Source organism: Alteromonas sp. DYW1, from assembly GCF_059752595.1.
In genome coordinates this window covers 346029-403699 of sequence record NZ_CM186038.1, presented here as the reverse complement: position 1 = coordinate 403699, position 57671 = coordinate 346029, and the positions used below count along the sequence as shown (strand labels likewise).

Sequence of the window (57671 nt, the reverse complement as noted above, 5' to 3'; positions counted from 1 at the left end):
AACCTATTGCCAGCACAACACAAAAACAGCAAAAATCCGGGTGACTCAAAAGCCATGGTGAGCGCTCGGCAACAATTTCTTAATCAAGGACACTACGCACCGCTGGTTAATGCAATATTGACGCTGCTGGTAACACACTGTGCCGCACAAGACTCACTGAAACTCTTCGATGTTGGCTGTGGAGAGGGCTATTACTCACGAACCCTTTTGGCATTGTTGGCAGAACGACAACAAACAGTCGCAATTCATGGTATCGATATTGCCAAAGCTGCCATTCAAAAAGCGGCGAAACAAACAGCTCTGGGGCATTTTGCGGTTGCTAGCACTTATCATATCCCAGCACAGTCTGCTGCATTTGACGCCGCTATACAGATTTTTGCACCAGCATCGTCGGCAGAAGTGCATCGGATTTTGCGACTCGGCGGCATTTGGTTATGTGTCGACCCAGATGAATACCATTTGCAGGAACTCAAGCAACTGGTCTATGACAATCCCAGTTTACATCGTGTAGACGCAACCGTGCCAAGCGGATTCTCGCTTATTACCACAGAAAATTTGACCTTCCCAATTGCATTAAATACCCCCGAAGTGCGTGAGCAATTACTTATGATGACGCCATTTTACTGGACAACATCACCCGCTAAATTAGCCCGGCTCAAAGCAGAGTTAACGCAAGTCACAGCTAGTTTTCAGCTTAAACTTTTCGCTAAAACCCAAGCGCCAAGCTAAGCTGATAGCACCTCACCTGGAGTGGCTAAACCAATGCCATGTTGATGCATGATAGTGCGGATCTCATCAATACTCTCTGGATCATCAATAGTGGATGGCGTAACAAACGACTCATTATCTGCTATTTGGCGCAATAGCTTACGTAAGATTTTACCACTGCGCGTCTTAGGTAGACGAGAAACGATCAATGTTTGCTTCAAACAAGCAACAGCTCCAATATCCTCACGGATCTTGGCAACGAGTTCTTGTTGTAACTCGGCCTCTTGTATGCTGACACCATCTTTCAACAGGACAAAACCAATGGGTACTTGCCCTTTTAACGAATCATTTATCCCAATAACCGAACACTCTGCGACGGCAGGATGTCCAGCCAACACCTCTTCCATTTCACCTGTCGATAAGCGATGCCCAGCAACATTAATCACATCGTCTGTGCGCCCCATAACGAATAAGTAGCCATCCTCATCAACATAACCGCCGTCGCCTGAACAATAGTAGCCGGGAAATTGCTGCAAATAGCCCTGTATAAATCGTTGGTGATCACCCCAAATCGTATTGAGACAGGCAGGTGGCAGCGGCAACTTAATCGCAATAGCACCTTGTTGATTGCAGTCGAGCTGTTGACCAGACTCATCTAATATATGTACTTGGAAACCGGGTACAGGACGGGTTGCGGAGCCTGCTTTTATTGGCATATTTTCAAGACCTGTTGGATTGGCGGCAATTGCCCAGCCAGTCTCTGTTTGCCACCAATGATCGATGACAGGTTTGCCGGTATGTTCTACGACCCAGTCCAAAGTCGGCGGATCGAGCCGCTCACCGGCCATAAAGACTTGCTCTAAACAACTCAGATCGTACTGTTTGAGTAAGTTACCGGTTGGATCTTCCTTACGTATTGCACGAAACGCAGTGGGCGCTGCAAACACAGCCTTCACCCCGTATTCCGCAATGACGCGCCAGAATGCGCCCGCGTCGGGCGTTCTCACTGGCTTACCTTCATAAACGATTGTGGTGCACCCATACAGTAGCGGCGCATACACAATGTAACTATGACCAACGACCCACCCCACATCGGAGGCGGCCCAAAATACGTCACCAGGTTGCATGTTATAGACAGCTTGCATTGAATAATACAGCGCCACTGCATGACCACCGTTTTCCCTTACAACGCCTTTGGGCTTGCCAGTCGTTCCTGAGGTATACAGTATGTACAGTGGGTCGCAACCTTTAACGGCTACACATTCGACTGGTGATGCACCCCGCATGGCATCAGCCCAGTCGATATCACGCCCATTCTGCATGGGTGCTATAGTTTGTTCACGTTGCAATAAAATAACATTCGATGGTTTGCATTGGCACTGTTCAATCGCTTGGTCAACCAGAGGTTTGTACTCGATAACGCGATTGACTTCGATCCCGCAGGAGGCGGTTACCACTATTTTGGGTTGCGCATCATCGATACGTACTGCCAGTTCATTGGCGGAAAATCCCCCAAACACTACCGAATGTATAGCGCCCAATCGTGCGACGGCAAGCATTGCAATAACAGCCTCAGCAATCATTGGCATATAGATGATCACACGGTCGCCTTTTTGCACGTCATACTGACGCAATACATCAGCAAATCGCGCTACATGGTCCAACAGTTGAGCATAACTATAACGGGTCTTTTGCCCAGTAACCGGCGAGTCATAGCACAGTGCTAACTGGTCGCCACGGCCATTTTTTACATGCTGGTCAAGCGCCATATAGCACGTATTCATCTCGCCATCAGCAAACCAACTCTGCATACCCAAATGATTTTTGGCAAGGGCTCGTTGCGGTGCCTTAAACCAGGGCAATTCAGCGGCTTGCTTGGCCCAGAATGCTTCGGGTTGCTCTATGGATTGAGTGTATATCGCTTGGTAACTATCTCGCTCTTGACGCATGACGGTGCTCGACTCATTAACAGAGGTATAGCCTAGCGCAACGTATTCAGAAGGAATATAAGACTTCAGGCGTAGATCAATTCGCTAGCGCCAGCGAATCCAAAAGAATGGCAGAATGACCCAATGGATCATATACTCGTGCACAGTATTGGCACTTTATTATGTTTTCGGGAGGCCAAAATTCGTTATTTGCAGTTCGTTACTTGCGCTCTAGTTCTCCCTTTATTGATGACTTCTCCATCAATCGCCAATGCCTGCAAAATACAAAGTTCAGTATCACCTGAGTTTCTTGATGGATTACATACCAAATATCTGCATTACCTCGCCCAGCAAGCCAAATGCGACCTTGAAATCATTCCCATGCCCTTTGCAAGGCGCGTCGCGTCGTTACGCTCAGGCGAAATAAATCTGATGGTCGGCTTGAAGTCGTTACATAAAGAAGTCGGTTTTGAGTTTCTAACACCCAGTTACGAAACACTGCAATCAAAATACTTTATCCGCGCAGCAGATATCGACAAGTTCACCGACATGGAAGCCTTTCAGGACGCTGATGCTGCCTTTTCAATTGACGACAACAGCATGCTCAATGAGGCGCAGATCATTTTTGATGGTGTTGTCAAAGTTACCAGTTTGGAGCAAAAAATCCGACTGCTGCTTAAAGGCCGAGTGGATACTTTTGTCCACTTTGAATCAAGTGCCCGCTACATGATTAAAGTACTTGGATTCGATGAACAAATCGTTGAAGCACGTTATCAGTTTAGTCGGCCACTGGACTACTTTGTTGCAATCCACACTGACTCACCACTCTATGCGCATAAAGACCGCCTTCAATCAATTATCCGCAACGGGATAAAAAAAGGAGACTTCACCACTATCCGCAGGCGGCATGAGGAGCAACTTGAAGAGCGAATTGCTGACCAATTCAATGTTACCCCATAGTTGATGTTATAGCGCGGCGTTGATCCTTGGCCACCACATCATGATAAATGCAGCCGCTGTCCCTATCAGCGTGATTATAACAGCAATGCCAAGGGTTATATTAATTACCACGTTGAATACCTCTGATTTTTTACGCTCAGCAGCAAAATAGACTTCAGCAATAAACATGGGTAAGAGGTAACACGCATAGCTTAAAATAATATCTGCAGGGCCATCCATCGTCGCATTATTGCCATTCGCTCCCTGGTTAATCATAAACCACCCCATCAGTAGTAAACGCAGCGACCAAACACCATTAATTAGGATAAACGCATGTACAGCCCAACGACGGTGTCTAGCAAACTCTCGCGCACGTGCATAATACCAAGCAAAGCCAATCGCGACCGGGATCAATAAGCCATTTAAGGTAATGCCGAGCGCACCAAGATCACTGAAACGCGCATCCCTTCCCCACGTCAAATAAATACCAGTCAGAGCACCAGCCATACCTAACAATAGAAATACACGTCCGTTCCAACGGTGAAAGGTTGGAAATCGTTGCCGCAAAAAAGGTAACAACTGTAATACCCCAGAGGCGCTAAGCAGAAATACCGGTAATACGTGCAGTATAAGTATGCCATTACCGATGGTATCGCCAGCGACATGCCCTTTGATCATGTGGGCAAATTGAGCCGCAGATAGCGCTCCCGTTAATGAGGGTTGTAAAAACTGGAAAAAAATATACGTGGCAAACAACCATTGACCAAGCCATACAGTACCGACCCATAGGGTCATTGCTTGGTGCGTTAACGCAAATGAGGTTATTGCGAGTGAAGACTGATTTTTCATTAACTAGGTCCACAACAAATGTAAGTTGCACTCATTTTGCGGCCAGAATCGCTGAGGTGCTGCGCAAATTCAGAATTTGCGCATAGAAATATGGCTTGGGCAGTTACATCTTTTAACAATTACGCCATAACTAGACATGTTTTTTTGCATAGACTAAGGACATTGAACTCTGAGGGACAACACATGTACGTAGAATTCGCATTATTTGCAATGCTGATGTGTAGTCTTTCTTTTATGCTCGCACAACTAACGGTCAAGCATAAACAATTGGAGCATATTCTTTTTGCCGTATTCTGCGGTTCGCTCAGTATTGTTGCGGTTAAACAATTAAGTGCAGAAACCTTGGGGAACTATCAATACTTGCTTGGTATTGGCACCTGCGCTACGTGCAATGCTATGTGGCTGATTGCACGTGCATTGTTTCACGGCGAGCACACGGTTAAGCCTGTACATATCGGCATAGCCGCGGTAATTTCTGGTTTGGTGATTATTAGTCAACTCAATCAATTTGCCGGCGCAGAAACCCTTATCTCAACGACAGCCCAAAGCACCATTAGCACGCTCGTTAGTGAAACAACTCAGTTACTATCGTCAACCATATTAATGCTGACATTTTGGGAGGCTGTACGCAAAGGCAAAGCCGATTATTTCGCAGCTTGGCAGAGATACTTGTTTGCCGCAGTCTATTTAAGTTCGGTGTTACTGTGTAGTGTAATTTTCAATGCATTCGTGCCCGCTGCACAAAGTGCACAACTGTTTCCCTTATTTATGGTCGTTGCGGCAACGCAAATCATGCTTGCAACTCAGGTAATGTTACTGTGGAAGCGTGACTCCATGCGCCGTAAACACCAACCAACGCCGGTTCACCCAACAAACACGCTGAATGACGACCGACTGCTCGCTGCTGACATACTTAGACTCATGCAAAAGGACAAAGTATTCCTTCAGCATCAGCTTAAGATTATTGATATTGCACAGCAATTACAGGTATCTGAATATCGCATCAGTCGCGCTATTCGGGGGGCACTTGGGGTGAAAAACTTCAATCAATTGATTAATCAATACCGCATTGAGCATGCAAAGCAGCTATTAGCTTCGCCTGCAGCAGCGCAATGGTCAATCATAGTGATCAGTATGGAAAGCGGATTCGCTTCGGTTGCCTCTTTTAATCGAGCATTTAAAACAATCACTGGTGATTCGCCGTTAGCTTACAAACAAAGTATTACTCAAGACCCGCTCGATAACACTTCTTGAGCCATCCCATGTTGCCGCAAAAGTCGTGCACTTAAAACCGCTCTCACTCCCCAAAGATCCGTTTCCACCATGGCTGCTTTTGTTCTTCTTTCTTGGGTCTTGCCTCTGGCGCAGGAGCGCCTGAACAATCAACTTGTGGTGCTGGCAGTACATCTAAAATTGCCGGTACACTGATCGACTCCGGACAGCCCGGCAAACTCACTTCTCCTGTTTCCTGATTAAAATGGGCTATGCCGAGGCCAGCAGGAAAACGCCGCGATAGCGATTTAGGCGCTTGACGTTGCTGATAGTCGATAAATACGGATAACGCACCACTGGCACCCGTTAATCCCGTTTGCTTATTATCGTCGTTACCTAACCAAGTGGTAATCAGACTATTCCGATCGAATCCCGCAAACCAACTGTCACGGTAATCATCGGTCGTGCCGGTTTTACCTGCCATATTAACGGTAGCGAAGGTTTCACGGATGCGACGAGCCGTCCCTTCAATGGTTACTTTGTGCAGGGCATAATTAGTCAGGTATGTTGCTGCCTCATCTACGCGTTGCTCTGCATAATTCGCGTGTTGCCACATGAGGCGATTATCTGGCGACACTACGGCGACAACTGCATGCAATGGACGATATAGCCCTGTATTGGCAATAGTTTGATACATCTGACTAATATCGATGAGATTCAGATCTATCGCCCCAAGCGTCATTGCTGGCACTAAAGGAATGTCACGTTGAATACCTAATCGTCGCAGAGTATCAGCGACGTCGACTAAACCAACATCCAAACCTAAATTCACCGTAGGGACATTTAATGAGTTTACCAATGCGTCGACGAGAGCAACTGTGCCACGAAATTTTTTATCCGCATTTTGGGGTTGCCATTGCCGCCCGCCTTCATCATCCAAACTGATCGGTTCGTCGCGTAATGGTGTCGCCAGATTAAAGCGCGAGGGTTCCTCTAAGGCAGTGAGGTAGATAGCCGGTTTAATTAACGAACCCACTGGCCGTAAAGCATCTAAGGCACGATTAAATCCGCTGTAACTCGGATCAGTACTGCCAACAATCGCACGCAGTTCGCCGCTAGCAATGTCGGTAACTAACATCGCCCCCTGCAACGATTCAATCTTACGCGCTCCCATCAGTGCTGCTGCTTGCTTGCTCAATGCCGCCTCAGCGCGCCGCTGCGCATTGATATCTAGTCCAGTGAATACTTTTACACCCGACTCACGAATATCCGGGGCAGCAAGAATTTCCTGGAGCTCGCGACGAACTTTATCCATATACGCGGGATGTTTGCCACTAGCCAGGCTTGCGCCGCTTGCCACTTGTATCGGTTGATTAACCAGGGTTTCATATTCTTGTGCTGAGATTTCATTGTTTTCAAACAAAACTTTCAGCACCAAATCTCTGCGTTCTACCGCACGTTCAGGATATCGTCGTGGATTATAGTAAGAAGGCCCTTTTACCATGCCCACAAGCATTGCTATTTCTGCGGTATCCAGTTCAGTGACAGGTCGATCGAAATAAAAATGGCTGCCCAAACCAAAACCATGTACACCGAGATTGCCGTTTTGCCCAATAAATACTTCGTTAAGGTAGGCCTCGAGTATTTGATTTTTGCTATAACGGGCATCAATAACAATTGCCATCAACGCTTCTTTGATTTTCCGCACCAGTGATTTTTCGCGGGTAAGATACAGATTTTTCACTAATTGCTGCGTTAAAGTGCTCCCTCCCTGCACCGTGCGGCCCGCAGCCAAATTAGCAATCAACGCACGCGCTATAGAAAGCGGAGCCACTCCATGATGTTGATAAAAATCGCGGTCTTCAACTAACGTCAAGGCATTAATCAGCATCGGTGGAACGTCTTCGATATTCAACAACATGCGATCTTCGCGATGACTGCTTACTAAGCGACTGACTAGCCAGGGCTCAAGCCGAATTGACGCAAGTTGAGTCGCAGAATTAAACGTGGTTTGCCGAGGTAAGGCTTCGAGAATTTTACTGATCCGACTGCCCTGCCATTGCACTCGGATCAATCGCGCCTCTTCACGTCCATCAACAAAATCAAAGGCTCGCCGATGAAAGGTTAGCTGCCCTCGCGAATGCTGATACTCCCCGGTTCCCGTCACTTGCGCGACTTTACGATAGCCTAGTAGAGTTAACTCATCGATGATTTCTTGTGGCGTTATTTCCTGCTCAATATCAACCGTCAGGGCACGCGCATAAATCTGTGCCGGTACCTGCCATTTATTTCCTGAAAAATGATGTTTGATCGTCGCATCTAAGTAAAATAAATATGCGCTCATTGCTACCGCAGCAACAACGATAAGTTTGAACAATAACCACCACCAGCGACGTCCCTTTGCTGTTTTATGCTCTCGCGTGGGACCCACTTTTGCGGAAGTTTTGACGGTTTTCTTATTTTTTTTCTGAGATGGCAATGTTACTGCTCGATACTGACTTGAAGCCGCAGTATAAAATGCTTCGCGGGTCAATCCAATTAAATCTCAGCTTCGCAGTTGCCGTTTTGCAGTTTCACTGGCCAGTAACGAGTACGTGAATTGTCAGATCTGACGCTTTCTGCACTTGGTGCTATGGGTAAAAATCAAGTAGCATGGCAGCGAGACCTTTTTTGAATGAGTTTTTTCATGCGTTTTTTTTCCCTAATCTTGTTGGCAGCATTAAGTACAATAGCAAGTCATGCAGTCGCCCTTACAGCATCTGATTTTAGCCAATGCTTAACCCGCTTTGATCAATTAGCTGAGCAACGAGGTGTTAGTGCGCAAACACGTCAATCACTTGCTTCACTGCAATTGCAATCGCGGGTGCTCGAGTTGGATCGCAGCCAGCCTGAATTTGTCCAAACTTTTCCTACGTATTTTTCTAAGCGAGTCAATACATGGCGCATTGAAAAAGGTCGCGTGCTGTTAAGTAAACATCAAGATTTCCTTGCTGAATTAAATGCAAAATTCGGTATACCTGCCCAATACCTGCTGGCGTTTTGGGGACTCGAAACTAATTTTGGCGGTTACAAAGGGACGATGCCTACGCTTGACTCGTTGGCCACGCTGGCCTGTGATACCCGCCGGCAAGCATTTTTTACCGAAGAGTTATTACTTGCCTTGGAATTAGTCGACCGTGAAGATCTGCAACCCGATGCGATGCAGGGCTCTTGGGCAGGTGCAATGGGACACACTCAATTTATGCCATCAACGTATACTCGCTATGCCATCGACGGCGACGGCGACAACCACATTGATCTTTGGAACAGTGAACGAGACGCGTTAGCCTCAGCGGCAAACTTTTTAGCGCAGTTAGGCTGGCAACCAGGTAGCCGGTGGGGGCGAGAGGTAATGCTCCCGACAGAGTTTGACTACACCCTGGCGGGTTTTCAACAGCGCCGCAGTGTCAGTGAATGGAAGGCGTTAGGCCTGACCGATACACAACACTCCCCGCTACCCGATAGTGAGCTGATTGCAGTATTGCGCGTTCCCGCTGGTCATCGGGGCCCGAAATTCCTAACTTACACCAACTTTGGTGTGATTATGCGTTGGAATAATTCTGAATTCTACGCCATCGCAGTTGGTCATCTCGCGGACCGGATTATCAACGCTCCCCCGCTTGTGGCACCATTACCTGAATTACCTGCATTGGCGCGCTCTGAAATAAAGCTAATGCAGCAGCAACTTAGCGCACTAGGTTACGAGGTGGGTGGTGCCGACGGCATCATTGGGCCTGCGACACGTGCCGGGATCAGGCAGTTTCAAGCTGATAAAGATTTAATCGCGGACGGCTTTCCAAGCCCTGCTTTACGCGAATTGTTAAATCAGCAAGCCAGCGATCAAAGCTAGCGCAGCAGCGAGGTCCGTCGCCCCGCGTTTTTTATTGCTGCGGCTTTTGCATCCGCTTTTTGGTTAGTTTAGTGGCTGCAGTGTTTGCCGGATCATCTGGCCATACATGCTTGGGGTAGCGACCTCGCATTTCCTTCTTAATTTGTTGATAGCTATCACTCTGCCAAAATGCAGCCAGATCTTGAGTTTTTTGCAACAGGCGCCGAGCCGGCGACAGCAACTCAATTTGCAGCGCCAACCGCCCTTCAGCAACACTTGGAGATTGAGCAAAACCAAATAGCCACTGCATCGGAGCGGCAATACTAGGCAACGGCGATTGTGCGTCTAAACATTCAGGGCAAGGTGGGTATGTAATGGCTAAACGATCACCATTTGGAAGTTCAAAATGCGTCGGAATTGCACTGTTTAACCACTGCAATTGTGACCAATCCAGCTGACTTAGGAAAAGTTGCTGCCAATCTAGATTAACCAACGCTTTACGCGAGCGATACTCTGTAAGGTGCGGCAATAGCCAGCTATCTATATCTGCAAGCAAAGCGGCGTCACGCAGATCAGGAAAGGGCAATAATGCTTCACGCTGACACAACAAGCGCGCCCAGCGCAGCCGATTAACGAGTACCAGGCCAGAGTCTGATATCGGTAGCCAAGCCATTCCATAACGCTGTATCACCTCTTGCCACGTGCGCATAATCTGGGCTGAATAGTCACCATCGCGGCTGTCGACAGGTTGGGCTGCGATGCTGATGTTAGCTAAACGCTGAGTCTGCATGACCGTCATCTTTTGCGACTTATCATCCCACTCAACTGCAACATCATTTTTCATTTGTGTACCAAAGAGCTCGGAAATAGCGGCAAACGTTATTGGCTGAGCGCTGCTGATCAATAGCTTACCCGAGGAGTGCATCACCATCTGTGCGATCGCCAGCCATTCGGGCAAGCCTTGCTGCTCTCCGTATTTACAGTATGCGCGTTTACCATTTGCTAATTTGTATTCCGCACCAATGCGTTTCGCAACTCGGTCAGGAAAGGCCATAGCCACTACTTCGGCGACAAATTCTGCACTGATTGCACTTGACCAATTGGCGTGAAATTCAATACCCAGCGATTTACATAAACGCTCGGCTGCCTTTAGCTGCTGACGGTGACGGTTGCTCAATAACGTTTTCATGAAGTCAGCCAGCCACATATTTTGCGCTACTTCACTACTATCGAGACATTGCGCGACGACGGCCGCAACAGAAAGTAACATTGGCTGTGCCGATAGTTTGACCTTTAGTGTAGACATCATATGAGCTAAACGAACACTGAGTGGTATCTTGGCGATCGACTTGCCATGCTGAGTGATTTTTCCAGCACCATCGATTGCGCCAATAGCACGCAATACCTCTTGAGCATGTGCACATTGATTAATTGTCGGCAAAGTGGGTAATGCTAACTGCGATAACTCACACCCCCACGCTAACGCTTGTAGATAAATATCGCTAATATCGCGTTGTAAAATTTCGGCTGCCCGCGCTTTTGGCAGTCGCCCTTGCTGCTCTTCTGACCAAAGCCGATAACACACGCCTGGACCTGTTCGACCAGCCCGGCCAGCGCGCTGTGCAGCGGAATCCTGCGCTATCTGGCGTGTTGTGATTTTCTCAGTACCCAACGCCAGCGAGAAATTGAACTGACGCTCAAGACCGGTATCAATAACCACGCGTACGCCTTCGATTGTAAGACTCGTTTCAGCAATGTTGGTTGCCAAAATAACTTTGCGTAGTCCCTCTTCAGGCGCAGCTAATGCCTGCGCTTGTGCAGATTTTCCTAAGGCCCCATATAAAGGTAAACACCTAACCATTGGCATTGCACGTAACTTGCTTTGTAAGCTTTGCAAAGTGGTGTCGATTTCACGTTGCCCTGGCAGAAATACAAGAATGTCTCCCGCATGCTCGGTCAGAGCCTTCAGGACCAACGCACTCAATTGTTGTGTATTGAGTGGCTGAGTATTAATCGTATGATAGTGATAGGTTATCGGAAATTGACGACCTTCAACCTCAAATACGTGGGCAGGATGTAACAATGGCAGGAGTGTATCGGTAATCAAAGTGGCAGACATCACCAGTAACCGCAAATCTTCACGCAGGGCCTGCTGCACATCGAGTGCTAGAGCCAGACCGAAATCACTGTGAAGATTGCGCTCATGAAACTCATCAAACACCAAAACACTGACATTCTCGAGCTCCGGATCCTGTTGAATACGACGAGCTAAGATCCCTTCGGTAATAAACTCTAAGCGCGTCTGCGCTGATATCCGACGTTCTCCCCTAATCTGATAACCGACGCGTTGCCCCACTGACTCGCCTAATCGATTTGCCAAGTACTCTGACAGCGCGCGCACCACCACCCGCCTCGGTTGCAGTACTACAATCTTCCCTTGTCCTGGATAGTAGTTGAGCAAATGCAGCAGTAACTCGGTGGATTTGCCCGCTCCAGGAGCGGCAGTTAAAAGTAAATTACGCTCAGCAAGCATTTGAGTAAGCGTGGACAAATGCTGCTGTATGGGGAGCTCGGTGGGTGCCAACTGTACTAATGCCTTTTGATTGCGTGGTAACTGCAAGTTGCATTAGGATAAACGACAATGTCTTCTATCCCCAAGGCTAATGTGCATGCGTTGTTTTATTGGCATCGATCTAAGCTCTGCAAACAAGCTAGCTATTGCGCAATGGATAGCCGCACAATGGCCCGAATTATCCAATAGCAAGCCGGTTGTTACGGCCAACTACCACCTCACCCTACTATTTTTAGGACAGATAAACGTTGCACAACAACAGCACTTGATCGGGTGTCTGGATCAACTCGATAAACCGTCATTTAATCTCAATTTGAATCAAACGGGCTATTGGAGTAAACCTCCCATCGCATTTTTGACTGATAGCCATCCAGCACCGGCATTGTTGCAGCTACAAACCAGCATTGAAGCAACGATAAAAGAGCATGTACTGTCCGATTTACGTACCCATCCAAAATTCCGGCCGCACGTTACATTGGCGCGTAAATATAGGCATGACTCGCCCATGCCAGAGGACAGTTTCAGCTTCACTCAAGCCGTGGACCAAATGCACTTATTTGAGTCAGTTTCGGGTAAGCAAGGTGTCAGCTATCCCATCCGACATTCATGGTCATTAAGCTAAGAAAATGACCGGTGCATCGGGCATTTCAACCGTCAGCTGTTTCTGCACTTGGTAACGGTAAATATCATCACGACTAAGACCTGCATTTTTCAGGATATCCGCCGCAATTTGACGAGCAACCGCCGTTTGCGTCTTATCATTAAGCACTTGAATTGCCATTGTTAGGTAGTTTGACACACGCTGACTCCGAATAAAGGGAGATAAATCAACATACGCAAACTGGTGATATTTTGACCACTAACGCTCACCGCTTAGACGCGCTACAGAGTAAACATCATGATCTGAATAAGAAAATAATCAAATTTCATTCTACCCATTCGGCGTTAATAAAATGCATAGCTAAGAACAACAGATGCTAACTTAAGCCAGATTAGATGGTATGCTCTGAGGTAATCTAATTAACCTCAACAACACCTATGCAACAAACCTATCGACTTGTTATTGATTGCCCTGATCAGGTGGGTATTGTGGCTGCCGTCGCCAGCTTTTTGGCAGAACACAAGGCAAGTATCATCGAAGCCAGCCACCATACCGACCTAAGCACCGGGCGCTTTTTTATGCGCCATGAAATCCGAGCGGATAGCGTTGAAGTTGATCACTCGAGTTTTACTGACGCATTTTCTAAGCTCGCCGATCAATATAATATGCGCTGGCATCTGAACGATTCAGCCCAAAAACAACAGGTAGCAATCCTTGCTAGTCACGAATCTCATTGTTTAGTTGACCTGTTGCATCGCCATCATACGGGCGAGTTACAATGTGATATCCCCTGTATTATCGCTAACCATAAAAATATCGAATCCTTCGCCAACTGGTACAACATACCGTTTTATCATGTTGATTTTAAAGCACAGCCAAAAGCTGAGGCATTTGCGCAAATCGAATCGATTTTAACCGAACTTCAGATCGATTTAGTTGTGCTCGCTCGCTTTATGCAAATTTTACCCGATGCGATGTGCCAACGCTGGGCTGGCAGAGCGATTAACATCCATCATAGCTTTCTGCCCTCATTTGCAGGCGCTAAGCCATACCAGCAAGCCTATGATCGCGGAGTTAAACTCATTGGCGCGACTTGTCACTATGTCACGGCCGATCTAGATGAAGGACCAATCATCGAGCAAGATGTGATGCGCATTAGTCATTCAGATAGCGCACAAGACATGGTTCGCAAAGGGAAAGACTGTGAAAAAACCGCGCTGGCAAATGGTGTACGCTTTCACTTGGAAGATCGTGTGATTGTGCATGGCAATAAAACTATCGTGTTTGAGTAGCCGCTAGCCTCACCCACCGTGGTACTCAGGGATGGAATGGATTACACTAAAGTTTCGCTGTACGGCGCGTCTCATGGGATAAACAGTCCCTGACATTATTATAATTACGATAACATCAAAACAACGACAACTGTTTGGAAATAACATGAACAAACCCCTATTAACCGCAACAGCCATGGCCTGCCTTTTGGCATTAGGTGGCTGCTCTGAATCAAAACAAGCACAAACCAGTGCAGCCCAACCAGAAGCTGCAGCAACCGCCGCTGAAACCACGACTCAAAATCCATTATTGGCAGAGTACTCTGGCCCATATGGCGGAGTGCCACAGTTTGACGATATGCAACTGAGCGACTTAAAGCCCGCGCTGGAAAAAGCCATGGACATGAATATGGCGGAAATTGAAGCCATCGCGAATAATCCAGAGCCGCCGACGTTTGAAAATACGATTGTTGCTATGGAGCGAGCCGGTGGCGCACTCAACCGTGTATTCACCTACTGGGGTATTTGGAGCTCAAATATGTCGAGCCCTGAATTCCGTGAAATTCAGGCTGAAATGGCCCCTAAGCTTTCTGCCTTTTTCTCTAAAATCACGCAAAATGAGGCACTCTTTGCTCGTGTTAAAGCCGTTTATGAAAGTGAAGAGTTAAAATCCCTCAGCGACGAAGAGCAGCGTATCACTTGGTTAACCTACAATGGTTTTGCTAGCAACGGCGCAACCCTTGAGGCTGAAGCGAAGAAGCGCTATGCCGAGATCAATCAAGAGTTGTCCAAACTGCACACCAAGTTCTCGAATAATGTACTCGCTGACGAAGAGAACTACGTCCTGTATATCACGGCTGAGCAACTCGATGGATTACCGCAATCGTTTGTTGCCGCTGCTGCCGCAGCTGCTGAACAACGAGGCGAAGAAGGCAAGTATGCCATCACCAATACCCGCTCTTCGATGGACCCATTCTTAACCTACAGTACTGACCGCGCGCTGCGCGAGAAAGTGTGGAAGACTTACTACAACCGTGGCGACAATGCGGATGAGTTTGATAATAACGAGTTAATCAAACAGATCCTGACACTTCGGCACGAGCGCGTTCAATTACTTGGCTACGAGAATTATGCCCAGTGGCGTCTTGAAGATCGCATGGCGAAGAATCCTGAAAATGCGATGGAGCTAATGATGAAAGTCTGGCCAGCAGCTATCGCTCGGGTAGAGGAAGAAGTTGCTGATATGCAAGCAATTGCTGACGCTGAAGGCGCAGATATCACGATTGAACCTTGGGATTACCGTTTTTACGCGGAGAAAGTTCGTAAAGCTAAGTACGACTTAGATTCAGATGAAGTTAAACAGTACCTACAACTGGATAAACTCCGTGACGCCATGTTTTATGTGGCTGGGCGCTTGTTTAACTTTGAATTCACCCCAGTGCCAGAAGGTTCTGTACCAGTATTTCACCCTGATGTAAAAGTGTGGGAAGTCACTGACAAAACCAGTAAAGAACACATTGGCTTATGGTATCTCGACCCATTCGCGCGTCAAGGTAAACGCTCGGGTGCTTGGGCAACTATGTACCGCAGCCCGACAACTTTTGATGGTAAAGAAAGTGCATTAACCTCTAACAACAGTAACTTTGTTAAAGCGCCGGAAGGCCAGGCAACCCTTATTTCATGGGATGATGCTGAGACTTACTTCCACGAGTTCGGCCACGCGCTACACTTCTTGTCAGCAACCGTCAAATACCCAACGTCACACTCGGGTGTACGTGATTACACTGAGTTCCAATCACAATTATTGGAACGTTGGTTACTCACTGATGAAGTCATCAATCAGTATCTTGTGCATCATGAAACGGGCGAACCGATTCCTGCTTCGTTGGTCGACAAAATTAAAGCCGCGGCTACCTTCAACGAAGGCTTTAAAACCACTGAGTACATGGCTTCAGCGATCATTGATTTGCTGTATCACACCACTGATCCGGCAAGCATCGAGCCGGATGCATTCGAGCGTGAGCAGTTAGCTGCGTTAGGTATGCCGGAAGAAATCGTGATGCGCCACCGCTCGCCACATTTTGGTCACGTATTCTCAGGTGAGGGTTACGCCGCAGCCTATTACGGCTATATGTGGGCAGAAGTCTTAACCTCGGATGCCGCCGAGGCATTTGCTGAAGCTCCTGGAGGGTTCTATGACAAAGAGGTCGGTGATCGCTTAGTGAAGTATTTGTTCTCTATCCGCAACGCGATGGATCCTGCAGAAGCTTATCGTAAGTTCCGTGGTCGTGATGCCAAGGTAGAAGCACTTATGCGTGACCGTGGTTTTCCAGTCAATGAAACCGAATAAGCGAACGCGGTAATCAATAAAGGGCGCTTCAGCGCCCTTTTTATTGAGCTAATATTTAATCGCCGCGCAAAAGTCGCTATGCTTTGCTTATTCCGTCCGTTAAGAATAGTCAATGGTATGCAGCAGCCTGCGATTCGCGAAGCAACTCAATTAGACTCAGAGTTGGCGCCAAACAAACCCGTTAAGCCCGAACGCGATGATAAAAATACGGTAACCCCTTATGCTTTTGGTATCGCCGATCACTTGCTGGGCCAACCCATTGCGTCGCCGTCACGTCGACTGGTCGCCCTCATTATCGACCTTTTCTGTGTCGTTATTTTGAGCTCTTTGAACGCACTCTTTTTGGCTGGATTTACCGCGATAACATTTCTGCGCACGAATATTCGTCTGGCTCGCCAGCGGCGCTTTCGACGCACTCGAATTGCGTTAAGTATAGTGATAGCCATATTAATGTTCGCTGTTATTTACGGCATTATCGAAACAGTCAACGAACAAACTTCTGAGGTCACAGAGGGGCCATTAACCGGTGCACAAGCAATTGCAACTGGCGCACTTATGTTGGCGTGGAATGGTTGCCCAGACTTAGCTTGTAAACGTTCACTGGTTGATGATTACGCACAAGTGTATGCTGAATCAGACCTTAGCACTGCAGAAATGTTAGCGTTAACAGAAGAGTTTTTGGCCAATGACACGAGTTTAACGCCAGCAGAAAGTGCGGAGCTCTCCCTACTTGCAGAGCAAAAATTTACTGCAGCAAAAAATGTATTAGCGACCCAATCCCTTGCTGAAACCAGTGACCCAAGTGCGGCTGAGCCCAATCCGAAAGTAGGCCCAGAGCCGGCAACAGAAGGAAAATCTGAAGGGCCGATGTTTAGTGTGATTGATACGATCGAAGCCGTTGCTGCGGATTTAGGTATTGGCGTTGGTTGGGCTGCGCTATATTTTAGTGCATTTCCAACCATTTGGAACGGTGCTACGCCTGGCAAACGCTTAATGGGAATATATGTGATCAGGATTGATGGACGCACGCCCACGTTGTGGGAAAGCTTTGGCCGCTACGGCGGCTATGGCGCAGGTTTAGCGACAGGTTTAATGGGCTTTTTACAGGTTTATTGGGATCCTAATCGACAAGCAATACAAGATAAGATTTCCGAAACATTAGTTTTGCGGCGAAGTTAAGCCACTGGTTTGATCAGCCTCACGGTAGCCATCGCTCAAAACGCAATCGTATATTCAATGGCAAGAGCGTTGTTTGTAGCATTTCGCATCGACGTGTTCATGTTGTCCGCGCTATGCCACTGTTCATGTTCAAGCTTCATACGGAAATCATGCGCAGTATTGAACGTGGGTAAGTCAATTTCTACTGCCCATGCCTGGCGCAGGGGCAACTCAATGCTAGCGGCATGCGAAGAACGCAACGAATGTGACGACTGCTTTTTGACACCCACGCCGACAACAAACTCACCCAGCTGCCAGCGCGGCATCAGCTGAAATTCTTTGACCATTACGGTATGCGAGTAAACACCAAAACTGTTGCGGCCTTTGGCATAGCCGAGGGACATATCGACAGAAAAACGCTCGCCAAATTGTCGCGTAATGACTAAATCATAAGCTTTTTGTTTGCAGCCGCGGAACTGAATTTTGCGCTTTTCAAATGAAAACTCCAACTCCTGACCCACCACAGTATCCAACCAATTCGACAGATAACTTTGGACGGCCGAGGACTTGGCATTAGTCGTCAATGGCATTAACCATAGCAACAGCCCAAAGCATGCTAGCGTTCTCTTCATTCCATCGCCTCCGACCCGAATTTGATGAACAAAGAATAGCCGCAAACATGTCAGCTGTAGCGGTCTAGTTCGACACTGTAGTATTAATTGAAATACGCTATGACCAACTCGAAGGGTTAGTCATAGCAATCATTTGCAGAGGGTTTACGGGATCACCGCGCAGGCAATTTTAGGCCCAGATACCCCATCAACATCAGGGCCTTGGTGGATCATCAAACTCCGCCCTCGCAATTCCTCCAGCGTTAGATCTGCACCGAACACTGTGTCACTAGCGGTTCCGTCCGCAGCAATTGGTAGTGGCGGGAGGTCACCTTTAGGCTTCATCATTTGCATATGCATAGCATGTTCTTCCGCGCTCATTGAACTCATGTCCATAGCGCCCATGTCCATCATCATGTGACCGTGTCCATAATGCCCACCAGCGGCTAGTCCTGCTACGCGTTCGCCCTGCTGCATTCCTGCCTCACAACTGGGTTTTTCGTGAAAATGCATACCATTTAAACCGGCTGGCAGTCCGGTTACATCAGCCGTTACCCTGACACCACCCTCTTCTTGCGTAATAAGAATACTGCCCGCGCTTTCTCCCACACCAAAACCATTGATCAGATTCACGTCTAAGGAAAGTTTCTCTCTGGGATCTAAACGGACCAAATGTTCTCTTAACGCCTGGTCGGTATGATCAGGCAATACTCCTTTTAGAGCATCTTTGACATATTGCAGTCCTAGCCTCATATCACTCTTGGCAATATGCGCTTCAGCCATATGGGCTAAAACAGCTTCATCGCCCGGCATCAACTGTAGTGCTTTACTCAAATATTGCAGTCCTTCATCCGGCTCTCCAGCCCTGACCAGGGACCAGCCCATCGCATCCAATACTGCAGGATTTTGCGGTGACAGCGTCTCCGCTCTTCTGGCTAATGCAAGGCTTTCCTGAGAAGCAAGATTCAAATCCGCTCGAACAATTGCAGCCATGGCCAATGAGGGGATATGAAACGGTGACTTAGCAACCGCGAGATCAAAACTTTGCTTAGCCAATTGCAACTCACTTCCAGAATATGCCGTTAAGCCTTTTTCATAAAGTAATTTGATGGAATCAGGATTTGCTTTCAGGGCCTTATCAAAGAGTGGCATCAAATCCGCGTGTTCGGTTGCTGCCATACCACTGGCATGATTATGGACACGATGATCATGCAAAGCACCAAATAGAGCCATCCAGGCATCGATATTATTTGGGTTAGTCTCTACCGCTTGCTCAAAGGCTAAAGCAGCATTTTGATTATCGCCTTGGTCAAACAACAAGATCCCTTTGCGGTATAAAGCTGGTGAAGATTTGGGATTATCCGCTAGTACTCGATCAAGTGTTCTCTGAGCGCTACGAAGGTCCCCCGCTTTCATAAGCGAATCAACAAGAAGTAACCATAGGTCTTGATCTTGATACTTTGTGACAGAAACTCTTAATTTCTCCAACGCCACATTTCCGCGCCCGAGCATAATCATCGTTTCCATATAATTAGACCAGGTTGTAAATTTAACTGGGTTGTTAAGTTGCAAATAGGCCGACAAGGTCTTCTCTGCCGATTCAAAATCCTGCGCCACTGCTTGGATCTGTGCCTTTTCTAATAAGCGTTTTAGTTCAAATTCCTGATTATCGGTTTTACTTTCTTCAATGAAAGCGAGTGCACGATTATAATCTCCCTGCTGGGCAGATAGACGTGCCATCGACATCTTTACCGGCAATGGCTCTAGTGTTACGAGCTCTTGAACAGCGCTAAGGTAAATTTCAGCCTTTTGAGTAGCACCAATCAGAGTGACGGCCTCAAAGCGTCTTGCCAACGCTTCTTTCATTAATTCTGACACTGGTTCAGAGACTTCTAGTGGCTCAAGAATACTTGCAACTTTCTCATACTTCCCTTGACGCCGATATAATTCAGCCAAATCCAATAATACCAAAGGTACTTGCGTGTATGGCCTCGGGATTTTACTGACCGTCATTGCTAGTGCAACTTCAGCCTGTTCATTGTCGCCCTTTCTGATCCCCAACCATGCCATGTACTTAGCTGCCATTTCGTTGGGATTCTTATCCGTGAGAAGAACGCGTGCAAAGATTTGTGCAGCGACGTCATATTGTTGCTGCAATAAGCGTAATAGGCCCAATAAATTTGTTGCTGAATGAAAGTTCGGTTGAGCCTGAAGGATTGCCTGTAGCGTTAATTCCGCCTCTCGGTATTTTTCTTGCTTTAAAAGCTCGCTAGCCGCCAAATACATCGCCACAAAATCATTAGGGAAACGTTTTAGATAATTGGCTAAGGCAGTTGGACCACGGGCATCATTTTTCGAAAGTAACTGTCCAACTAAGCCTAATGCTTGTCTATCGCCAATATTCTTACTGACCTGTTCAGGCAGGGAGATACTGTCTAAATTAAAACCATTAAGCACCATATTCTGCCGTTGTAGGAACTGATAGAGCTCCGATTCATTCATATCGTAAATCGGCGCTGGAGTTTCAGTCACTATGCTCGCTCTCGCAATTAACGGTAATAACAGCATTGTGCTAATGATTAAAGCCACGTTAAACCTTATCTTCCTGCGATGCATATAATCTCCTTGATTAACTGTTTTAGGCGTAATTATTTTATGAACTCGCTAGCTTTTCCAAAATAGCTTTGGGCAATTGAGAACGGTATTTTTCACTAAAATTAATACTACTACTATTTACTGAATTTGCTACTTGTGCGTATGAAGCTGTATTACTTTTATACATTAAAGTTGGCTTAATCTTATCTTCACGTTTTGGCGCAGCCCAGCGCAGATCTAAAAAAGTAGATAGCTCTTTAGTCAACCCATTTGCATTGACGATATCCTCATAGCGGACTTCTATTATTGGACTCTCAACGCTCTCCTTCACCTTCTGCCAATGCGACTCAAGGCGAAGATAATGGGCAGTGACATGTTCAAGATCTTTTTGCCAAGGATGCGAATGTGCGAATTGACTAAAATAGCATGACAGGACATTGTCCAATGGGTTCCTTTGCACTTTTATGATGGGAGCGCGAGGAAACAACTGACTCAAAAGGGGCAAACGGACAAGGTTAGTAAGATTTTTATCAATGACATATGCCATTGATGAAGGCGATCCACCTTGTTCATTGATCACATAATACTCTTGTAACGTCTGCCTAATACTAGAAAGAGGTAACTGCGCATTATCTTTCAATTGCCACCAAGCCACACCACAGGTTTCGTAGATTAGCTGTTCTGCTTTCTCCATGGCAACTGACTCGTCCGCATTCGAGCATTGGTATTCTGTGAATATCAACTTCTCGAGTAGGGTGCTGCCACAGCGAGGGAAACCAACGATAAATACCGGAGAAATCATTGGGCCTTCGTCCGCATGCAGGATTGGCCAACGAATTGCGGCTATTTGGTTTAGTTCAGCATCGACGCTTGCTGATTGTAATTGAACCTCTTCACTCGTGAGCTTTATATGCATCCTATCGGCACTAGTAAGCGCCTCTTGCACTCGCCCTGTTGCACGCGCCACTAAAAGTCGCTCTGCCCAAAAATCCGCTGATAAATCATCTGAACCATGGGAAGCGAGTACAACTTCCAGAGATGCCCTAGCTTCGTCAAGACGGTTATTCCGGCGCTGCAAGCGTGAGTAAATAACTGCTACGTTCGGATCGGTGAAATCAGGTGATTTTATCTTGGCGAAGCAATCCTGTGCCTCGGTCAACTGATTATCCCTTTCTAAAAGACTCACACAGGTTAACTGTAATTCAACATCTTCTGAAAACTGTTGACTGGCTTTTTGGGCAAGTGAAGCCGCTTCATGTACTTGGCCTGCGGCAGATAAGGCGGTTATCGCCTGTAAATAATGCTGTTTTATACTAGGTTCTTGGGCAATCAATTGAGTGGCGAATTCCGCTGCTAGTTTATGTTCTTTAGCTTGCAACGCTAAATCAAATACGTGTCTCAGTGTGGGGACCGGCAGAGACGTAGCAGCTGATAGGTGTTTTAGCACTTTCTGAGCACATCGATATTGATGTAATTGCACTGCTAAAGCCGCCAGATTAATACTAAGCTCGGTGATGCGTAAACCCTGTTGATAAGCGCTACGAATAAGTTCAAAACCAATACTTTTTTGGCCACTCTTCCAACTCACTAGCCCTTTATAGTACAGAAAGTAATTATTATTCGAGCAGGTTTTTTCCAAGGCTTTAATGATTGCTCTAACCACTGACGTTTGGTTTTGTTGTAGAGCTCCTTTCAGGTGTAACGTTGCATCTAGCACTGAAATTTTCTTTGCTACTCCACTCCATGGCTTGCTTGATATTTTGAGCTCACAACATTGACTAGTGCGATTTTGGCTTCCACAGTGACGGCATTTCATAGATCAAATCTTACAACATACAAAAAAGGTAGCTTAACGCTACCTTTTTGAATGCTCAATTTTAAACTTACGCTTTACGTTTACGTCTAAACATTGCCAGACCTAGGAGGCCAGCTGCAGCGATTGCCAGAGTACCTGGCTCAGACACGCTAGGATCACGAGGGCGAGTGCTCAGATTAATGGTCACTGTACCTTGGTCAGTCAAAGAACCATCACTAGTACCAAATGTTGCTACATAAGTACCCGCTCCAAAACCACTTGAGTCCCAGTTAAACTGTAGTGTATTAGGATCGAACGTTGAACCGCCGACAGCACCACCTGTGCCAAGGAAAGAGATAAACGACGTTGTTAGTACATCACCCGCATTTGGATCTGTAACCACTAAGGTTTCAGAAATCGTGTCACCCACAAGTGCATTAATGACTACGTCAGTAATCGAAGGTGCTAGGTTTGCGTTTTGCGTATCAACAGTGTCAAACAACCAAACAAATTCTACAGAGCTACCGTCGGTCGCATTAATTTTGCCGCTAAACGCTTCATCCGCGCCGTCATTCGAGCCGTTGTCAGTGTACAACGCCGTATCGGTAGCAGAGATATTAATCTGCCCCGTTGCATCGATATCAAACCCACGCGCCTGAGAGCTCATACCACGCGATAAAAACGTGTCATCATATGTTAGGCCTACACCTACGGCATCTAAGTTGTCAGAATAAGCGCTGCCGCCAATCACTTGCTGCTGGATATTTTCAAGATCAAATTGAATTGGACTGTTGGCGGTGTTGCCGTCCCAAAAAATGGTCGAGGTCGTACCATAACCACCACCAGCATTCGGAACGCCACTTACCCAAGAAGACGATGACCAAGATAATGTATATAAACCAGCACCTGGCAATTGAAGCTCGAAATCTTCATTAATCTCGGCTCGGCGCGAGTCACTCAAATCTTGAGAAATCGCAATATCGCTGATAGATGTGTTGAATGAAGCCCCATCAGAGACAGTCACTATGCCGATACCGGAGTGCGGGAAATTACCAGCAGACGTTCCAGCTTGCAAACGCCAAAAAGACTTTGCGTCAATGGTTAACAGACCATTAGCATCTACACTTGGTACAACCGCAGCACCACGAAAGTGAGTCGCTTGTGCTGTTGAAGCTGCGAAAGCAGACGCCACTGCTGCGGCAACTAAAATCCCAGCTTGTTTATTTATTTTTAAAGTCATCAATCTATTCCTTAATCAATTTACGTGTATTGATGGTGAAAGCAAACACCATCTTTCGCTTGATTTTTATTTACATGCTTGATCCGTGCCAAAACTTAAATAACTGATTTTATTAGATTTTTATGTTGCAAGGTTAACGGAGTGTAAAATAAACTGACGATATTATGTACAAGTTTAATACTCTTGTACCACGTTCATTTCAAGCTAACATAAGCCGACTGTAATCTAATTATTTGCTCAAGGAGTATCTATTGGTCTAAGGTTAGCGGCGTAAATCCGCAGGATAAGGGGAGTCGCTTGGATAATTTGTCGGTCGTTCTGGTCATCGTTGGCTTGTTGTCAATTGGTTGCCAATACCTCGCTTACCGAGTAAAGCTCCCTGCGATCCTGTTTTTGTTACTGGCAGGGATCATTGTCGGTCCTGGCACCGATTTGATCAATGCAGATACGCTGTTTGGTGACTTACTTTTCCCGGTTGTCTCTCTCTCTGTTGCGATAATCCTATTTGAAGGTGCGCTAACGTTAAGATTTTCTGATATTAGTGGCCATGGCGCCATGGTGCGAAACCTTTGCAGTGTCGGCGTTTTTATCACTTGGATAGTCGCCACGCCTACAGCGCATTACGTATTAGGACTCAGTTGGGAATTAGCCGCACTATTTGGGGCGATAGTTACAGTTACCGGTCCAACCGTTATCGTTCCAATGCTGCGCACCGTTAGGCCGTCCGCTAAAATTTCCAATATCCTGCGCTGGGAAGGCATTGTTATCGATCCAATCGGTGCTCTTTTTGCAGTTTTAGTTTTTGAATTTATCTTAGCGCAGCAGGATGCCTTTACCCATACGCTAGTTGCCTTTGGTATCACAATTCTAGTAGGCGGTGTTCTCGGTAGCGCCAGTGGTTATTTGTTGGGCGTTGCGATCCGCAAACAATGGATACCTTATTACTTACAAAACACTGCCGTACTCACACTAATGTTAGCGGCGTTCGCATTTTCCAATGTGTTTGCGCATGAATCAGGACTATTAACCGTCACGATTGCGGGCATGATATTGGCCAACATGCGCAACGTAGATGTCGAGAGTATTCTTGAATTTAAAGAAACGTTGAGTGTGTTACTGATTTCGGCGCTGTTCATATTATTAGCGACGCGGATAGACTTCGCTGCAATTCAGGCCGTGGGCTTAGGTGCCGTCATCGTTATTGCAGCCATTATGTTCATCGCTCGCCCACTTTCAGTGGCAGTTTCTGCGATCGGTACAGGCCTAACCATCAAAGAGCAAGCATTACTGGCGTGGATTGCGCCACGCGGGATAGTCGCCGCTGCGGTCTCAGCGTTGTTTAGTATTAAATTAGAAGCCGCAGGCTACGCAGAAGCTAGTTTAATCGTACCCATGGTGTTTTTAGTGATTATCGCAACCGTGGTGCTGCAAAGTCTCACGGCGTCAACCGTAGCCAATTGGCTGGGCCTGCGTTCCCCTGAGCAAAATGGATTTCTATTATTTGGGGCTAATCACTTTTCTCGCGATTTGGCCCTTGAGCTGGCTAAAAATGAAATCGTCGTTACTGTAGCTGATACTAACTGGGATGCTATCCGACTCGCTCGGATGCAAAACATTAAGACGTATTACGGTAACCCGATGAGCGAACATGCAGAACGTTACTTAGATCTAACCCTTGTTGGCAGCGTCCTGATTTTATCGCCTTATCGTCAGCTCAATCCGTTAGTCACCGTGCACTTTGAGCATGAATTAGGGCGCGATGCGACGGTATTGGGACTGGGTACCAATGATTCTGATAAACCCCAAAGTCATCAAGTGTCAGAAAATTTTGCTCAGAAAATGTGCTTATTTGATGACGGGATCACTTATGCCTTTTTAGCCAGCGCGATGAAGAACGGTGCCGTGTTAAAAACCACTCGGTTGACCGACGAATTCGATTACACAGAATATCGCAATCAATATAAAAATGACGCCATCCCATTAATTTATATCCATGACAACAAAGTTGGTGTTTTCACTTCGCGGGAAACGGTGCATCCCAAAGCGGGCTGGAAGATCATTAGCTTGGTATTAAAAGTTGAAGAACAAATAAAGGTGAGCTGAATTAGGCTGGCGCGTTAATAAGACTCCACTTTAATTAGCAACACTTATTGGTTATTACATTTTGAATATATATGCCTAATAAACCCAATCGGGAAGCTTATCTTCCCCTTAAGTGAGTATCTGGAAACCAAGATCCATGAAAGAAACTTTTAAAGTCCCCCACACCCTTGTTTTATTGCTTTGTATGATGTTTGTGGCCTATCTCGCGACATGGTTGGTACCCCAAGGCTTCTTTGCGACACAAACTCTAGATAACGGACGTGAAGCCGTCATCGCCGGAACATACGCCGTTACCGATGAACAGGTGCGCTTAACACCCTTTGACTTTTTTGTGGCAATCCCGCGCGCCCTTGCCGCGGCACAAGACGTCATATTTTTCGTCTTCATCGTCGGTGGTGTTCTGGCTATCGCTCGTGCAACAGGGACTATTGACGCCCTTATTGGACGTCTGTTAGAGCGTTTTGGAGGTAAGCCGCAATGGCTAATTTTCATGGTGATATTCACCTTCGCTCTGGCGTCTGGCGCTATTGGTACCGCAGGAGAATATATTCCTTTTGTACTTATTCTGGTTGGACTCTGTAAGGCGATGCGACTCGATGCAATGACCGCCGTCGGAATGGTCGTGGTTGGCTACGGTATTGGCTATGGCGTATCTGCATTTAGCCCGTTTACCGTAATGATCGCGCAACAAGTCGCTGGTGTGCCCTTGTACTCGGGCATTGAATTGCGACTTGCCATATTTATTCCATTCGTTTTGATAGGGTTTCACCATGTTTGGCGTTACGCCAAGCGCGTACATGCCGATCCCAGTACATCACTGACGAAAGGACTTAGTTGCCCATTAGGCGATGCTGAAGCTGGTCATTACCCGAAGCTACTACTTGGTCACAAACTTATCCTCACAGGATTAGTGCTGACTATTTGTGTCGCCGTATGGGGGATATCCCAGCGTGGCTGGTACCTTTATGAACTGGGTGCGTTATTCGTCTGTTGGGGAATATTCACTGCGATTGTCGGGCGTTTACACGCAGACGAGGCCGCAAAACGTTTCATTGAGGGCGTACAAGATCTTGCCACAACTGCCATCCTTATTGGTGTTGCACGGGGTATCGCGTTGATCATGGAAGATGGACAGATTTTGCATAGTTTGGTATATGCGATGTCCTACCCTTTGTCTTATTTAGGCGCTGAAATCGCAGCAGTAGGCATGTTCGTTATGCAAACAGTGTTGAATCTATTTATTCCTTCAGGCAGCGGACAAGCGTATGTCACTATGCCACTCATGGCTCCCGTGGGTGATCTGATTGGAGTTAACCGGCAAATAGCGGTGCTTGCCTATCAGTTTGGTGATGGCTTCTCTAACATGATCATTCCGACTAATGCCGTGTTAATGGGAATTATCGGAATGGCAGGAGTGCCCTATCACCTTTGGTTTAAATTCTGCTTCCCATTACTGATGAAACTAATGCTAGCCGCATCTTTGGTGTTGGTGCTTGCAGTGGTGTTCGATTATGGTGCGGACGTACAACCTAATTTACAGAGCCACTCTTCACCCATTGTGTTGGACAATGCAGCCATCACCCAAAGCCTAATCGAAGACTGAAAATGAGTGTTCCATCATTAGCATAACCGCATTTTGGTGCTTCGATGATTATAAATATCACGTCTAAGCTAGGTCGGAAAATCTCAAGCTTGGTATTGAGGTAATCGAACAACTTTAAGCCTGCTTAAGGCTAGTTTAAGCTAGCAGCGGTAAGGTCTGTTTTATCTTGTAGTAGAAAGATAATAAGAAGCTTAATGAACATAAGTAGTACGCAGCCATTTTTATCCAGCACTGGCCCGTTTATTTATATTGCCCGCATGATCATGACTGGTCTTATCATTCTTAGCATTTCACGCCTAGGGTTAGTTGCCTTTTTTTATGACCGTGTTGCCGCTACCGATGAATTATTCAATATCTTTATTCAAGGAGTGCGCGCAGACATTATCTTAATGTCTATTCTGGCGGCCATACCAATTTTGCTATCGTTATTATTCGCAGGGCCTCTAACACACAAAATCTGGTTCAAATTCACCTACCTGTGGGCCCTAGTTGGACTCTGTGTAGTGGTATTTCTAGAACTCACAACCCCAATGTTCATTCAGCAATATGACATTCGCCCTAACCTTTTGTTTGTCGAATATCTCAAATATCCCAAAGAAGTATTTTCAATGTTATGGGTTGGCTTTAAGGGCGCCATTGTGGGTGTCACCATTGGGTGCGTTTTTGCCTTTATCGCGGCCAAACGCATTTTAACTGTCCCGCAATCGTCGCAACATTCCTGGGGCTTAAAAAAGCGCCTACTAATATGGCCTTTATGTGTGTTCTTAGCATTTGCCGGTATTCGCTCTACAACTGAACACCGGCCAGCAAATCCATCCTTGTTTGCTATAACCGCGGATTCAATGGTCAATTCACTGGTCATCAATTCAGGCTATTCATTGATTTATGCGTTATACAACTTGCGCCATGAGAGCGAAAGCAGTGATATTTATGGCGAACTCCCTATTGATGAAATGACACAACTAACGCGCGACTGGCCGTGGCTACAGCACTACCAATACGTCAGCGAACAGCCCACGTTGCATTTTCAGCCAGCGACTATTAAGAGAGAAACGCCGCCCAACATAGTGATCATTTTGCAGGAAAGTCTAGGCGCCACTTTCGTTGAGTCCATAGGTGGGGTGCCCGTTACGCCAGAACTGGAAAAGCTCAAATCAGAAGGCATGTGGTTTGATAATCTATATGCTACCGGTACCCGTTCGGTGCGCGGCATTGAAGCGGTCATTGCGGGATTTATGCCTACGCCTGCGCAAAGTACGGTTAAGCTATCAGGCAGTCAGCGAGACTTTTCTACATTAGCTTCAATATTAGCTCCCCACGGTTACCACACTCAATTTATCTACGGAGGAGAAGCCCATTTTGACAGCATGAGAAGCTTCTTTACTGGAAACGGGTTTGCCCAAGTGATCGACATAGCTGATATTAAATCCCCTGCTTTTGTTGGCAGTTGGGGAGCCAGCGATGAAGATTTGTTCCGCACTGCGCACGACAACTTTGTTGAACTCAACCAAGCAGGTCAGCCCTTCTTTTCATTGGTATTTACCTCGAGTAACCACGAACCGTTCGAATTCCCGGATGACAGAATTGAGTTATATGAACAACCTAAAGGTACTGCTAGCAATGCGGTTAAATACGCCGATTGGGCAATGGGACAATTTTTTGAACAAGCCAAGGCCAGTGAATACTGGCGAAACACGATATTTTTAGTGGTCGCGGATCATGATAATCGTGTGTATGGCAGCAACTTGATCCCAGTAGAAAAATTCCGCATTCCGGGTTTGATTATTGGGGGGCTAATTGAGCCTGAAGTTATTGAGCCAGTTGCAAGCCAAATTGATCTTGCCCCTACGCTCTTAAGCCTAGCCGGTATATCAACCTGTCACGTGATGGATGGAAGAGACTTCACTTTCGATAACCACAGTCCAGGTCGCGCTTTGCTGCAATTTGAAAACCTTTTCGCGTTAATGCAAGAACAAGAGCTCACGATTTTACGGCCAGACTCGACACCTTTACACGCTCACTATGAAAAAGGCACTAAAACCTTGAGCCTTACCGACAAAGGGATCACAGAGGATGAGCACAAACGTGCGCTCGCACATGTACAATTGCCGGCTTATCTTTATCGTCAGAAGCTTTATCATCCACCGGATAATTGTTAGCACTAGGTATTGATTAGCATAGGTTACGGAAATTAGATTAATGAAAAAGCGCTATATTGCACTCGGCTTGTTTATCGCATGTATTGCTAGCTATCAGATTACAGTGGCCTATGTTGATAACCAACTAGCGCTGCGACAATCAGCACTTTCACTGGACTATTGTGACAAGGCTTGGTCAACCCGCGGCTTGGTCACCGACTCAAATATTCGATTACAGCAAGCCAATTCGATTGAGGCCATCAATCTGGCTATCAATAACGGCGCTCGAGGCGTTGAAGTTGACGTTTATTTTGATGTGGAGATGGGGCAGTATGTTGTCAGTCACGATAGGCCCTATAACCTTAAAAATGGTGAGCTGTTATCACTGGAAAAGCTTTTCGCGCACCTACAGAAGCCTATTTATGTGTGGCTAGACTTTAAGAAACTCACACGCTTAAACACAGAAGAAGTAGCACAAGCGGTTGCTCGGCTAACGGCGATTACGGTAAATACTGCGATGGCAAATAAAGTGGTGATAGAAACAGAGCACCCGATTAAACTGGCCGCCTTCCGAGACGCAGGTTTTATGACCATGCTCGATACACAACCGCTACCGGAGTCGTATATCGGCACCGCGTTTGTGCACAACTTCTATAAATTAGTGTATTACTTCTTCGATTTTACCGTAATGGGCACTAACTACGGCAAGCTAGACGATCCGGTTTATAACTCTGTCAGTGAAGACGTGCTGCGTGATGTACCGATGTTTATCTACCATGTCCCCAATGACAAAGCGCTAATTACCCGACTTGCGCGCATGGGGAATGTGCAGGTTGTGCTGAATACCGATGAAACTGCAAACGCTTTTGTATTGCCCGGCTGCCAAGCAATCAATCGGCTGGCACAGGATTTATGATACACCAAACATCCGTCAGAATAGCCGGCTCACTGTGACGCTTGTCATTCTTAACGTCGCTACCGGTCAGATAAGTGTACTAATGGAAAACAAAAAAGGCCGCGTAAGCGGCCTTTTTTAAACTGTTTGAATAATTACTTATTCTGCAGCTTTAGTGACAACGTCAACCAACTTCCAAGTCTTAGACTTAGAGATAGGGCGACATTCAGTGATAGTCACTACGTCACCTTCATTACATTGGTTTGACTCATCGTGAGCGTGTAGCTTAGTAGAACGCTTGATAAACTTCCCGTAGATTGGGTGCTTAACGAAACGCTCAACCATAACAGTGATGGTTTTATCCATTTTGTTACTGACCACACGACCTTGTACTGTACGAATTTTTTGTTCAGTCATTAGCTTTTAGCCTTTTCAGTCAGAATGGTTTTTACACGCGCGATGTTACGACGCACTTTTTTCAACTGGTCAGTTTTTTCAAGCTGCCCGGTTGAATACTGCATGCGCAGATTGAATTGCTCTTTAAGAAGGCTTAGTAGCTCTTCATTCAATTCTTCTACGCTTTTCGCTTTGAGTTCAGTCGCATTCATTACATCACCGTCCGAGTTACAAAGGTTGTTTTGAATGGCAGTTTTGCCGCAGCCAATGCAAACGCTTCACGTGCTAGTTCTTCTGGAACACCTTCCATTTCATATAACACACGACCCGGTTGAATTTGGCATACCCAGTACTCAACGTTACCTTTACCTTTACCTTGACGAACCTCTAGAGGCTTCTCAGTAATTGGCTTATCAGGAAAAACGCGGATCCAGATTTTACCTTGACGCTTAACGTGACGCGTCATTGCTCGACGAGCGGCTTCGATTTGACGTGCAGTCATACGACCACGCGCAACGGCTTTAAGACCGTATGTACCGAAGCTTACTTTACCGCCGGCAATCGCTAGACCACGGTTACGCCCTTTATGCTGTTTACGAAATTTCGTACGCTTTGGTTGTAACATGATTAGCCCTCTCGCTTAGCGCTACGGCCTTTCTTCTTAGGTGCTGCTGGAGCTTGCTCAACTGCATTCGCTGCAGGTAAACCACCCAAAACTTCACCTTTGAAGATCCACACTTTAACGCCAATGATACCGTAAGTTGTCGACGCTTCTGAGGTTGCATAGTCGATATCAGCACGGAATGTGTGCAAAGGTACACGACCTTCACGATACCATTCGCTACGTGCGATTTCAGCGCCGCCTAGACGACCGCTAACTTCAACTTTGATACCTTTAGCACCTAAACGCATAGCATTTTGCACGGCACGCTTCATGGCGCGACGGAACATAACACGGCGTTCAAGCTGGCTTGAAATGCTGTCAGCGACTAGCTGTGCATCAAGCTCTGGCTTACGAACTTCAGCAATGTTGATCTGAGCTGGCACACCGGCTAGCTTAGATACGTGATTGCGAAGCTTCTCGACATCTTCACCTTTCTTACCGATAACAACGCCTGGACGAGCAGTGTGAATTGTCACACGGATGCTCTTAGCAGGGCGCTCGATTACGATTTTAGAAAGCGAAGCGTTTTTCAACTGCTTAGTCAGATACTGACGTACCTGATGATCATTAAACAGGTTATCCGCATATTCTGCAGTATTTGCGTACCAGGTAGATGTCCATGGCTTGCTGATACCCAGGCGTATACCCGTAGGATGTACCTTCTGTCCCATTCTCTACTCCTAGTTATCCGCTACAACCACAGTAATGTGACTGCTACGCTTAAAAATACGATCAGCACGGCCTTTCGCACGTGTCTTGATCCGCTTCATCGTTGGGCCTTCGTCAACAAAGATTTTGGCAACGGTCAATTCGTCAATATCAGCACCTTCGTTGTGCTCTGCATTTGCAATCGCAGACTCAAGTACTTTCTTGACCAATGCTGCACTTTTCTTAGGACTGTAAGTTAATAACTCAAGTGCCTTTTCAACGTGCATACCGCGAATCTGATCTGCTACCAAACGTGCTTTTTGAGCTGACGTACGGGCAAAACGGTGTTTAGCTAATGCTTCCATCTCTTTCCCCTTAACGTTTCGCTTTCTTATCCGCGACATGGCCGCGGTAAGTGCGCGTTGGCGCAAATTCGCCCAACTTATGGCCGACCATTTCGTCACTGATTAATACAGGAACGTGCTGGCGACCGTTATGGACTGCAATGGTTAAACCAATCATATCTGGAATAATCATGGAACGGCGTGACCAAGTTTTAATTGGACGACGCTCGTTCTTTTCCACTGCAGCCTCTACCTTCTTCAGCAAGTGAAGGTCAATAAAAGGACCTTTCTTGAGAGAACGTGGCATGGTGAATCCTCGCTATTACTTGTTACGACGACGTACGATAAGCTTATCTGTACGCTTGTTGCTGCGGGTTTTCTTACCCTTGGTAGGCACACCCCATGGAGTAACCGGATGACGGCCCCCAGAAGTACGACCTTCACCACCACCGTGCGGGTGATCTACCGGGTTCATGGCAACACCACGAACGGTCGGACGGACACCACGCCAGCGATTAGCACCGGCTTTACCAAGTGAACGCAGCATGTGTTCAGCGTTGCCGACTTCACCAATAGTGGCGCGACAATCCGCTAATACTTTACGCATTTCGCCAGAGCGTAGACGCAAGGTAACGTAGGCTCCATCACGCGCTAGGATCTGGGCATAAGCTCCAGCTGAACGTGCGATTTGAGCGCCTTTACCAGGCTTCATTTCAATGGCGTGAACGGTTGTACCCACTGGCATGTTGCGCATTGGCATCGCGTTACCCGCTTTGATTGGTGCGTCAGAACCTGACTGCACTGCATCACCAGCTTTTGCACCTTTAGGCGCAAGGATGTAACGACGCTCACCGTCTGCGTACAATACCAATGCGATGTTAGCTGAACGGTTTGGATCATATTCCAAACGTTCAATCTTCGCAGGGATACCGTCTTTATTACGTTTAAAATCGATTACACGGTAGTGTTGCTTGTGACCACCACCGATATGGCGCACCGTAATGCGACCATTGTTGTTACGACCACCAGATTTGCTGTTTTTCTCTAATAGAGGAGCATAAGGAGCACCTTTATGGAGATCAGGATTGACTACCTGAACAACATGACGACGTCCGGCAGAAGTTGGCTTAGCTTTCAATAATGGCATGTCTAATCCCCTTCTTACTCAGCGCCACCGACGAAGTCGATATCCTGGCCTTCTTTCAACACAACGTAAGCTTTTTTCCAATCGCTACGCTTGCCAAAATGCATGCCGTGACGCTTGGTTTTACCTTTTACGTTAACCGTGCGTACAGAATTCACTTCTACGTCGAACAATGACTCAACAGCAGCTTTGATTTCAGCTTTGTTGGCGTCTTTAACAACTTTAAATACAACAGTATTGTTTGCTTCAGCAGCCAGTGTTGATTTCTCAGACACGTGCGGCGCAACCAAAACTTTTAATAGACGTTCCTGGTTCATGCTAACGCCTCCTCAAGTTGCTTAACTGCGTCAGCAGTCATTAGCACTTTTTCAAACGCAATTAAGCTGACCGGGTCGATACCTGCAACGTCACGCACGTCTACTTTGTAGAGGTTGCGTGCAGACAAGAACAAGTTCTCATCAACTTCAGGTGTCACGATTAACACGTCTTTCAATTCAAGCGCGTTTAATTTAGTTAATAGTGCTTTTGTTTTTGGTGAATCTACACCAAAGCTTTCAACCACTACTAAACGGTCTTGACGTACCAATTCAGATAGGATGCTTTTGATCGCACCACGGTACATCTTTTTGTTGACCTTTTGCTCGTGATCACGCGGCTTGGCAGCAAATGCGCGGCCACCACCAACCCAAATTGGGCTGCGGATTGTACCAGCACGTGCACGACCAGTGCCTTTTTGACGCCATGGCTTCTTACCACCACCACGTACTTCTGAACGTGTCTTTTGAGCTTTAGTACCCTGACGAGCGCCAGCGCCGTAAGCAACGACTACCTGGTGAACCAGGGCTTCGTTGAATTCACGTCCAAAGGTCGCTTCGGATACTTCAAGAGCGCCTTTGGCGTCTTTCAATGCTAATTCCATCACTTAACTCCCCAGACGTTAGGCTTTGACCGCAGGCTTAACGATGACGTCACCGCCAGTCGCGCCAGGTACTGTGCCTTTAACCAACAATAGGTTGTTTTCTGCGTCTACGCGTACAACTTCCAAAGACTGCATAGTCACACGCTCGTTACCAAGCTGACCAGCCATTTTCTTGCCTTTGAAAACTTTACCTGGAGATTGGTTTTGACCAATTGAACCAGGAGCACGATGTGACAATGAGTTACCGTGTGTATTACGTTGGTGTCTGAAGTTCCAACGCTTAATTGCACCCGCAAACCCTTTACCTTTTGAAGTACCTACAACGTCAACCTTTTTAGTTTCGTTGAATAGCTCAACAGTAATCTCACTGCCAACTTCAATGTCTGTGCCTTCATTCGCGTCTAGACGGAATTCCCACAAACCACGACCAGCTTCAACGCCAGCTTTAGCAAAGTGACCAGCGGCCGCTTTGTTAACGCGATTTGCTTTCTTCTCACCTGCGGTTACTTGCAATGCACGGTAGCCGTCAGTTTCTTCAGTACGAAGTTGAGTAACACGGTTAGGGGTTGCTTCAATAACAGTCACAGGGATAGATACACCATCTTCAGTGAAGATGCGCGTCATACCCACTTTACGACCGATAAGACCAATCGCCATTGTTATAACCCTCTTCTATTAGCCCAGGCTGATTTGAACATCAACGCCGGCTGCTAAGTCCAATCTCATTAGAGCGTCAACAGTCTTATCTGTTGGCTCAATGATATCTACCAAACGCTTATGAGTACGGATTTCATACTGGTCACGTGCATCTTTATTCACGTGCGGAGAAATCAATACTGTGTAGCGTTCTTTGCGAGTAGGTAAAGGAATAGGACCGCTTACCTGAGCACCAGTACGTTTCGCTGTTTCTACGATTTCAGCCGTAGACTGATCGATCAACTTGTGATCAAACGCTTTTAAACGAATACGAATTCTTTGATTTGGCATCGATTAAGCTCCAATCGAAAGAACAAAAAAATTCACCTCCCTTGCAGCTTTATTCCTGCAAAAAAGATGTGCGTAAACCGATAGTTCCCAATCGGAACCCTGTTTCAACTCTTACCACGCCCGCCTTAATCAGTTCTTTTAAGGTTTCGGCTACAACCCTAAAAGCAGTGTTGCAGCGGATAATCGTCTATGCCCATAAGGACAAGTGGGCGCGAATTATATAGAGGTTGTATGAGATTGCAAGTCTATTTGACGATTAATTAATCATCTATTGCTTGTTGGGGTAATAAGTCTTCTAAGAAGAACGCCGAAAGTTCAGAACGGCCAGTGACGCCTGCCTTACTATAAATAGCCAAGGATTGCGCACGCGCCGTTTTCTCTGAGGTACCGCGCACGCTAGCAACCTCTTTCAGGCTCAATCCCTTTAACAGTAAAAAAGCCACTTCTTGCTCAGCTGGTGTGAGCTGCCACTGCTGTAGCTGTTGATTGATCATCGCCGCCAGCCCATCAATATAAGCTTTTGAACGCGCCCGCCATTCCTCCGCTTGCGCAGCCGACGCCGTCGCGTTGGCATGCGCTCGGGTTAAGTCGCGGCGCAATCCAAAGCTTTGGCGTAACAGGTAAAATACGCCAAGCAACGCCAATAGCCCAGCCAAGCCCTCCATCGCTAAGTGCCACCATACGACCCCCTCACTCGCATCAGTGTAGAGGTCAAAGCCAATAATAACGGCGATAATCGTAAGGGTTGCGAGCAAAATACGCCGTTCTGGTCCGTTAGTCATAGTCAGTCTTCGTCATCGTTATCATACTCATACCCTTCATGCTCTGGTTCAGCCAGCACAACTGACTGACCCAAAACCGTCAATGTGCGAGTTTCCACAGAGAAGTTTGCAATCAAGTATGCCGCAAAAACTACTGTAATAGTCAATAACAAACTTGCCGTCAGCTTATGTGAGGAAACATTCGACACCTCCGGCGCGTCAATGTGCTTAAAGCCATGCAGCATACTGTGATGCATATTGTCCTTATACTGCAGTTGATGGATCACAACCCCGGCAATATGTACAACAATAACCAATAGAAAAGTATTGGCCATCAGTTCATGCACTTCTTCAACGATTACACCACCCACACCATACACCATCAGCAGTCCGGTGGTTACCATAAGCGCCCCCAGCGCAATCATCAGCACTGCAGCCCAACTGGACGCGGGATTATGCCCTGCAACCGTCTGCTTCCGCCCAGTGTAAACCTCCGCTAAATAGTGCTTCAATTTAGCGGGAGCGAGGGTAAAGTCACTCCAACGGGCATGCCGTGAGCCTAGCAAGCCCCAAATCAATCGCCAGAAGATACAAAAGGCCATGACAAGCCCCGCCAGCATGTGGAATGAAAACAGCGTGGATTCGTCATCAATCAAGTTGCCTATGCTAAAAGCGATGACGAATGTGAAAGCAAATAATCCGTGAAACAACCGGGTGGGTAAATCGTAAATGCGTACTTTTTGCATGAGTGTTATCTCAAATAGAACCTATGCTAGTTACCTTAGGCCCAGCGGAGAGTTTTGCCATCGACCATTTGACCTATAGACTGTCTAGCCGCATAGCCATATAGGTTTGAGAACAAATGTTTGAAGCCTTAAATCATCCGACGTAAGCAGCGGGGAGGGCATTGAATCTTGCCCTGCAGAGTAGGCTGAAACCTACAGTGCGAATTAACACACCAGAGTCACGTTCCCTTTTCGCTAAATATTAAGTTAAGCTTTCAATCAGCAGCCTCAGCACAACGGATTACTATGCTCGATCAGATACGTGAGTTACTCGATAAGCAACTGTTCACCGCAAATGAACAAACCTTTACTTTGGGCCAGGTCCTGCTTGTTCCCCTTTTAGTCATTGGGGGGCTTTATGTTCTCAGTTGGTCCTCTAAGTTTCTCAAAAAGCGACTTTTGGCTAACCATGTTCGCCCAGATGTTGCTCACTTGGCCATGCGCCTCTTTTTCGTTATCACGCTGATTATTCTAGTCATTACTACGCTTGATTTTTTTAATGTGCCCATCACAGCATTTGCCTTTGTTTCTGGCGCAGTCGCTATCGGCGTTGGCTTTGGCGCGCAAAACATTATTAATAATTTTATTAGCGGCTGGATTTTAATGTGGGAGCGTCCAATTCGGATTGGCGACTTTTTAGAAATCGAAAACACCTCTCGCGGTACCGTTGAATCCATTAACACGCGCTCTACGCGTATTCGCCGGGTCGATGGAGTGCATATGCTGATCCCAAACAGTAAACTACTAGAGAATACCGTAATCAATTGGACATTAATCGATCGCAATGTCAGAACTTCTGTGAAGGTCGGGGTGGCGTACGGCTCACCGACGCGCAAAGTGTCCGAACTCATCAGCCAGGTAATGCAAGAAAATACTGATGCCCTGCACACGCCTGAACCTTCAGTTATTTTCGACGACTTTGGTGATAGCGCCCTAGTGTTTGAAGTGTATTTCTGGGTGAGTGCTTCTGCGGAGCGTGATATACGGATCATTCGCAGCAACATACGTCACGCCATTGATGATATCTTTCGCGCGAATGACATCGTCATCGCCTTTCCTCAGCGGGATGTACATATAGACGGTAAGATCCAATTAGAGCAGCCGGCGGTTTGACAGAAGATTATTCTCTTAAGTGATGTATACTTTTGTACCATCGTTAAGTAAAAATGTACCACGACATCGCTTGAGTTGCACATTACGCTGTGGCTTCTTTAACTCAGAAAGGTCATCTTTGCTATGAAACTTATTCTATCGTTTATCTTTTTGTGCACAGTAATTATGGGGCATGCGAGCGCTACAGATAATCAATATCACCAAGATATTGATGCGCTTTTTGCCAACTACATGCTCAAGTACAACGACTTTATTACTACGGGTACCTTGCGTGAAGACTTACCCTTGTACCACGAGAATGTCACCTTTGTTGCTACGAATACTGCGCCATCTACAGTGTCAGCGGCGACGATGGATGAGCGTGTAGAGCGCTTTCTGTTAAACCTTAAAAAAGAGGGCGTGGCACGAGTCGCCTGGGACTCAGTTAAAATTCATCCACTGGCAGAAAATCTTGCGTTGGTGCGCAATGTGGCCGTTCGCTTTAAACCTGACGGCAGTGTTTTTAACCGTGTTGGCGCTACTTACATGATCCAACAAAGCGAACAAGGTTGGCGGATCGCGGCATTTTCGGTACACCCAGCGACGTATCCTGAGGTGGAATAACCATGGCGAGCATTAATGCAAAAATGGGATGATTACCGCCTTTTAATTGCGGTTCAGCGCGGACGCTCGGTCCGTGGTGCTGCAATGCAATTGTCACAAAACCATGTGACCACACTGCGCCATATCAATCGTGTTAACAATCAATACGCTTCAGCTCTGATTGAGCGTGATGCCAAGGGGTTAGTTTTAACCCCGCTTGGCCAAACTATGCTGGAAACGGCACTTAGTATCGAGGCAACTATCCTCAATGGTGAACGCGCTGTCAGTGCCATCGGTCCGCAATACGAACGTATAGTGCTATCGCTGCCACCACCGATTTATGAATTCTTGTTGATGCAACCGTTGCTTGAATACTGCGCTCAAAACCCCCTGGTTAAACTTGAGATTAATACCGGTTACCAATTCGCGAATCTTAATGAAAACGAGGCTGACATTGTTGTCCGAGGCGCTAATTCGCCAGGGGATGATTATGTGGGCCACCGTATATGCCCCATTGAACTCGGCTTTTATGCGCATGCCGAATACTTCAAACAAACACCCCATAATCAAATTGGCTGGATAGCCAGTACTGACATGAACGCGGCCAATCATTATATTCGCCAGTCGGACTTCCCCGATGCAGCGATTCTTTTTACTATCGATGACTTGGTGAGTCGGCATAGGCTAGCGGCCCGAGGGCACGGAATGATCATTGGCGCCCCCTATATCGCATGTCACTTCGATGGCTTAAAACGCTTCGGCGCACAGTCTTTTGGCTTTGCTGACCTCTGGGTACTTGCCCACCAAACACGCATTAGTCTCCCCAGAGTTAAGCAGTTAATGAAGTTGCTGCGTCAATCCCTCAAAGCAAGCGAAGCAGTAATTAACCCAAAGGGTTTGAATTACCCCAATTAGTCCATCCCGGAATGCAGAAGGGTTTGCCAATGAGTGGTTGCACTCTGGCAAATGGTGCGCAACAAGCCACTTGTTTACTGAATTGCGTATGTAGATTTGCAAGAAAAGGGTAAATCAATGAATAAAAACGGCTCTGTACAGTGACAATTCAGCAAAAACTTTATAATGTATCGCTCAATAGAGTAGTCATGGCTTTACTATGTTAACAAGCGACAGTACCGAAACCGATTTTTCAGCAATTGATGAACTTTTAGCGCGCCAAGCGCCGCTAATGGATGCTTATCAGGAGCTTGAGACTCAAGTATTGTCTTTGCTAGGTGCTGAGCGCATGAGTATTTTCCAGCGTCGCTTACAGCACCAGGATTTGGTCGCCAGGTTCAAAACGGGTAAAGAAACCAAACAAATTCAGGTACCAATCAGCCCTTTATCGATTGCCGGCTATGTTGCGCTCTCGCAATTACCACTGATCATAAACGATCCGTATGACAGTTTTGAATTAAGCCAGATCCACCCGCGTCTGCGGTTTGCCGATAAATTCGATAAAAACAGTACCTTTAAAACGCAAAATATTTTGTGCGTACCGATCTTAAACGCCGGTGTCATGATGGGCGTATTGCAGATTATCAACAAAAAGTCGGGTTCCTTTGACGATGCTGATCTGAAGATCGCACAACAGTTAGCTGACAAAATTGGCGCTAAATTCCGCTATGAACTCGGCGGCACCAAGGCACCATTTGATTACTTGGTACATTCCGACTTAGTCAATGAAAAAGCGCTTAAGGAAGTCACTGAAACCAGTAACGACCATCGCCAGTTAATTCAACGCTTACAAAGTGAATTACGAGTGGCTGATACGCATATTGGCACGGCGCTATCGGTGCACTATCAAGTGCCATTTATTGGTTTTTTACCCGATAAATACCATCTATTTCAAAGCGACAGCAAACTCAACAAAAGTTACCTAAAACGCAATTGTGTCGCGGTTATCGCTGACGTTAACGACAACATAATCGTGTTGATGGCAGAACCCAATAACGCCGCATTGTTGATGGAAATAGAGCGTGCATTAGGCATAGATAGCTACGAAATTGCCGTTGGTCTACCTAATCAGATTTTGCAGTATCTTGGTGACAGCGGTGGTGGCGGCGCACCGGGTGAAATGAATGAAATCCTGGACGAAATAGGCACCAATCAAGAAGACAGCGAAGATCACTCGGATGAATTAACTGATGACGCCCCTGCAGTCGTACGTTTAGTTAGTCGAATTTTGCATGATGCGAAGCGCTTGAACGCCTCTGATATTCATATTGATCCAGAAAAGAATGGTCCGACGCGTGTGCGGATGCGGGTCGATGGTGTTTGTCGAGATATCAACCAAGTACCAGCCTCGCATCACAGTGCTGTGATTGCGCGGATAAAGATCATGTCGAACCTTAACATCGCCGAAAAGCGCGTACCACAAGACGGTAAACTTGCATTTCGTATGAGCGGACAACTTGTGGAGGTGCGGGTAGCGACTATCCCTACCGTAGCAGGTGAAGGTGTGGTTATGCGGATCTTGGCCTCGGGTGGCGCCATGCCGATAGATAAAATGAATGTTGCCCCCAGTAATCGGGCTCGCTTAGAAGAGATGATTAAGAAGCCGCATGGCATCATTCTTGTTGTAGGGCCAACGGGCTCAGGTAAAACCACCACCTTGCATGCAATTTTGGGCTACCTCAATACCCCAGAAAAGAAAATCTGGACAGCGGAAGATCCTGTGGAAATCACGCAAGCTGGATTACAACAAGTACAAGTTAGCCCTAAAATAGGCTTCACCTTTGCGAATGCGCTACGCGCGTTTCTGCGGGCCGACCCAGACATTATTCTGATTGGTGAAATGCGTGACAAAGAAACCGCACATGCCGGTATTGAAGCCTCGCTAACCGGTCACTTAGTACTGTCTACGCTGCACACGAACTCTGCGCCAGAAACGATAACGCGTTTACTCGATTTAGGCTTGGACCCAGTCAACTTCTCAGATGCCTGTGTTGGGATCTTAGCTCAGCGTTTGATCAGAACGCTGTGTGGTGAATGTAAGGAGTCTTACACCGCCGATGAAGAAGAATTTAACTTTATTAAACGTCAATATGGCGAAGCCTATTTTGACGAACTTGAATTAGACGGCCCACCCACGTTATACCGCTCTACAGGGTGTGAAGCCTGTGGTGACACTGGTTACAAAGGGCGCACAGGGGTGCATGAGTTATTGGGTATGACGCCTGAACTACGGTCATTAGTCTACAAAGAAGCTTCGGTTTCAGAAATGAAGAAACAAGCCATGGCTGACGGTATGCGCACACTTGTCCAAGACGCGATATATAAAGTGCTTAAAGGAGACACCGACATTGCTCAGGTACAAATCCTTGGTGGCGATTAAGGTGCAAGCATGCTACGGCCCCTGGTTTGTGTAGTCGTTTTAGTTTGCTCTTTGTACTCGGGCCTTGCATGGTCGCAAGCAGACGTTGGCTTTTGTCGTAGCCAAACCGGCAGTATTGTCTCTAATGTACAAACCGATACAGTAAAATTGATTGAAGGCAGCAATGTCTTACAACTGCAGTGCCGATTAACTCAACCCAGTATAATTAGTTTGCCGTTAGTCGGCTTGAGTTCGGTTATCATTCAGGGTCCCTCACAAGTCTCATTGGAACGCCAGAGTAGCCATTTTTATAGTGTTTTACTGCCCGCCGGCGATGATTTACGGCTCACCATAAATATCAATAGCCAACGCAATCGCGCGTACATTCTTTATTTGGAATCGATCAGCGAGTTTAATCAACGGATCACCACTCACACCATTACTCTATTTCTATTCATTGGTTTCGCTGTTGGTCTTGCTATGTATGTTGGTCTGTTAGGTCGTGGTATCAAGCAGTCAGGATTTTACGCATACAGTGCCTATTTATTTTTTGTCGCCGCCTTTTTCAGCTTGCAAGAAGGGTTATTTAATTACTTCGCTCCCCTTAGCAGCTGGCAAAACAATGTCGCAAACCAGTCGCTACTAGCGGGTTGCGTGGTTTTCTTTGCCACCTTGTTTTTAGCTCGGTTATTAGATTTAAAACTCCTTATTAATCGACACTTTTACCACGCCATTATCGGTTCTGCTGCAGCCGTTTTGTGTATCGGTATACTCATTTTCCTTTTCCCTTCACTGGGTACGATAGGATTGGGAGTCGTTATGGCGTGGACGACACTAGCGGTAATTTTTAGTCTGTTCATAATTGCCGGTTACGCTGCTGTCCAGCGTATCCATACCGCTAGTATTGTCTTTTTTGCGCTGGGTATTGTTTTTGTCGCTATGCTATTTCGTGTTTGGCTTAACGATTTGAGTGTTTTCTTAACTCGCTATGGACTCATCGTTTCAACCGCAATTGAGTCATTCTTATTCGCTTATGCCGCCAGTGAAAAAGTGAAGCACCTTGAAGTGGAAAAAGCCCATGCATTCCTTACAGCATCGGAAGATCCTCTTTGTCGGTTACTCAATCGGCGCGGTTGGGAAATGGCAGTGCAACGTAAGATAGATCGGTTTCGCGATCGCGATGGGGTGTTTTTATTGCTATTCATAGACCTCAACGAGTTTAAATCGATCAATGACGATCGAGGCCACACGTTTGGTGACAAAGTGCTGCAAACGTTTGCTAAAATTTTACGTCACCAAACCCGCGAAGGCGATATCGTAGGTCGCTTTGGCGGTGATGAATTTGTCGTCTTTGCCCACGCCATCAACCCTGCACAAGCACGACGTATCCAACACCGCTACGCGCAAAAATTACATCAACGTGATGTCTGGATTGATGGCCAGGCCTTAGCGTTATCGGCGGCCGTGGGATATCATATTGCCGAGGTTGAGCGCGCTAGTTTAGCCACTATGCTGCAAAGTGCTGATCTCAATATGTACCAACACAAGCAAAGTCTAAAGACTACCCTTTCTTAGCTTTAGCGAACGCATCTGCAAAAGCATTCCCCATCGCCGCGTTAGTCGTTTTCGGTGCTGGCTTTGAGCGCTGTTCGCGGCTGCTTTTGTCCCGCTTATTAGCCTGCTCTCTCGCTGCCGGTTGGTCATCTAAACGCATAGTAAAAGCGATCCGTTTACGCTGCACATCAACCTCTAAAACTTTGACTTTAACGATATCCCCCGCTTTAACAACTTCTCGTGGATCTTTGATAAATTTGTTCGTTAGAGCAGATATATGCACGAGGCCATCTTGATGCACCCCCACGTCTACAAAGGCGCCAAAATTGGCAACATTAGTAACCACCCCTTCTAAGATCATGCCTTCGGCTAAATCATTGATGGTATTAATCCCAGCTTTGAAACGCGCCGTTTTAAATTCTGGACGCGGATCACGACCGGGCTTCTTCAATTCGGCGATAATGTCTTTTACCGTAGGCAAGCCAAAACGCTCATCAACCAGTGAGTTGATATCTATCTGGCGCAGAATATCATCGTTTGCAATGACCTCATTAACCGCGCGGCGTGTCATGTCGATAATTTTATCGACCACGGGATAAGATTCCGGATGGACAGCAGATGCATCGAGCGGGTTACTCCCATTGACGATGCGCAGAAACCCTGCTGCTTGCTCAAAGGCCTTCGGCCCCAAGCGTTCAACATTCAACAATTGACCACGCTCAGTAAAGCCACCCAATTGGTCACGATGCGCCACAATATTGGTCGCAAGCGTCTTATTTAATCCAGACACATAACTAAGTAACGCGGGTGAAGCCGTATTCAAATCTACCCCTACTGCATTTACACAATCCTCAATGGTATTGTCCAATGCCTTGGCCAGATGACTTTGGCTTACGTCATGTTGATATTGCCCGACGCCAATTGCCTTGGGTTCTATTTTCACTAATTCAGCGAGAGGGTCCTGCAGACGACGCGCAATCGAAACGGCACCCCGCAACGAAACATCAAGTTCTGGTAGTTCGTTCGAGGCTAATGCAGAAGCCGAATACACCGATGCTCCCGCCTCACTTACCATAATCTTTTGCACATTCAGTTGTGCTTTACTCAGCATTTCGCTAACTAATTGATCAGTCTCACGCGAGCCCGTTCCATTACCGATACTGATCAATTCAACCTTAAACTGCTTACATAAGGTTTCCAATGTGCGACTTGATTTGTCCCATTGATTCTGCGGGGCGTGAGGGAAAATGGTCGTGGTATGTACGACTTTACCGGTGGCATCGACAATCGCCAATTTTACTCCTGTTCGCAAGCCAGGATCTAAGCCCATTGTCACTTTTTGGCCTGCCGGCGCTGCCATTAATAGGTCTTTCAAATTCTTCGCAAACACGTCAATAGCGTCAGTTTCTGCCCGCTCACGCAGTGCTGCAAATAATTCCGTCTCTAAATGCAGCTGCAGTTTAATACGCCACGTCCATTGAATAACCTGCGCCATCCAATCATCGGCTGCCAATCCGCGTGGTTGAAAGCCTAGATGGTTGGCAATCAATTCTTCACAATACGAATTGCGGCTTTCCTCATGTTGGGGATCCGCATTTAATTTAAGTTGCAAAACTCCTTCGTTGCGCCCGCGAAACATTGCCAGAGCACGGTGTGATGGGGTGTTTGCAATTTTTTCTGAATGCGCAAAATAGTCCTTAAACTTAACCCCATCGTTTTCTTTGCCTTTAATGACTTCACTTGTAATGTGCGCCTCTCGGTATAAATATTGACGCAATTTAGCGAGTAGCTCTGCATCTTCGGCAAACCGCTCCATCAAAATAAACTTTGCTCCATCGAGAGCAGCCTTACTATCTGCAACTCCAGCCTCTGCATTTGTAAACGCTTGCGCTTCAACAACAGGATCGAGGGCTAAGTTTTCCAACAATCGCTCGGCCAATGGCAGTAATCCTGCTTCAATAGCAATTTGGCCTTTAGTGCGGCGCTTGGGCTTAAAAGGAAGGTACAGGTCTTCCAGCTCAGTTTTACTCTCTGCGCCTAGCAATTTTTGCTTTAACTCTGGAGATAGTTTGTCCTGCTCCTCAATTGAACGCAGAATTACACTACGCCGATCTTCCAACTCTCGTAAATAACCCAAGCGCTGCTCAAGGAAGCGTAACTGGGTATCATCCAGCCCTTTGGTGGCTTCCTTCCGATAACGCGCAATGAATGGCACGGTTGCACCACCGTCTAAAAGCGTTACCGCAGATTGAACTTGCTCAGCGTTGACACCGAGTTCGGTTGCAATTTTATTGATTAGCATAGTTGTCTCGAAAAACGTGTAAGGAAATGGATGGTTAGAAAAGTTGAAAAATGCAGAGATAAAACCAAGCTGAATTATAGCACTTTCAACTGAGTTGCCTAGCCTTGATTTTAGCAAAATTCACTGGCACGTCGTCATTCACATGCTAGGCTTTGTGGGGTTAATTTTACAAATGAATAGGTACACTAAATGCGATCCAGATTAGTTTGCAGTGTTGGCTTAGTTTGCTGCATTCTACCCGCTGCTTTAAGTTGGGCTAGCGTACCGAACCATGCCCAGTCACCTCTGATTATCAAAACTTTAGGTGGGGTACGCGAGGTATTACATGGTGAAGATTACTATCTTCAAATCATGCGTTTGGCTCTGGATGAGACGCGCACTGACTTTGGCGCCTATTTTATAGCCTTAGAGACGCGCTATATTAATCAAAGCGTCGAGTTTGACATGCTTAGAAAGGGAGATCTTGATGTCGTCTGGTCAATGACATCACGTAGGCGAGAAAAGAACTTCATTCCCATACGCTTTCCTCTCGCGTTTGGTCTTCTCGGGTATCGCGTATTGCTGACCTCGGAGCCACAAGACATCGCGGCTAGTCTTGTCCGTGAAAAACTCCTGAACAACCAATACAGAATAGTTCAAGGCGTCGGTTGGCCCGATGTAACAATCCTGCGAGCCAATGGTTTGAGAGTGCATACCGTTGATGACATTGATACTGCCTATAGGCAGCTAATCCAAGGCCATTTTCAGATCTTTCCGCGGAGTTTATTTGAAGTTAACTTCGAGTTGGTCAGACTAGCCCGGATTACACGTCAACCGTTAAACCAGGCATCGGTTATGCTATATTATCCGAGTGCAATGTACTTCTTTGTGAATCCAAAACGCCAAGATATAGCCGTTCGTCTTAATATTGGAATGGCGCGTTTAGCTAATCAACCTAGTTGGCGAGAGAGACTAAACGACGAAATTGGTCGTGACGAAATCAAGGCTGCTTTACATAGTGCTGAGATTATAACTTTGCGTAATCCGGAGATATCCGAACACTCACGCATTGTTTTGCAGCGCTTTAATGTTAACAGTCTATGACTCGTACCATATGTCGAGTATGGTCCACTCAGCCGTTTGGGCCTCGGTTTTAACTACCACGTCATCATCCACTGACTTACCTAACAACGCCCGAGCCATCGGACTATCAATGGAAATACACTGGGTCTGGCCAAAGATTTCATCATAACCAACAATATGTACCGTTAGCTCTTTGCCATCCTCTCGCTCAAGTTTGCACCACGCACCAAAAAATACCTTACCCTGTTGTACTGGATCATAATCGACAACTTTTAGATTCTCTAGCGCCTTGCGTAAATAACGTACGCGCCGGTCAATCTCGCGTAACTTCTTTTTGTTGTATTGATAATCAGCATTTTCACTACGATCACCAAGGCTTGCAGCCCAAGTAACTTTACGGGTAATTTCTGGCCGTTCAATGCGCCATAATTGATCCAATTCTTCGCGTAAGCGATTGTAGCCTCGTCGGGTAACTAGCGGTGTTCTCATTGAATTTAAGGTCAGCATTAAATTGCCGATAATATCTTTCAGACACATTAGGTAAGTCAAGTTTTGTCTAATAGCGTAAAAAAACGATTGTTTTTTGAACCAATTCAGGCTTAATGACACTATAAGGTAAGGACTTATTAACAAGGTACCCCACGTGAAATCAGCACAACAGAATTCAAATCAATCATTGTTGATTTCAAGGAAGAAACCTCAGAGCACTTGGACAGTGATTGTTTCGTTGCTCGGATTTTTACTCTATCTCACCGGAGGGTTAGTTGTCGTTGCCGCTATTATTGATGCATTCATCAATAGCTTTACGTTGCATAACTTGTGGTTTCTCTTAGGCGGTTTGCTGTTTGGAAAACTGGGTCGCATCATAATGCGTCGAAGTAGTGAGTGAAACTAACTGTATTTGCTACAAATTCCCCTACGGTATCTAACGTGCTTTTTTTATAGCAAAGCATTCCAATGCAAAAGCGCCTAGAGGCTATAATTAAAGTACGTAGCAAGTTTGTTACGATACTTGAAAACCTGAATGCGTATTCAGCGTGAAGTCCTAGAGTGTATGAGCGCTGCTAGTGACGAGAGGGAATTAAGGTAGGCAAGGAGCAGCTATAAAATAAGCCGGAAAGTTATTGTAACTCTCCGGCTTTGTTTTTTGATGACAACTTATTCAGCGTCAGCTTTCTTTACTTCCAATAATTCAACATCAAAAATCAATGTTGAGTTAGGCGTGATAGCACCAGTGGCGCGCTCACCGTAAGCAAGTTCTGAAGGGATGTAAAAGCGGAATTTGCCGCCTTCCTTCATTAACTGAACCCCTTCGGTCCAACCCGCGATGACGCGAGACAAGGGAAATGAAGCTGGCTCGTTACGCTTGTATGACGAATCAAACTCGGTCCCATCCAGCAAAGTACCGCGATAATGCACAGTCACTGTGTCTTCAGCAGTGGGTGATGCCCCTTCGCCAGCAGACAATACTTCGTATTGCAGCCCTGACTCAGTGGTCATCACGCCTTCTTTTTGCGCATTTTCCGCTAAGAAAGCTTTACCTGCTTCAATATTTTGCTGCGCCACATCTTGCGCAGCAGCCTGCTGCTTCTCTTGTAAGCTAGTGTCAGCCGCACGCGCCAGCGATTGCATCTCTTCAACAGTAAACTTGGAATTGCCAGCAAGTGCATCTTTAAAGCCTTGCATTACTGCGTCACGATCAAACGTGATCCCATACTTTTCAGTTTCTGTCGCTCGATTAACCACATAGGTTCCCATGCTTGCTCCAATGGCATACGCCTGGTTCTGCTCTGGGCTCATGTCTGTTGTGCTAGCAGCTTCTTCTGTTGCACTGTCTGTTGCCTGTTCGCTCGACTGCGGTTGGCATGCTGATAATCCTAATGCCATCAACGATGTAGCAGCAACAAGTGATAATCTCATGTAGTGACTCTCCTATTTTTTTTAATCTAGCGCATTGCATCATAAAATTTTGAAATCTAAAACGCAGGGTATGGTAATCTTTACGCACACAAAGCGAAACCCCAAAGCATGAGAAACCCAAAATACCATTCGCGTTCAATCCGCCTGGGCCTAGCCTTACTAATACTGTATTGGCTGCAAGGCTGTGGTGGTATGGGAACAGAAGCGCAGCAGGAAACGTTGCATGCGGAAGCAGGTGCGATGGCTGCGGACATTTCACCCGATGGCTCTCTTGCAGTCGTTTCCAGTGTTGATAACGGTATTACCGTATGGGATCTCAAGGCGCAATCAGCATTATATGAATGGCATCACCAAGGTGACGGCGTCAATATTGTGACCAATTTGCATATTGCGGCAGACAATTCCCATATCGTCACATCTGATCGGACGGCGTTTGCATTATGGAGTGTCGAGTCGGGCGAGCCGATTGGATTCTGGCGGATTGATGAAAGTGCCATTCGCGATGTGGCGGTGAGCAATCAGGGGAATGGCATACTTGTTGCGCGGAGTAACGGTAAAATCATGTACTTTGAACCTAGCAGTGGTCGCAGGCTTGAGTTCATGGGTCATCAAGAAAAAGTGAACAGCATTGATTTATCACCCAATGGTAAATTCGCAATTTCTGGTAGTAATGATTACGTGGCTTACTTATGGAGTACGGAAACAGGCCAAATAATCCATACGTTTACTCACCCGCAGCGCGTCACTAAGGTCGCTCTCGATGATCGGGGCCGCTACGTATTTACCGCTGATAGTACCAACAACGCACATGTATGGGATGCTCAATCGGGTGCCTTAATCAGTTCGTTGGATATTTTTGTGCGGCAACAGATTTTCACTGATGCGGTATTTTCTGATGATGGTAAGTGGTTACTTACAGGCAGCCCAACACGCCGAGTGAATTTATGGAACGTGGTGGATGGCAAAGAAATACAGGAATGGAAGGTTGCACCGAATGAAAAAGCCGCATTGCGCACGGCAGTCGTTCACGCCGTTGGTTTCATCAGCACACATCAAATAATTACTGAAAGTAGCAGCGGACTCGCTGAAACATGGAGCATCGACGATGCAGGATAACTCTGCTTTGCAAACACAAATTGATGAACTACAAAGCAAACTGGCGTTTCAGGAATACACCATTGACAGTTTAAATGACGCCCTAGCGCAACAGCAGATCCAATTAAGTGAGCTGCAGGAAAAATTTAGCTTCGTGGTAGACAAGCTAAAAGCTTTGCAACAATCGAATATAGCCAATGCAGACGAAGAAACCCCACCTCCGCATTACTAAACTAGGCTAATAATGAAATTCAGGAGGAAGGAAATGAAACTACTTCGATTGCTAGGATTACTAATCGGAATTATGTTCATTATTGTCTTTGGCTATCAACTCGTCACTGAACATTTTCAAGCCTTAGGCAAACTCCTGGGCGTTATTGTTGGCATCGCGTTTATCAATTACGCCATGAGTGGGCGAGACTTTGCCGCAGACTGGATATACCGGATAACCGGTTACCGCTTTAACACTGCAAAATTGCCCAATGAGTCTACTCCAGACAACTAATTACCTATTAATATATGAACACCAACTAACAGAGCTTGAATTCGTGGGTTGACGGTAAGTTTGCGCCGAATATTCAGCACGTCTTTTACCCATTAACACAAAGACAAATACAACAAGGCCAATGAGCTATGAGCAACAATTACGTATTAAACACTTACTCAAAGTTTCTAAAGTTTCCTTTTGGTCGGCAACTGTTTAGTTGGTTTACCGCTCGCAAAGCGCCATATTTCTCAACTATCTCGCCCCAGATCACCGAACTTCGCCCGAATCATTGCGAAGTGAGATTTAAAAAGCGCCGAATTGTACAAAATCATATTGGCACAACCCATGTTATTGCCATTTGTAATGGCTTAGAAATGGCCATGGGATTTATGTGTGAAGCGTCGATCCCCAAGCACTTGCGCTGGATACCTAAAGGCATGGCGGTAGAATACCCGGCGAAGGCACCCACAGATATTCGCTGCGTCGCCAGTGTTCCAGATGATGCGTGGCAACCGGGTGACTTGGCTATTGCCGTAAATGCCTATGACACCTCCGACAACATTGTGGTCACCGGCACCATTACAGTATGGGTTAGTGAGAAGAAAACAAAAACCTAGCCCGCTTTTGGCGTATGGCCGTTGAGTATTTGCGCCATAACAGGGCTATCGATATTGCCACCGCATAATATGACGGCAACCTTTTTACCTCGCAATGCAGCCTTCTCTTGCATAGCTGCAGCTAGGGGCGCAGCTCCAGCGCCTTCCGCCACGTTATGTGTGCAACGGAAGTATGTGCGGATTGCGTCGGCTATTTCGTTATCGCTCACCGCAACTATATGACTAACCCCGCGTGCATAAATCTCGAATGCCTCAGCCACAGGTTTACGCACCGCAACTCCATCGGCAAAGGTTAATGCTGAATCGGTAGCGATAATTTTGCCAGCCTCAACGGATAACTTCGCTGCCATGGCGTTTGCTGAAACCACCCCAACAATTTGGGTGTTTAACTTAAGTGCATCCCGCACCGCGATGACCGCACAGATCCCGGAACCACAACCTATGGGAACATATACACGGTCTATATCACTGACCTGAGTGAATAATTCCAACGCATAGCTCGCAACACCGGCCACTATTTCCCGATGAAATGCTGGCACCATTATTAACCCACGCTGTTCAGCCAACTCAAGTGCATACTCTCTTGCACTATCAAAATCAGCTCCATAAGTAATGACCTCTGCGCCAAACGCATGCATGGCGCTATTTTTCTCGACTGAATTACCTTCGGGTACCACTATTGTTGCGGATAAGCCGTGTACCGAGGCAGCTCTAGCTTGGCTTTGACCGTGATTACCCCGCGTTGCAGTAATAATTCCCCGACACTCAGGATAATGCTGTTTCAGCCAGTTAACATACGTTATCCCTCCACGAACTTTAAAGGCTCCTGTAGACGTATGATTTTCATGTTTAACCCAAAGTTCTGTACCTAACATTGCATTGAGCAGCGGCCAAGAATACTGCGGGGTTGCTGGTTGCGACTGGTACACCTGTTGGGCCGCGGCTTGTAATTGAGATAGTGAGAAATCCATCGCTAATCCTTGTGCTTCATCTGTGCTTCTATTGCCGTGCAAGCCCATTTGAATAGTGTAATTTACGTTGACTATCCATGATTATCGCTTCAGTACCCTCTAACTGATTGACTAGATTGAGGCCGGCATTCACTCCTAATACAAACACCGCGGTAGAAAGAGCATCATTGGCAGTCGCAGAATCGCTAATAATCGATACGCTCTGAACTTCAGTCGGGGATTGCCCGGTTTTAGGTGACAGAATGTGATGGTAGCGAACGCCGTCCTCCTCAAAATAGCGTTCATAATCGCCAGACGTCGACATTGCGGTATTGCTCAGCGGCAGCAGCACTGCCTGCTTGTTCGGCTGCCGTGGATCGCGAATACCAACCAACCAATCTCGGCCTAAGCGATCGCCCAGCAAACGGGTGTCACCGCCCGCGGTTACCATGGCATGTTCAATATTCATGGTCTGCAATAGTTCAATCGCATTATCAACCGCATGGCCTTTGGCGATCCCCCCTAAATCGATGCGTACATCTGGATGAGCAAACCTCACCGTACGGTCGCTAGCGTCCAACATGACCAAGGTGTAATCAATCACCGAGGTGAGTGTTTCGACGGTTTCCTGAGTGGGCTTAACCCGTTCACGGTAATCAAACAAAAAACCAATGCTGGCAAACGTTATGTCGAACGCACCGTTGCTAAGTTGAGAGTAAGCTGCAGCCGTTTCGAGCAAGTCAAACATTTCGTCAGAAACCTTTACCGCCTGTTGCGCTGCTTTCTGATTCAACCTAGCAAGCTCACTGGTTGCAATATAAGGACTCATTAATTGATTAATGCGTTCCATTTCGGCAAATACTTGGTTAATTGCCGCTGCACCCTGTTCGGGTGTAGAGGCCCAAAGTTGAACCTCGATGTTGGTTCCCATAATCGCTGCAGTGTCACGATACCAATCTCCCTTAGTCAGGTCTTCAGCAGCACAAACTGCACTACTGCACACCCATCCAAACACAACGATTATCCAGTACAGGGTAGTTTTAACCACGTGAGGCTTTCTCTTTGATTTTTCTCTTATAAGACAGACCGCAGCATGCGAGGGATAGTTGCATAAAGCAAATTTTTTACGTACATGATATTATCCGCAGGTTTTAATTGTTGGATGGATTACAAAATGTCCTGGCTTCGCAATAGCCTCTCTTCCTGTTTTTATTGGCCCGTTAAGCTCTTAGTACGCTCAAAAAGCATCCCTGCAGACGTTGAAAGCGAATTAGGGATAGACAAGCGCAAGCCCATCGTTTATCTGTTACAAACGGACTCTCTAACTGATCAGTTAGCTTTACGTTTTGTCTCTAAGAAGCTGGGTCTGCCTGATCCCAATGGGTATTTTGAAACCGACAACGTGCGTCTTCCACGCAGTCTGTTTTTACGCCGCCCTCAACCAGTTATTAAGCGTTCTGTAAAACAAACTGAAACCGTAGAAATTTTTACGAATATTTTTCACCTGCATCGCGTTCACCCTGAACTCGACTTTCAGGTATTGCCGGTTTTTATTACCTGGGGGCGCGCTCCTGGCAAAGGCAATCCTGGCTGGACCGATTTAATCGCTGACCGCGCCTCCCCTAGTTGGCTACGCAAGCTATTTATTGTTTTGTTCCTTGGCAGAGACAACTTCGTTAGTTTCTCCCGCGCGGTGTCAACGCGTACTATGGTCAAACAACACGGTTCTGATCACGATATTGCGCAAAAATTGGTACGTGTAGCGAATACCCATTTTCATCGCAAACGTCAATCATTCACAGGTCCAACGCTTCTGGAACGCAGTGAACTGAATAACGCAGTGTTGGGCGCGGCTCCGGTCAAGTTTGCGATTCAGGAAGAAGCGCAAAGCAAAAAAATTGATATTACCCAAGCGCGCCAAGTCGCACAGGGTTACATTGATGAAATCGCTGGCGATTATCGCGAGGGCTTGATCCGAATAGGCGATCGGGTGCTCACGCGGATTTGGAATAAAATATATAATGGCATCAGTGTAGGGCATGCCAAGCGGATCCGCGAATTAGCCCAGAATGGTCATGAAATAATCTATGTTCCGTGTCACCGCAGTCACATGGACTATTTATTACTGACCTACGTGATTTATCACGAAGGGATGGTAACCCCGCATATTGCGGCTGGCATAAACCTTAATTTCTGGCCGGTGGGTAAGATTTTTCGCCGTGCAGGGGCTTTCTTCCTGCGTCGCAGTTTTGCGGGTAATAAATTATACACCGCGGTGTTTCGCGAATATCTAGAGTTGTTGTTTAACAAAGGGTATTCGGTGAAATATTATCCCGAAGGTGGGCGCAGTCGCACCGGACGTCTTATTCCCCCAAAAACCGGCATGCTGGCGATGACATTACAGGCCATGTTGAAGGGTGTTAAACGCCCGGTAAGCATCGTTCCAGTGTATATCGGCTACGAGCACGTGATGGAAGTGAAAAGCTATCAAAAGGAACTCACCGGCTCAAATAAGAAAAAAGAATCGCCGCTACAGATCTTGTCAGCAATTCGCAAGCTCAAAAATTATGGCCATGGCTATGTAAATTTTGGTGAGCCGCTCCTGTTAAATCAGTTTCTTGATGAATGTGCGCCCGAATGGCGCGCCAGCCAAACTGACCTGAACGATAAAAAGCCAAGCTGGCTAACGCCAACGGTAAATGAACTCGCCAATCGCATCATGCTGCGCATAAATAAAGCTGCCGCAATCAATGGCATGGCACTAGTAAGTATGTGCTTACTGTCATCCAAGACTAACGCAATGACAAAGTCTGAACTGACAAGAGCGATGGATGACTATTTACTTTTATTGCGCGAAGTCCCCTTCAGCGAAGATGCCACTTTGGTTAAATTAAGCGGTTCGGAGTTGTTGGAAGAAACGCTAAAATTAAAGCGCTTAGCAGTGCAAGATGATGCCCATGAAAGCATCATCGCAGCGCAACACAATAATGCCGTCACTCTCACTTACTATCGCAATAATATTCTGCACTTATTCGCGCTTCCTGGCATGCTCAGCACCATCGTGTTTGCCAACAATGGGATCGACAAAGCGAAATTGTTACAGCTCATGCACGACATCTATCCATTGCTGCAAAAAGAATTATTTTTGTATATGGAGCATGAATCGGCACAAGACTACTGCGAACGTTTATTAATGCAATTACTTGAACAAGGCCTATTGCAGCAACGCGGGCGCAAAATCTTGCCACCTCCACGCGAATCCGAACACTTTCATTCTGCCTGGTTACTGAGCCGCGCCATGCAAGAAACCGTGCAACGTTATGCAGTAGTGCTAAGAGTATTGGAAATCAATCAAACGATTAGTCGTGGCGACCTGGAACGTCAATCTCGTGAAATTGCTGAGCGATTATCTGCACTGTATGGCATGAATTCGCCCGAGTTTTACGATAAGAATGTGTTCAGTTGTTTAGTCTCCGCATTGCGCGAGCAAGATATGTTGCGATCAGCCGACGATGGCTCCCTACAACATTCGGATAACAGTAAGATCTTACAATCTGAGATCAATCAACTCGTGTGGCCTGAGATCAGCCAACACCTGTTGCAACTCAGCAAATAACAAGTCAGCAACCAACAGCCTCTTACCGCATAAGAGGCTGTTCTCATTCCTGCACCCGATTACATTAAAATCGCACGACAGCGAACAAGGTCTCTGTTGAAGATTGATTTACACCAATGGGAGTAGTCAGCAACAGCTGCCCTGCTGGCTGACAAACATTGCCTTAATTAATCTTACCCAATGTGAATGCTAATCCTAATGCGCCAAGAAAAATTTGTACGCCGGATTATCACTTTGCTCCTCAAAGGCATAGCCTAGCGCAGCAAGATGTTGATCAAATTCAGCTCGACTTTGCTCTGGAATATCAAACCCACACAACACTAAACCATCGGCTGCACCATGATTACGGTAATGAAATAAGGTGATATTCCATTTCTCGCCAAGTGTATGCAAGAAGGTTAACAGCGCGCCCGGATACTCTGGAAATGCAAATGAAAACACGTGCTCATTGAGCGGTTGCGACAATCGCCCACCAACCATGTGGCGCACGTGCAGTTTAGCTAACTCATTATCTGACAGATCAAAGCATTGATAGCCTTTCTCCGCCAAGATATTCAGCAGCACCTCAAACTCTTGCCGACCTTGCTTCAATTTAATGCCCACGAACACATGAGCCTCTGCATCAGTTGAGAAACGATAGTTAAATTCGGTGATCGCACGATTACCCAAGGTTTCGCAAAACTGCTTGAACGCGCCAGCATGCTCCGGCAATTTAACGGCAAATACCGCCTCTTTTTGCTCACCCAGTTCGCAACGTTCAGACACATAGCGCAATGTATGGAAATTGGTATTCGCACCGCATAAGATTGCTCCCAGCCGTTCGCCTTTAACGTTATGCTTCGCCACATATTTGCGGATAGCTGCAATCGAGAGTGCACCTGCAGGCTCAGCAATGACACGGGTATCATCAAAAATATCCTTGATCGCCGCACAAACCTCATCATTAGTGACCGTAACAATGTCATCGAGCAGTTGATCACATAGACGAAAAGTCTCTTCACCGGCGATTTTCACCGCAACACCATCGGCAAAAATACCCACTGATGGAAGCTCGACTGGCTTACCTGCTTCCTTGGCAGCCAATAAGCAGGCGCTTTCCTCCGCCTCAACGCCGATGAGCTGAATATCTGGCCGTAACTGCTTCAAGTAAACCGCAATACCTGCAGCAAGACCACCACCACCAACCGCAATGAATAAACGTTGTAAGTTTGGGTTCTGTTCGAGTAATTCGCGCGCGATGGTGCCCTGACCGGCGATGACATCGGGATGGTCAAAGGGCGGGATAAAGGTCAAGCCCTGATCCTGGGCCAACCATTTGGCATGTCGATTTGCCTGATCAAAACTCACCCCATGTAAAACTACTTCAACCGTATCGCCGCCAAAACGCTTAACCGCATCGACTTTAATATCCGGGGTGGTTTCTGGCATTACGATAGTCGCTTTGATGCCTCGTTTATTCGCAGAAAAGGCGACTCCCTGCGCATGATTACCGGCAGATGCTGTAATAACTCCAGCATGTACTTTATCCTCCGTCAGCTGCGCAATACAGTTATAAGCCCCGCGCAACTTAAATGATTTCACCGGTTGCTGATCTTCGCGCTTCAACCATACTTCATTGCCGAGTTCAGCTGACAAACGATTCATGAACGTCAACTCAGAATGCACAGCAACATCATAAACCGGTGCGAGCAAGATTTTACGCAAGTATTCTTGCAAACTTACTGGCTCAGTCATGACTGGGACAACAATTGATCAAGTTTTGCTTTGTCTCGTACTGCGCCTTTATCCGCACTGGTAGCAAGAAGCGCAAAGTTCTTCAACGAAACAGAAACTGGGCGGTGACGCTCAACCGGTTGCCAAGGTTTGGCGCTTGCTTGCATGACCTCGCGGCGACGCTGTAATTCAGCATCACTGATATCAATGTTGATACTCCGATTAGGAATATCAATAACGATTGTGTCGCCGTCTTCTACCAA

The 57671-nt window shown here is 46.6% G+C and carries 53 protein-coding genes (2 of these 53 cut by a window edge); 24 read left to right on the top strand and 29 right to left on the bottom strand.

What is annotated here, in order from left to right:
• A protein-coding gene (locus tag AC121Z_RS01815; RefSeq protein ID WP_498126161.1) for a putative RNA methyltransferase crosses the window boundary here: on the top strand, window positions 1-729 show its 3' portion. The gene continues 123 nt to the left of window position 1, outside the view; 729 of the gene's 852 nt are visible here — the last part of the coding sequence; its start codon lies beyond the left edge, outside the window; its stop codon occupies window positions 727-729.
• Here the strand turns inward: AC121Z_RS01815 and AC121Z_RS01810 are convergent.
• Window positions 726-2657 carry a propionyl-CoA synthetase gene (locus AC121Z_RS01810; protein ID WP_498126159.1) on the bottom strand — a complete coding sequence of 644 codons (1932 nt, stop codon included), beginning with the start codon at window positions 2655-2657 and terminating at the stop codon, window positions 726-728. The two genes, AC121Z_RS01815 and AC121Z_RS01810, sit on opposite strands and share 4 nt — an antisense overlap.
• Window positions 2658-2780: 123 nt before the next feature.
• Between AC121Z_RS01810 and AC121Z_RS01805 the strand changes: the two genes are divergently transcribed.
• Window positions 2781-3596: a substrate-binding periplasmic protein gene (locus AC121Z_RS01805; protein ID WP_498126157.1), complete on the top strand. Its 816-nt coding sequence runs from the start codon at window positions 2781-2783 to the stop codon at window positions 3594-3596.
• Between the two features lie 6 nt (window positions 3597-3602).
• Here the strand turns inward: AC121Z_RS01805 and AC121Z_RS01800 are convergent, their stop codons facing one another.
• Window positions 3603-4424 (bottom strand): DUF2306 domain-containing protein, encoded by an 822-nt coding sequence (locus AC121Z_RS01800; RefSeq protein ID WP_498126155.1) that lies wholly within the window; start codon window positions 4422-4424, stop codon window positions 3603-3605.
• Between the two features lie 183 nt (window positions 4425-4607).
• Between AC121Z_RS01800 and AC121Z_RS01795 the strand changes: the two genes are divergently transcribed.
• Window positions 4608-5678: a helix-turn-helix domain-containing protein gene (locus AC121Z_RS01795; protein ID WP_498126153.1), complete on the top strand. Its 1071-nt coding sequence runs from the start codon at window positions 4608-4610 to the stop codon at window positions 5676-5678.
• A 43-nt stretch (window positions 5679-5721) separates the two neighbouring features.
• On the opposite strand, the gene mrcB is transcribed toward AC121Z_RS01795, so the two are convergent.
• Window positions 5722-8115, bottom strand: a complete 2394-nt coding sequence (gene mrcB / locus AC121Z_RS01790; RefSeq protein WP_498126152.1) for a penicillin-binding protein 1B — start codon at window positions 8113-8115, stop codon at window positions 5722-5724.
• A 207-nt stretch (window positions 8116-8322) separates the two neighbouring features.
• Here mrcB and AC121Z_RS01785 point away from each other — a divergent pair, with 207 nt between their 5' ends.
• On the top strand, window positions 8323-9525 hold the full coding sequence (locus tag AC121Z_RS01785; RefSeq protein ID WP_498126150.1) for a lytic murein transglycosylase: 1203 nt from the start codon (window positions 8323-8325) through the stop codon (window positions 9523-9525).
• 31 nt (window positions 9526-9556) lie between these two features.
• On the opposite strand, the gene hrpB is transcribed toward AC121Z_RS01785, so the two are convergent.
• Window positions 9557-12124 carry an ATP-dependent helicase HrpB gene (gene hrpB, locus AC121Z_RS01780; protein ID WP_498126149.1) on the bottom strand — a complete coding sequence of 856 codons (2568 nt, stop codon included), beginning with the start codon at window positions 12122-12124 and terminating at the stop codon, window positions 9557-9559.
• A 49-nt stretch (window positions 12125-12173) separates the two neighbouring features.
• Here hrpB and thpR point away from each other — a divergent pair, with 49 nt between their 5' ends.
• A complete protein-coding gene (thpR, locus tag AC121Z_RS01775) occupies window positions 12174-12698 on the top strand; it encodes an RNA 2',3'-cyclic phosphodiesterase (RefSeq protein ID WP_498126147.1) in 525 nt (174 codons plus the stop codon).
• On the opposite strand, the gene AC121Z_RS01770 is transcribed toward thpR, so the two are convergent.
• Window positions 12690-12875 (bottom strand): hypothetical protein, encoded by a 186-nt coding sequence (locus tag AC121Z_RS01770; RefSeq protein ID WP_498126145.1) that lies wholly within the window; start codon window positions 12873-12875, stop codon window positions 12690-12692. The two genes, thpR and AC121Z_RS01770, sit on opposite strands and share 9 nt — an antisense overlap.
• Window positions 12876-13114: 239 nt before the next feature.
• On the opposite strand from AC121Z_RS01770, the gene purU reads away from it, so the two are divergent.
• From purU to AC121Z_RS01755, 3 genes are all read left to right on the top strand, one after another.
• Entirely contained in the window at window positions 13115-13969 is an 855-nt protein-coding gene (gene purU, locus AC121Z_RS01765) for a formyltetrahydrofolate deformylase (protein ID WP_498126143.1), read from the top strand.
• A 145-nt stretch (window positions 13970-14114) separates the two neighbouring features.
• Window positions 14115-16298 carry a M3 family metallopeptidase gene (locus tag AC121Z_RS01760; RefSeq protein WP_498126141.1) on the top strand — a complete coding sequence of 728 codons (2184 nt, stop codon included), beginning with the start codon at window positions 14115-14117 and terminating at the stop codon, window positions 16296-16298.
• 117 nt (window positions 16299-16415) lie between these two features.
• Window positions 16416-17477, top strand: a complete 1062-nt coding sequence (locus AC121Z_RS01755; RefSeq protein WP_498126139.1) for an RDD family protein — start codon at window positions 16416-16418, stop codon at window positions 17475-17477.
• Window positions 17478-17512: 35 nt separating this feature from the next.
• On the opposite strand, the gene AC121Z_RS01750 is transcribed toward AC121Z_RS01755, so the two are convergent.
• The 4 genes from AC121Z_RS01750 to AC121Z_RS01735 form a co-directional block, all read right to left on the bottom strand.
• Window positions 17513-18088: a hypothetical protein gene (locus AC121Z_RS01750; protein ID WP_498126137.1), complete on the bottom strand. Its 576-nt coding sequence runs from the start codon at window positions 18086-18088 to the stop codon at window positions 17513-17515.
• A 144-nt stretch (window positions 18089-18232) separates the two neighbouring features.
• Window positions 18233-20656 (bottom strand): tetratricopeptide repeat protein, encoded by a 2424-nt coding sequence (locus AC121Z_RS01745; protein ID WP_498126135.1) that lies wholly within the window; start codon window positions 20654-20656, stop codon window positions 18233-18235.
• Window positions 20657-20720: 64 nt separating this feature from the next.
• Window positions 20721-22379 (bottom strand): tetratricopeptide repeat-containing sulfotransferase family protein, encoded by a 1659-nt coding sequence (locus AC121Z_RS01740; RefSeq protein ID WP_498126133.1) that lies wholly within the window; start codon window positions 22377-22379, stop codon window positions 20721-20723.
• Window positions 22380-22545: 166 nt separating this feature from the next.
• Window positions 22546-23697 carry a PEP-CTERM sorting domain-containing protein gene (locus AC121Z_RS01735; protein WP_498126131.1) on the bottom strand — a complete coding sequence of 384 codons (1152 nt, stop codon included), beginning with the start codon at window positions 23695-23697 and terminating at the stop codon, window positions 22546-22548.
• Window positions 23698-23994: 297 nt separating this feature from the next.
• Here AC121Z_RS01735 and AC121Z_RS01730 point away from each other — a divergent pair, with 297 nt between their 5' ends.
• From AC121Z_RS01730 to AC121Z_RS01715, 4 genes are all read left to right on the top strand, one after another.
• Window positions 23995-25800 (top strand): cation:proton antiporter, encoded by a 1806-nt coding sequence (locus AC121Z_RS01730; RefSeq protein ID WP_498126130.1) that lies wholly within the window; start codon window positions 23995-23997, stop codon window positions 25798-25800.
• A 136-nt stretch (window positions 25801-25936) separates the two neighbouring features.
• Window positions 25937-27403, top strand: coding sequence for a YfcC family protein (locus tag AC121Z_RS01725; RefSeq protein ID WP_498126129.1), 1467 nt, complete (start codon window positions 25937-25939; stop codon window positions 27401-27403).
• Between the two features lie 194 nt (window positions 27404-27597).
• Window positions 27598-29562 carry an LTA synthase family protein gene (locus AC121Z_RS01720; protein ID WP_498126127.1) on the top strand — a complete coding sequence of 655 codons (1965 nt, stop codon included), beginning with the start codon at window positions 27598-27600 and terminating at the stop codon, window positions 29560-29562.
• Between the two features lie 40 nt (window positions 29563-29602).
• Window positions 29603-30457 carry a PI-PLC domain-containing protein gene (locus tag AC121Z_RS01715; protein ID WP_498126125.1) on the top strand — a complete coding sequence of 285 codons (855 nt, stop codon included), beginning with the start codon at window positions 29603-29605 and terminating at the stop codon, window positions 30455-30457.
• 138 nt (window positions 30458-30595) lie between these two features.
• On the opposite strand, the gene rpsQ is transcribed toward AC121Z_RS01715, so the two are convergent.
• The 13 genes from rpsQ to AC121Z_RS01650 all read right to left on the bottom strand — a co-directional run bounded on the left by rpsQ (window position 30596) and on the right by AC121Z_RS01650 (window position 37045).
• Complete coding sequence (gene rpsQ, locus AC121Z_RS01710; RefSeq protein WP_100657971.1) at window positions 30596-30853, bottom strand: 30S ribosomal protein S17; 258 nt, start codon at window positions 30851-30853, stop codon at window positions 30596-30598.
• On the bottom strand, window positions 30853-31044 hold the full coding sequence (rpmC, locus tag AC121Z_RS01705) for a 50S ribosomal protein L29 (protein WP_100657970.1): 192 nt from the start codon (window positions 31042-31044) through the stop codon (window positions 30853-30855). The genes rpsQ and rpmC overlap by 1 nt, the downstream gene beginning before the upstream one ends.
• Window positions 31044-31457 carry a 50S ribosomal protein L16 gene (rplP, locus tag AC121Z_RS01700; RefSeq protein ID WP_100642640.1) on the bottom strand — a complete coding sequence of 138 codons (414 nt, stop codon included), beginning with the start codon at window positions 31455-31457 and terminating at the stop codon, window positions 31044-31046. The genes rpmC and rplP overlap by 1 nt, the downstream gene beginning before the upstream one ends.
• A 2-nt stretch (window positions 31458-31459) precedes the next feature.
• Window positions 31460-32167 (bottom strand): 30S ribosomal protein S3, encoded by a 708-nt coding sequence (gene rpsC, locus AC121Z_RS01695; protein ID WP_498126123.1) that lies wholly within the window; start codon window positions 32165-32167, stop codon window positions 31460-31462.
• Window positions 32168-32176: 9 nt separating this feature from the next.
• Window positions 32177-32509, bottom strand: coding sequence for a 50S ribosomal protein L22 (gene rplV / locus AC121Z_RS01690; RefSeq protein WP_498126122.1), 333 nt, complete (start codon window positions 32507-32509; stop codon window positions 32177-32179).
• A 10-nt stretch (window positions 32510-32519) separates the two neighbouring features.
• The gene (rpsS, locus tag AC121Z_RS01685; protein WP_100642637.1) at window positions 32520-32795 is read right to left on the bottom strand and encodes a 30S ribosomal protein S19; all 276 of its coding nucleotides are present in this window, start codon (window positions 32793-32795) and stop codon (window positions 32520-32522) included.
• A 15-nt stretch (window positions 32796-32810) separates the two neighbouring features.
• Complete coding sequence (gene rplB, locus AC121Z_RS01680) at window positions 32811-33635, bottom strand: 50S ribosomal protein L2 (RefSeq protein WP_498126120.1); 825 nt, start codon at window positions 33633-33635, stop codon at window positions 32811-32813.
• 14 nt (window positions 33636-33649) lie between these two features.
• Window positions 33650-33949, bottom strand: coding sequence for a 50S ribosomal protein L23 (gene rplW, locus AC121Z_RS01675; protein ID WP_100657968.1), 300 nt, complete (start codon window positions 33947-33949; stop codon window positions 33650-33652).
• Window positions 33946-34551: a 50S ribosomal protein L4 gene (gene rplD, locus AC121Z_RS01670; protein ID WP_100657967.1), complete on the bottom strand. Its 606-nt coding sequence runs from the start codon at window positions 34549-34551 to the stop codon at window positions 33946-33948. Before rplD ends, rplW begins: the two co-directional genes overlap by 4 nt.
• A gap of 18 nt (window positions 34552-34569) precedes the next feature.
• On the bottom strand, window positions 34570-35208 hold the full coding sequence (rplC, locus tag AC121Z_RS01665) for a 50S ribosomal protein L3 (protein WP_100642633.1): 639 nt from the start codon (window positions 35206-35208) through the stop codon (window positions 34570-34572).
• Between the two features lie 18 nt (window positions 35209-35226).
• Window positions 35227-35538: a 30S ribosomal protein S10 gene (gene rpsJ / locus AC121Z_RS01660; RefSeq protein ID WP_010179497.1), complete on the bottom strand. Its 312-nt coding sequence runs from the start codon at window positions 35536-35538 to the stop codon at window positions 35227-35229.
• A 260-nt stretch (window positions 35539-35798) separates the two neighbouring features.
• Complete coding sequence (locus tag AC121Z_RS01655) at window positions 35799-36320, bottom strand: helix-turn-helix transcriptional regulator (protein ID WP_498126117.1); 522 nt, start codon at window positions 36318-36320, stop codon at window positions 35799-35801.
• A 2-nt stretch (window positions 36321-36322) separates the two neighbouring features.
• Entirely contained in the window at window positions 36323-37045 is a 723-nt protein-coding gene (locus tag AC121Z_RS01650; protein WP_498126115.1) for a cytochrome b/b6 domain-containing protein, read from the bottom strand.
• 285 nt (window positions 37046-37330) lie between these two features.
• Here AC121Z_RS01650 and AC121Z_RS01645 point away from each other — a divergent pair, with 285 nt between their 5' ends.
• The 5 genes from AC121Z_RS01645 (at window position 37331) to AC121Z_RS01625 (ending at window position 43667) form a co-directional block, all read left to right on the top strand.
• Window positions 37331-38197 (top strand): mechanosensitive ion channel family protein, encoded by an 867-nt coding sequence (locus AC121Z_RS01645; protein WP_498126113.1) that lies wholly within the window; start codon window positions 37331-37333, stop codon window positions 38195-38197.
• Window positions 38198-38320: 123 nt separating this feature from the next.
• Window positions 38321-38800 (top strand): DUF6841 family protein, encoded by a 480-nt coding sequence (locus AC121Z_RS01640; protein ID WP_498126111.1) that lies wholly within the window; start codon window positions 38321-38323, stop codon window positions 38798-38800.
• A 15-nt stretch (window positions 38801-38815) separates the two neighbouring features.
• Window positions 38816-39694 (top strand): LysR family transcriptional regulator, encoded by an 879-nt coding sequence (locus tag AC121Z_RS01635; RefSeq protein WP_498126109.1) that lies wholly within the window; start codon window positions 38816-38818, stop codon window positions 39692-39694.
• A gap of 271 nt (window positions 39695-39965) precedes the next feature.
• Window positions 39966-42113, top strand: coding sequence for a GspE/PulE family protein (locus tag AC121Z_RS01630; RefSeq protein WP_498128118.1), 2148 nt, complete (start codon window positions 39966-39968; stop codon window positions 42111-42113).
• 9 nt (window positions 42114-42122) lie between these two features.
• Window positions 42123-43667 (top strand): sensor domain-containing diguanylate cyclase, encoded by a 1545-nt coding sequence (locus AC121Z_RS01625; RefSeq protein ID WP_498126108.1) that lies wholly within the window; start codon window positions 42123-42125, stop codon window positions 43665-43667.
• Here the strand turns inward: AC121Z_RS01625 and AC121Z_RS01620 are convergent.
• On the bottom strand, window positions 43654-45948 hold the full coding sequence (locus tag AC121Z_RS01620; RefSeq protein ID WP_498126106.1) for a Tex family protein: 2295 nt from the start codon (window positions 45946-45948) through the stop codon (window positions 43654-43656). The genes AC121Z_RS01625 and AC121Z_RS01620 overlap by 14 nt on opposite strands.
• Window positions 45949-46137: 189 nt before the next feature.
• Between AC121Z_RS01620 and AC121Z_RS01615 the strand changes: the two genes are divergently transcribed.
• Entirely contained in the window at window positions 46138-47031 is an 894-nt protein-coding gene (locus tag AC121Z_RS01615) for a hypothetical protein (protein WP_498126105.1), read from the top strand.
• Here AC121Z_RS01615 and greB read toward each other — a convergent pair.
• The gene (greB, locus tag AC121Z_RS01610; protein WP_498126103.1) at window positions 47026-47499 is read right to left on the bottom strand and encodes a transcription elongation factor GreB; all 474 of its coding nucleotides are present in this window, start codon (window positions 47497-47499) and stop codon (window positions 47026-47028) included. The genes AC121Z_RS01615 and greB overlap by 6 nt on opposite strands.
• A 154-nt stretch (window positions 47500-47653) precedes the next feature.
• On the opposite strand from greB, the gene AC121Z_RS01605 reads away from it, so the two are divergent.
• The gene (locus AC121Z_RS01605; RefSeq protein WP_498126101.1) at window positions 47654-47899 is read left to right on the top strand and encodes a hypothetical protein; all 246 of its coding nucleotides are present in this window, start codon (window positions 47654-47656) and stop codon (window positions 47897-47899) included.
• Window positions 47900-48168: 269 nt separating this feature from the next.
• On the opposite strand, the gene fkpA is transcribed toward AC121Z_RS01605, so the two are convergent.
• A complete protein-coding gene (fkpA, locus tag AC121Z_RS01600; protein WP_498126099.1) occupies window positions 48169-48930 on the bottom strand; it encodes an FKBP-type peptidyl-prolyl cis-trans isomerase in 762 nt (253 codons plus the stop codon).
• Between the two features lie 192 nt (window positions 48931-49122).
• Here fkpA and AC121Z_RS01595 point away from each other — a divergent pair, with 192 nt between their 5' ends.
• The 4 genes from AC121Z_RS01595 to AC121Z_RS01580 all read left to right on the top strand — a co-directional run bounded on the left by AC121Z_RS01595 (window position 49123) and on the right by AC121Z_RS01580 (window position 51129).
• Window positions 49123-50046 carry a WD40 repeat domain-containing protein gene (locus tag AC121Z_RS01595; RefSeq protein WP_498128117.1) on the top strand — a complete coding sequence of 308 codons (924 nt, stop codon included), beginning with the start codon at window positions 49123-49125 and terminating at the stop codon, window positions 50044-50046.
• Entirely contained in the window at window positions 50036-50257 is a 222-nt protein-coding gene (locus AC121Z_RS01590) for a SlyX family protein (RefSeq protein WP_498126097.1), read from the top strand. Before AC121Z_RS01595 ends, AC121Z_RS01590 begins: the two co-directional genes overlap by 11 nt.
• A gap of 33 nt (window positions 50258-50290) precedes the next feature.
• On the top strand, window positions 50291-50530 hold the full coding sequence (locus AC121Z_RS01585; RefSeq protein WP_498126096.1) for a hypothetical protein: 240 nt from the start codon (window positions 50291-50293) through the stop codon (window positions 50528-50530).
• A 128-nt stretch (window positions 50531-50658) separates the two neighbouring features.
• Complete coding sequence (locus AC121Z_RS01580; RefSeq protein ID WP_498126094.1) at window positions 50659-51129, top strand: hotdog fold domain-containing protein; 471 nt, start codon at window positions 50659-50661, stop codon at window positions 51127-51129.
• Here AC121Z_RS01580 and AC121Z_RS01575 read toward each other — a convergent pair.
• Together AC121Z_RS01575 and AC121Z_RS01570 are read right to left on the bottom strand one after the other, a co-directional pair.
• Entirely contained in the window at window positions 51126-52100 is a 975-nt protein-coding gene (locus tag AC121Z_RS01575) for a threonine dehydratase (protein ID WP_498126092.1), read from the bottom strand. The two genes, AC121Z_RS01580 and AC121Z_RS01575, sit on opposite strands and share 4 nt — an antisense overlap.
• Before the next feature lie 28 nt (window positions 52101-52128).
• The gene (locus tag AC121Z_RS01570) at window positions 52129-53127 is read right to left on the bottom strand and encodes an FAD:protein FMN transferase (protein ID WP_498126091.1); all 999 of its coding nucleotides are present in this window, start codon (window positions 53125-53127) and stop codon (window positions 52129-52131) included.
• A 126-nt stretch (window positions 53128-53253) separates the two neighbouring features.
• On the opposite strand from AC121Z_RS01570, the gene plsB reads away from it, so the two are divergent.
• Entirely contained in the window at window positions 53254-55695 is a 2442-nt protein-coding gene (gene plsB, locus AC121Z_RS01565; RefSeq protein ID WP_498126089.1) for a glycerol-3-phosphate 1-O-acyltransferase PlsB, read from the top strand.
• Window positions 55696-55890: 195 nt separating this feature from the next.
• Here the strand turns inward: plsB and ilvA are convergent, their stop codons facing one another.
• A complete protein-coding gene (gene ilvA, locus AC121Z_RS01560) occupies window positions 55891-57429 on the bottom strand; it encodes a threonine ammonia-lyase, biosynthetic (protein ID WP_498126087.1) in 1539 nt (512 codons plus the stop codon).
• Window positions 57426-57671, bottom strand: the end of a protein-coding gene (ilvD, locus tag AC121Z_RS01555; RefSeq protein ID WP_498126085.1) for a dihydroxy-acid dehydratase. It continues 1617 nt past the right edge of the window; the window shows 246 of its 1863 coding nt (coding positions 1618-1863); the start codon falls outside the window, past its right edge; its stop codon occupies window positions 57426-57428. The genes ilvA and ilvD overlap by 4 nt, the downstream gene beginning before the upstream one ends.

Coding starts and splice junctions, on each gene's coding strand:
- rplW (WP_100657968.1), bottom strand. CDS start 33,949: ATGAACCAGGAACGTCTATTAAAAGTTTTGGTTGCGCCGCACGTGTCT.
- AC121Z_RS01635 (WP_498126109.1), top strand. CDS start 38,816: ATGCAAAAATGGGATGATTACCGCCTTTTAATTGCGGTTCAGCGCGGA.
- rplV (WP_498126122.1), bottom strand. CDS start 32,509: ATGGAAGCATTAGCTAAACACCGTTTTGCCCGTACGTCAGCTCAAAAA.
- AC121Z_RS01640 (WP_498126111.1), top strand. CDS start 38,321: ATGAAACTTATTCTATCGTTTATCTTTTTGTGCACAGTAATTATGGGG.
- rpmC (WP_100657970.1), bottom strand. CDS start 31,044: ATGAATGCGACTGAACTCAAAGCGAAAAGCGTAGAAGAATTGAATGAA.
- AC121Z_RS01720 (WP_498126127.1), top strand. CDS start 27,598: ATGAACATAAGTAGTACGCAGCCATTTTTATCCAGCACTGGCCCGTTT.
- plsB (WP_498126089.1), top strand. CDS start 53,254: ATGTCCTGGCTTCGCAATAGCCTCTCTTCCTGTTTTTATTGGCCCGTT.
- AC121Z_RS01585 (WP_498126096.1), top strand. CDS start 50,291: ATGAAACTACTTCGATTGCTAGGATTACTAATCGGAATTATGTTCATT.
- greB (WP_498126103.1), bottom strand. CDS start 47,499: ATGAGAACACCGCTAGTTACCCGACGAGGCTACAATCGCTTACGCGAA.
- AC121Z_RS01800 (WP_498126155.1), bottom strand. CDS start 4,424: ATGAAAAATCAGTCTTCACTCGCAATAACCTCATTTGCGTTAACGCAC.
- AC121Z_RS01645 (WP_498126113.1), top strand. CDS start 37,331: ATGCTCGATCAGATACGTGAGTTACTCGATAAGCAACTGTTCACCGCA.
- AC121Z_RS01715 (WP_498126125.1), top strand. CDS start 29,603: ATGAAAAAGCGCTATATTGCACTCGGCTTGTTTATCGCATGTATTGCT.
- AC121Z_RS01750 (WP_498126137.1), bottom strand. CDS start 18,088: ATGAAGAGAACGCTAGCATGCTTTGGGCTGTTGCTATGGTTAATGCCA.
- purU (WP_498126143.1), top strand. CDS start 13,115: ATGCAACAAACCTATCGACTTGTTATTGATTGCCCTGATCAGGTGGGT.
- AC121Z_RS01810 (WP_498126159.1), bottom strand. CDS start 2,657: ATGCGTCAAGAGCGAGATAGTTACCAAGCGATATACACTCAATCCATA.
- AC121Z_RS01795 (WP_498126153.1), top strand. CDS start 4,608: ATGTACGTAGAATTCGCATTATTTGCAATGCTGATGTGTAGTCTTTCT.
- fkpA (WP_498126099.1), bottom strand. CDS start 48,930: ATGAGATTATCACTTGTTGCTGCTACATCGTTGATGGCATTAGGATTA.
- AC121Z_RS01805 (WP_498126157.1), top strand. CDS start 2,781: ATGGATCATATACTCGTGCACAGTATTGGCACTTTATTATGTTTTCGG.
- AC121Z_RS01590 (WP_498126097.1), top strand. CDS start 50,036: ATGCAGGATAACTCTGCTTTGCAAACACAAATTGATGAACTACAAAGC.
- rpsJ (WP_010179497.1), bottom strand. CDS start 35,538: ATGCCAAATCAAAGAATTCGTATTCGTTTAAAAGCGTTTGATCACAAG.
- AC121Z_RS01725 (WP_498126129.1), top strand. CDS start 25,937: ATGAAAGAAACTTTTAAAGTCCCCCACACCCTTGTTTTATTGCTTTGT.
- AC121Z_RS01655 (WP_498126117.1), bottom strand. CDS start 36,320: ATGACTAACGGACCAGAACGGCGTATTTTGCTCGCAACCCTTACGATT.
- AC121Z_RS01650 (WP_498126115.1), bottom strand. CDS start 37,045: ATGCAAAAAGTACGCATTTACGATTTACCCACCCGGTTGTTTCACGGA.
- AC121Z_RS01785 (WP_498126150.1), top strand. CDS start 8,323: ATGCGTTTTTTTTCCCTAATCTTGTTGGCAGCATTAAGTACAATAGCA.
- ilvA (WP_498126087.1), bottom strand. CDS start 57,429: ATGACTGAGCCAGTAAGTTTGCAAGAATACTTGCGTAAAATCTTGCTC.
- AC121Z_RS01760 (WP_498126141.1), top strand. CDS start 14,115: ATGAACAAACCCCTATTAACCGCAACAGCCATGGCCTGCCTTTTGGCA.
- AC121Z_RS01735 (WP_498126131.1), bottom strand. CDS start 23,697: ATGACTTTAAAAATAAATAAACAAGCTGGGATTTTAGTTGCCGCAGCA.
- AC121Z_RS01620 (WP_498126106.1), bottom strand. CDS start 45,948: ATGCTAATCAATAAAATTGCAACCGAACTCGGTGTCAACGCTGAGCAA.
- AC121Z_RS01595 (WP_498128117.1), top strand. CDS start 49,123: ATGGGAACAGAAGCGCAGCAGGAAACGTTGCATGCGGAAGCAGGTGCG.
- rpsQ (WP_100657971.1), bottom strand. CDS start 30,853: ATGACTGAACAAAAAATTCGTACAGTACAAGGTCGTGTGGTCAGTAAC.
- rplC (WP_100642633.1), bottom strand. CDS start 35,208: ATGGCGATTGGTCTTATCGGTCGTAAAGTGGGTATGACGCGCATCTTC.
- AC121Z_RS01580 (WP_498126094.1), top strand. CDS start 50,659: ATGAGCAACAATTACGTATTAAACACTTACTCAAAGTTTCTAAAGTTT.
- rplB (WP_498126120.1), bottom strand. CDS start 33,635: ATGCCATTATTGAAAGCTAAGCCAACTTCTGCCGGACGTCGTCATGTT.
- AC121Z_RS01630 (WP_498128118.1), top strand. CDS start 39,966: ATGGATGCTTATCAGGAGCTTGAGACTCAAGTATTGTCTTTGCTAGGT.
- thpR (WP_498126147.1), top strand. CDS start 12,174: ATGCGTTGTTTTATTGGCATCGATCTAAGCTCTGCAAACAAGCTAGCT.
- rplP (WP_100642640.1), bottom strand. CDS start 31,457: ATGTTACAACCAAAGCGTACGAAATTTCGTAAACAGCATAAAGGGCGT.
- rplD (WP_100657967.1), bottom strand. CDS start 34,551: ATGGAATTAGCATTGAAAGACGCCAAAGGCGCTCTTGAAGTATCCGAA.
- rpsS (WP_100642637.1), bottom strand. CDS start 32,795: ATGCCACGTTCTCTCAAGAAAGGTCCTTTTATTGACCTTCACTTGCTG.
- rpsC (WP_498126123.1), bottom strand. CDS start 32,167: ATGGGACAGAAGGTACATCCTACGGGTATACGCCTGGGTATCAGCAAG.
- AC121Z_RS01575 (WP_498126092.1), bottom strand. CDS start 52,100: ATGGATTTCTCACTATCTCAATTACAAGCCGCGGCCCAACAGGTGTAC.
- AC121Z_RS01615 (WP_498126105.1), top strand. CDS start 46,138: ATGCGATCCAGATTAGTTTGCAGTGTTGGCTTAGTTTGCTGCATTCTA.
- AC121Z_RS01625 (WP_498126108.1), top strand. CDS start 42,123: ATGCTACGGCCCCTGGTTTGTGTAGTCGTTTTAGTTTGCTCTTTGTAC.
- AC121Z_RS01755 (WP_498126139.1), top strand. CDS start 16,416: ATGCAGCAGCCTGCGATTCGCGAAGCAACTCAATTAGACTCAGAGTTG.